Source organism: Pseudomonas sp. NPDC088414, from assembly GCF_044753325.1.
Classification (GTDB): Bacteria; Pseudomonadota; Gammaproteobacteria; order Pseudomonadales; family Pseudomonadaceae; genus Aquipseudomonas.
On record NZ_JBIVMY010000036.1, the window covers coordinates 1 to 56326 of the forward strand.

Consider the following 56326-nt stretch of genomic DNA (forward strand, 5'->3'; position numbering starts at 1 on the left):
ATCAAGTCGATCACAGATTTCGGTATCTTCATTGGTCTGGACGGCGGCATCGACGGTCTGGTTCACCTGTCCGACATCTCCTGGAACGTAGTGGGCGAAGAAGCCGTACGTCGTTTCAAGAAGGGCGACGAACTGGACACCGTCATCCTGTCGGTTGACCCAGAGCGCGAGCGCATCTCCCTGGGCATCAAGCAACTGGAAAGCGATCCGTTCTCCGAGTACGTCTCGGTTAACGACAAAGGCGCTATCGTTACTGGCACCGTGAAAGAAGTTGACGCCAAAGGCGCCATCATCGTTCTGGCTGACGACATCGAAGCGACCCTGAAAGCCTCCGAAATCAGCCGTGACCGCGTTGAAGACGCGCGCAACGTTCTGAAAGAAGGCCAGGAAGTTGAAGCCAAGATCATCAGCGTTGATCGCAAGAGCCGCGTAATCCAGCTCTCGATCAAGTCGAAAGACGATGCTGAAGAGAAAGAAGCCATCCAGAGCCTGAAAGCAGCTCCGGAAGGTGAAGCAGCTGACACCACTATGGCGGCACTGCTGCGTCAAGCAATGGCCAAACAGAACTAAGTTCTGCTTGATCATGAAAAAGGGCGACTTCGGTCGCCCTTTTTTGTGCCCGCGATTTGATGAGGTGTGCCGCGGTTTGCGTATGTCGGGGCTGTGGTGAAACCAATCTCTTCAGCGAGTTGTCTGTTTCTTTAATCGGATCAATCGCCTATTCGCGACTAAGCTGGGTATTACTCGTGCGGTAGTCGGGCGTTGCCTGGCATAAGGAAGTGGATGAACAGGTTTATTGTGTTGATTGTAGTGTTGGTTTTGGCTGGATGTACCACAAGTGCCAAAACGCATGCCGTGCGCGGCGTCAGCGGTATCGAGATCGACTGCTCTGGTCTGGGTTCGGGGTGGGAGAAGTGCCAAAGACGCGCGGCGAAGGAGTGTAAGGGGGCGGGTTACAGGGTAATCAACCGATCTGACCAGGCCAGGGATGAAGATGAATATCCGTTTGGCTTCAATCCCGCAGGCTACGTCACTCGAACCATGCTGGTTATGTGCCGTTGAATGTGCGCGGCTTCGGTTTGTGCTTTTGTGCACTGAAAACAGGCGTTTCGGCGCCAAGGAAGATATGTCAATCCCTGGGCTGTTCAAAATCTTCCGGGCGTGCTAAAACCTTTCAAGCGCTGATCTAGCTGCTTGAAAAAGAAGGGAAAAATATGACGAAGTCGGAGTTGATCGAACGAATTGTCACCCATCAAGGGCTACTCTCATCCAAGGATGTGGAGCTGGCCATCAAGACCATGCTTGAACAAATGTCCCAGTGCCTGGCTACCGGCGATCGCATCGAGATCCGTGGGTTTGGCAGCTTCTCTCTGCACTACCGTGCGCCGCGCGTCGGTCGCAATCCGAAGACCGGTCAGTCGGTCAGCCTTGACGGCAAGTTTGTTCCGCATTTCAAGCCGGGCAAGGAATTGCGTGATCGGGTAAACGAGGAAGAGGAGGAGGGGGTTTGACAGTCGCTATTTCTCAAGGAGTCACTCATGCGTAACCTCAAGCGCATGCTTCTTGGCGTTTTCATTTTATTGTTGGTATTGGTGATTCTGGCGTTCGTGCTCGAGAATCAGCAATCCACCTCGTTGATGTTTCTCGGTTTGGCTGGGCCACAACTTCCACTATCGTTGGTGGTGGTGTGCGCATTGCTCGTTGGCATGCTGATTGGTCCGATCCTTGGGTGGTTTCTGGGGCGTTCGTCCAGAGCTGCACGAAAGCGCCTTGTCTGAGTTGGATGGTTGCAGCGCGCCTATCAAATTTGGGTCGTCGCTTGTCCATATCCATTAGTAAAACGTTCATTAAGCTGTAAAATGCAACCCTTGTTCGATAGTGGTCTATTTCCACGTCGATTCAGACTGACTCTGACGGAAGCCCTGAGGTTGGTGGCTTCCGCATTCATGGATTAGACAGCGCCCTTATATGGCCTGTCCGCAGCTCAAGGGTATGCTTTCGCGTGAAAATTCTAGTTACCGGCGGCGCCGGGTTCATCGGCTCGGCAGTCATCCGTCACATCATCTCCAACACCACCGACTCTGTCGTTAACGTTGATAAGCTGACCTACGCCGGTAACCTGGAGTCTTTGGCTGAGGTCAGTCATGACTCGCGATACGCTTTTGAGCGTGTTGATATTTGTGATCGTGATCAGATTGATCGTGTTCTGCGTGAGCATCAACCCGATGCGATTATGCATCTGGCCGCAGAATCTCATGTTGATCGCTCTATTTCCGGGCCTTCCGAGTTCATCCAGACCAACATCATCGGCACTTACACATTGCTTGAGGCGGCTCGCCATTATTGGGCTGCACTGGATGATGCGCGTAAAGCCAGCTTCCGTTTCCATCACATTTCGACTGACGAAGTTTATGGTGATCTGGAAGGTCCGGAAGATCTGTTCACTGAAACTACACCTTATCAGCCTAGTTCCCCGTACTCGGCCAGCAAGGCCAGTTCCGATCACCTGGTTCGCGCATGGGCTCGCACCTACGGCTTGCCGACACTGGTGACAAACTGCTCGAACAATTACGGCCCTTGCCACTTTCCCGAGAAGTTGATCCCGTTGATCATTCTCAATGCACTGGAAGGCAAGCCATTGCCGGTCTATGGCAAAGGCAATCAGGTTCGCGATTGGTTGTATGTCGAAGACCATGCGCGTGCGCTGTACAAGGTTGTAACTGAAGGTGTCATTGGCGAGACCTACAATATTGGTGGTCACAACGAGAAGCAGAACATTGAGGTTGTCCATACTCTTTGCGCGCTGCTTGACGAGCTTCGTCCTGATTCCGCGCATCGCCCGCACGCAAGTCTGATTGCTTATGTGCAGGATCGCCCTGGCCATGACCAGCGCTACGCGATCGATGCAAGCAAGATTCAACGTGAGCTTGGCTGGACGCCGGAAGAAACCTTCGAAACCGGTATTCGCAAGACTGTCGAGTGGTATTTGCAGAACACTGAGTGGGTTGCTCACGTGAAGAGCGGCAGCTATCAGCAGTGGATCGATCAAAACTACGCAGACCGTTCAAAAAAAGCATGAAAATCCTTCTACTTGGAAAAAACGGCCAGGTAGGCTGGGAGCTGCAACGCTCCCTGGCTCCTCTGGGCGAACTGGTTGCTCTGGATCGCCACCCGGCTGGCGGTCTGACTGGTGATCTGTCTGACCTTGACGCGCTGCGTAATACGATTCGTCAGGTCAAGCCCGACATCATTGTCAATGCGGCGGCTTACACTGCCGTTGATAAGGCCGAGTCCGAAATCGAGTTGGCTGATCGCGTGAACGGTCTCGCCACGAAGGTTATGGCGCAGGAAGCTGCGTCTTTGAACGCGTGGCTGATTCACTATTCCACCGACTATGTGTTCAGTGGTGAAGGCTTGGCTGCCTGGCGGGAGACCGACGCGGTATCGCCGGTCAATCACTATGGCGCCAGCAAGCTGGCAGGCGAACAGGCGATCGTCGCCTCGGGTTGCAGGCACCTGATTTTCCGTACAAGTTGGGTCTATGCAGCGCGTGGCAATAATTTCGCCAAGACCATGCTGCGTCTGGCCAAGGATCGCGAGACACTTGGTGTCATCGCCGACCAGATCGGTGCTCCAACAGGTGCTGACCTGATTGCTGACGTGACAGCATTGGCTATTCAGCGGGTTCTGCTCCGCCCTGAGTTGGCAGGTCTCTATCATTTGGCCGCTGCCGGCGAAATCTCATGGCACGGATATGCCTGTCATGTGATTGACCTTGCCAAGGCTAACGGTGAGGAGCTTGCCGTCAAGGCAATCAATCCAATAGATACCACCGCCTATCCGACTCCTGCGCGCCGCCCTCTGAATTCCCGACTGGACACTCAGAAACTGCGCGACAACTTTTCTCTACACTTGCCGGATTGGCAAAGTGGTGTAACCCGAATGATTATGGAAGTTCTGAATAAATGATCACGACAAATCGTAAAGGCATCATTCTCGCCGGCGGTTCCGGCACACGCCTGCATCCACTGACGCTCGGCGTTTCCAAGCAGATGCTGCCCATCTACGACAAGCCGATGATCTTTTATCCTTTGTCGGTGCTGATGCTGGCCGGCATGCGTGAAATCCTGATCATTTCCACGCCCGATGATTTGCCAAGCTTCCGCAAGTTGCTGGGAGACGGAAGTCTATACGGCATCAAGCTGACTTACGCGGAGCAGCCAAGCCCCGATGGTCTTGCTCAGGCGTTCATCATTGGTGAAGAGTTCATCGGTGATGATCCGTGCTGCCTGATTCTGGGCGACAATATTTTTCATGGTCAGCATTTCTCCGACAATCTGCGCTCAGCCTGCTCTCAGCAGGAGGGGGCCACAGTGTTTGGATATCATGTTTCTGATCCCGAGCGCTTCGGTGTCGTGGAGTTTGATGCGCAAGGTCGGGCGCTGAGCATTGAAGAGAAACCGGCCAAGCCCAAATCGAGCTATGCGGTTACCGGTTTGTATTTCTATGACAACAAGGTCGTCGAGATTGCCAAGGGAATCAAGCCTTCTCCGCGTGGTGAGCTTGAAATCACCGACGTAAATCGGGCCTATTTGAGCCAGGATTCCTTGAAGGTGGAGCTTCTTGGTCGCGGTTTCGCATGGTTGGATACAGGGACTCACGAGTCGCTGCTTGAGGCCAGTCACTTTGTGCATACGATCGAGCATCGGCAAGGTTTCAAGGTCGCATGCCTGGAAGAAATCGCCTACAACAATGGCTGGATTGATGCTGCCCAGCTCGCGCAACAGGCAGAGCGCTTGAAGAAAACCGGTTACGGGCAATATCTGCAGCAACTGTTGGAGACAGGTCATATCTGAATTTGCTCGGGAAAATTCAGTGCGCCCTTCTTTAGGGGTAATTCAGGGCTGGTATAGCGGTGAGACCCATTAAAGTTGCAATTTTGCTTGCTGCGTACAATGGCATGGCATGGATCGAAGAGCAGGTCGCTTCGATTCTTTGCCAGCGAGGGGTGGAACTCAACCTCTTTATCAGTATCGACCCCTCAACGGATGGTACTGAAGCCTGGTGTGCAGATCTTGCCGCCCGACATGATTGTGTGACAGTGCTGCCTACCGGTGATCGGTATGGCGGCGCTGCATGTAATTTCTATCGCTTGGTTCGTGATGTCGATCTGACTGCGTTTGATTTCGTCGGGTTTTCCGATCAGGACGATATTTGGCTTCCTGAGAAACTGAAGCGCGCCACCGATATTCTTGCAACCGGCGAATACTCCGCTTATTCGAGCAATGTCACGGCCTTTTGGTCGGATGGGCGAACTGTTGTTTTGAATAAGGCGCAGCCACAGGTTGCCTGGGATCATATATTCGAGGCGGCAGGTCCAGGTTGTACCTATGTATTCAGTCGCGCATTGGCGCAACACCTGAAGCAATCAATGCAGGCCAACTGGCATTCGCTGCAGGGTGTCACTTTGCATGACTGGTTCTGTTACGCCTTTGCGCGTAGCCATGGATATCGCTGGTTCATAGATCCTTTGCCTTCTATGCGATATCGGCAGCACGAGCACAATCAGGTGGGCGCGAATACCGGAATTTCCAATCTGATTGCTCGATACAAAACGATCCATGATGGTTGGTGGTTTGATCAGGTGCGATTGATTGTGCGGTTGGTGGGGCTGGATTCGGATCCTTTTGTTCGGCGCTGGTCGAAGCTGGGGCGTTGGCAGTTACTCAAACTATCACTGAGTGCTGCAAGTTGCCGGCGACGATGGCGTGACAAAGTGTTGTTTTTCTTTACCTGTTGGTTAACTTCTCTGTTAGGAGGGAAGGCAAGATGACTTCCCGAAGAGTATTGGTTACAGGTGCTACCGGTTTTGTCGGCGAGGCGGTCGTTCTCCGATTATTGCTTGATCAAGTGCTGACCCCGGTAGCTGTCGTCAGAAGGGCATCGTGTTTGTCGGGATTGTGCCCCACGGTAATGTTCGATCTTGCCAGTTCGAATGAGCTGCCCGAGTTCGAGAATATAGATGCGGTGATTCACGCGGCCGCGCGCGTGCATGTCATGAAAGAGGCAGCACCAGATGCGCTCGCAGCCTTTAGAAAAGTAAACGTCGACGGTACTGTGAAACTGGCGCGAAAAGCGGCGCAATCAGGGGTCAGACGCTTCATATTTATCAGTTCAATCAAGGTTAACGGTGAGGTGACACTGCCAGGTCATCCGTTCAAGGCCGATGACATCCCGGCGCCTCTTGATGCGTACGGCATTTCAAAGTTCGAGGCGGAAGAGGCGCTGAAGAGTATTGGTAAAGAGACCGGGATGGAGGTTGTCATTATCAGGCCTCCGCTTGTCTATGGGCCGGGTGTAAAGGCAAATTTCTACCGGATGATGAGCGTGCTGACGAGGCGGTTGCCGTTGCCGATGGGCGCAATCAATAATCGTAGAAGTTTGGTGGGTATCAGTAATCTGGTAGATCTGATTGTCACCTGTGTTGATCACGTTGGTGCTAGGAATCAGACCTTCCTGGTCAGCGATGGCAGAGATTTGTCCACTAGCGAACTGTTGCGTTGCCTGCGAGAGACAATCGGTGGCAAGGCGTTGCTGATACCTTTTCCCGAAGTGGTGCTCAGGGCGGTTTTGAGATTGTGTGGAATGCACTCTGTCATACAGCGAGTTTGTGGTTCTTTGCAGGTTGACATTACGGCAACAAAGACGGCTCTCGGTTGGTCTGCGCCTTATTCTCCAGAGGTGGAGTTAAAGAGGACAGCACTAAAGTTTCTTGAGAAGCAACAATAAATTATTATTGATATGGAGCTTTGGAAGTGCGGTTGGAATGTTATTAGGTTGCAGATGTTAGCAATAATTACTGGGGCTGTATCTTTTTTTTATTGTGATGTATAATGGGGGGTATTTTTATATTTGTTTTTGTGCTTGAGAGTAGTGGATCCCGTTGAGTTTTGAGTCGAAATATTTCCTCTTGGGGGTGCATTACCAATCTTACTTAAAGGATTAATGTGGTGGAGTTAAAGTGGAGTGGTTTTTGGAAGTTGTCATGGAAGTGCTGTTTTGCACATGACTAACTAATCATTCGCTTTTCTCTAATCAATGAGATGGATTTAAAATGAAGTTTGGTCAAGTGGATGATTCTGTGATTTTTATGAACGGTGTAGCAGAACATTTTGGGGCTTGCGAGTCGATCATTGTGGAAACTAACGTTAGGCAGTTACGCATCGTTTCAGATGGTGCAGGAAATCTCCCGAGCGATGCTGAGGTGTGCTGGTAATGGAAAAGTTTTCAATTTCGCCCCTGAATATGGTCAGTAGTTTCTGGAAAAATCGCGGACTTATCAAGGCTTTGGTCAAACGCGAAATTGTTGGGCGTTATCGCGGCTCCATGATGGGTATCCTGTGGTCATTCCTGATCCCAGTATTTATGTTGAGTGTGTATACACTTGTGTTCAGTGTTATTTTCAAGGCGCGCTGGGGTGGAGGAGGTGACTCTAAAGTCGAGTTCGCCCTGGTACTGTTTGCCGGTCTGCTGGTTTATAACTTTTTTGCTGAATGTATCAATAAATCACCGTTATTGATTACAAGTAATATAAATTATGTAAAGAAAGTTATTTTTCCTCTTGAGATTCTGCCTTGGGTCAGTATGGGGGCGGCTCTGTTTCATGCGCTGATCAGTTTAAGTGTTTGGATTGCAGCCTATGCCTTGCTTTTTGGTATTCCTCATTTGACCGTATTTCTTATTCCTCTGGTTTTTTTGCCGCTCATATTGTTTGTGATGGGGTTTTCCTGGTTGCTCGCTGCGTCCGGGGTTTTTCTGCGTGATATATCGCAACTGATCGGCATTATTACAACGACGCTGATGTTTTTGTCGCCGATCTTCTATCCGGCAACGGCCATTCCCGAAGAATTCCGCGGCCTGCTTTTCATGAACCCTCTGACCCCAGTGATTGAGTTGGCGCGAGGCGTATTATTTTTTGGGCAAGGTATTGATTGGGGACTCTACTCAATCTGCATGGCGGTCTCCGTCGTCGTATGCTGGCTGGGTTTCGCCTGGTTCCAAAAAACAAGAAAGGGGTTTGCCGATGTCCTCTGATATCTCGATCAAAGTTGAGAACCTGAGCAAGTGCTATCACATTTACGACAAGCCCAGCGACCGCTTGCTGCAAATGCTTTCTCCTGTGAGAAAGCAGTATTACAAAGAATTTTGGGCGCTTCGCGATCTTTCGTTTGAGGTCAAGCGAGGAGAGTCGATTGGTATTCTCGGCCGAAACGGTTCGGGCAAATCAACGCTTTTGCAAATGATTTGCGGCACACTGAACCCGACCACCGGCAGCGTGCAGACATTTGGCAGGATTGCTGCGTTGCTTGAACTTGGCTCGGGGTTCAATCCAGATTTTACCGGTCGTGAGAATATTTTTCTGAATGGTACGATCCTCGGCCTGACCCAGAAAGAAATCGAAGACCGTTTTGACGCAATCGCTGCTTTCGCAGATATCGGTGATCACCTTAACCAGCCGGTTAAAACATATTCGAGCGGGATGCTGGTTCGTTTGGCGTTTGCCGTACAGGTCCAGGTCACTCCGGACATCCTTATCGTTGACGAGGCGCTCGCGGTTGGCGATGCGCTGTTTCAAAAGCGCTGCTTCCAGCAGATTGAAAAGCTGATTTCTGATGGCACCACGCTACTTTTCGTTTCCCACGATCAGGAAAGCGTTCGCACCCTGACTCACCGAGCTTTGCTTCTGCACAAAGGGGTGAGGAAGATGTGGGGTAAATCATCTGACGTCGTTCTGGAGTATCGTCGGATGCTTCATGAGGACGAACGCCAGAGCTTTCTTGAGTACGGTGCAAAGCTGACGGCCAATGCGGCAGCCACTACAGCGGCGGTTAAAGAGGCAAAGGTCAAAGGCGTTGAACTTCCGGAGAAACATAACAAGATCAAGTCTTTTGGTGATCTCGAAGCTGAAATTCTGGGTGTGAAAATCCTCGATTCCAAAGGTGTTGAGGTCTCGCATTTTTATATTGGCGAGCGCCTCACGATCAAGGTCTCGCTGCGGGCGAACGTTGATCTGAATAATGTCAACGTTGCATTTCGTATTCGAAACAAGGAAGGCGTCAAGATTACTTCATGGGGCACATTGAATCATGATATGCGCGCATCACTGAAGAATGCTGACGCGTCTGAAATTATTTGGTTGAAGAACTTCAGCGCAGGTACGGAGTTTGCGGTGGAGTTTAATGCTGCCTGCACGCTTGGTGCAAACCTCTACGAGGTACAGGCGACGGTGACTCGTGAGCATGATATGTATTATGGGTCGCAGCAGATATTGCATTGGATGGACGAAGCTGCCTTCTTTACTGTGGCAATCAAACAGCAAGAACATGTTGTTGGCGGTATTTGCGATTTGGGTTTTGAACAAAAACTTATAGAGCATTCAGCATGAAAGTTGCCATCTTCAATGACACCAGCAGCTATCACCATATAGGTTGCCTTGCCGTGTCGGATGCTCACGACAGAATGCTCTCGGAAGTGGGGGCAGTGGTCGAATATCGACACTTCGTCAATGAGTTTCATGATTTGTGGCAGGGTGACGAAAAATCAACCCGTGATTTTCTTGCAAATGGTGCCCTGGCTGCAGAAATTTCTGCAGTTGATGCTGTGGTGGTCAATGGTGAAGGCACGATCCATCACGGATCAGGCCTTCATTTGCTTGCCATCCTCGCCTATGCTCAAGAGCTGGGCAAGCGCACCGTTTTGGTGAATGCGGTCTTGCAGGATGTACCTGTTTATCTCGATGTCCTGGCAAAGCTTGATGACTTGACCGTCAGAGAGGTGAACTCATTCAGATACTTGTCTAGCCTGGGCATTGACTCGCGAATTGTATCCGATTCGATTGTTGGAGCACGGTTCAACCCAGGTGTTGACGAAAACTATCGTGACAAGGTCATTATCACCGACTGTCATTTGTCTCGAGAGGATGTAAGGCAGGTTCTGGAAAGAGCCAACGTCGAATTTTCTGCTGATTGTGTTTACTTTCCGCTTGAATATGAAAACAGTGTAAATGACTGGCGGGATACTTTAAGAAAGTTTCGCGCAGCGAAGCTTGTTATTACAGGTCGCCACCACGCCGTCTATCTGGCTTTACTCGCGAACACTCCATTTATCGCCCTGCCTTCCAATACCTGGAAGATTGAGGGCACGTTGGAGCAGTTGGGCGGGTTGTTCGCAATGTGGGCCGGAGAGGATATCGTCCACATGGCTCACCGTGCCATGGAGAATCCCGAGGCATACAAATCGGTATTCGCTCACAAATTGCTTGCCAATCCATTGAGCACTTTTGTGAACCTGCGTGACAGTGGCGTTCCTAAGTCTCTGCTGGATATCGAAGCCTATAAGGAATTGGCAACGAAGTATTTTTCGCCTCTGTCAGACGTTCTGTTTTTAGGTTCGAATGCAAGTCTGCGTTTGTTTAAAAACCACTCGATTGCACGAAACTTCGTATTCAGTGAGATCCCTCTCTCGGTATTGACCGATGGCGCCATTGATACAGTTGCTCTAAAAGGCGTTGTTCCCGAATCAAGTTGTGACATCGATACGATCGTTTGCATCGATGCTGTTGTGGATTCGGCAGGACTTACGCTTCTCACTGCTCTTGCAGCGGAGAAGCTACGGCCTGGTGGTCGTCTTCTGGTTCGGTGTTCGAACGATTCGTGTGCTGACGGGGATATTTCCCCCGAGAATAAATCAGCTCTTGAGGCCAAGGGGCTGCTTTTTGAATCAAGTCTGAGCATTGCTGCACTTGAGGCGCAGACAGCTGAGAGTAACTGGATTCTCTCGTTTTTCAGAAGTCCCCTTGTAAAGTATTCTGCGCCGTATGAAGAGAGAAACTTGCCGAAATTTAATGGCAAGACTCACCTTGTTGATTTCGCTCGGTATTACGAAAATCCGTGGATTGTCCATTCCGTGGTGGAAATTCCATGGAGGATAAAGAATGCTGAGCAACTGTTCAAATTATCGGAACAGATACTCTCATGTTCGAGTGATGCCAGCGCGGACCAAGGTGCAGCATTGGCAATTCTTGGGTGGAGATACTTTGAGGCGGATTCAGCAGTAGACCTGTTGGATTGGAGTAACGCGGTTGATGTATATCTGAAAAATGATCAGTCGGATAATCCACATGTTCGCAGGTGGTGTGTTTCGTTAAATTATCTTCAAGCTCGATTTTGCCACCGAGCGAATTTTCAACAGCGAGCGCTGCAATATTACAAAAGTGTTGTGAATAGCCAGATTTCCAGTATTACGCCGACACTTGGAACAAAGCAGGTCAGTGCGGCCTATCATGCCGGTATGATTCACTGGAATGCTAGTGAGCGTGAACAAGCGATCAGCATGTGGAAACAGGGAGTCAAGCTCGCGTTTGAGTGTTTGAACTCTGATATGTTGGAGTTTGTTGGCAATATCGATCAGCCTTTTATGTTCTCGTTGAATGATTCTGTAGAAATCATCGACGGTGCCGTTCAGTGTGCTTCGGCATTGAATATTTCATCGAAGACATCTGTAGCTTCCGAAGGTTTTATTCTGTCGGCGTTGGACGAAGTTGCACGAAATGCATTGCGTAGTGCATTCAATAGAGTTTCGCTGGAATTACAAGAGTGCAGCGCTGAAAAGGTCTCTCTCCACGCTCGCCTCAACGAAACGCTGACGGCTAAGAAGTACGCTGAGAATCTGGCGTTCGGACGCCTGGATGAGATAAACAGCCTATGTTCTGAAATTCAAAAGGTTCAGGATCAGTTAAAGCTTACGGAAGACGCCAAGAGCTACGCAGAATCTTTGGCGATCTCCCGCTTGGCTCAGCTGGATGCATTAAACGCCAACGTCAGCTCAATGGATAGAATCCATTTCCTTAGCACGGTAAATGATGATCTGAGAAAGCAGTTGAGTCTGATTGAAAACGCGAAAGACGATTCTGACGCTCTGGCCGTTTCCCGCTTGGGCGAGCTTGATGCACTCAATGTAAAAAGTGTAGAGCAGTCCAAAAAACTTGGTGAAGAGCTTCGTGCACTGACAGAGAAGTTGCAACTGACAGAAAATGCCAAGGCTTATGCTGAATCGTTGGCCATTTCTCGATTGGATGAACTCAATGCACTCAAGGAGAATACTGAAAAGCAGGATCAGATTGTTGGGCTCTATGCAGAGAATCAAGCTTTAAGGGAAAGGCTACAACTTACAGAAGATGCCAAGGCTTTTGCGGAGGAATTGGCAATTTCTCGTTTGGCTGAGCTCGATGCTATTAAAAAAAGTGAAGGGAATTGATAGTGGAAAAGCTACATTGGTCCGTTGATTCGTTAGTACTGCGGAACCAGACTTATTTTGGATTTGGCTGGGCTTTTCACGAAGAGAAGGTGATCGTAGGCGTTAAACTGGCGGTCAAGACCAAAAATGGCTCTTTTCAAGCAATTCCGGCTAGCTACGGGAATCCGAGGGAAGATGTCTCCTCTCATTTTTCCGGCAAGCAAAATGCCTTGCATTCCGGTTTTGTTATGTACGGTAGTTGTAAAGCCGATGCCGAAAATGGTGATAACTTATTTCTTTTGATTGAGTTTGCCGATGGTGCTTCGGTAGAGCTTCCTGTCTCGGTTTCCTCACTAATTTCTTTAGAGAAAACGTCAGCCAATGCGTTGCCATTGGCGAAGCAGTTTTGGGCGTTTTTCAAGCGTGGCTTGTCGTTGATCAGGCAGTTGAAGTTTAAATTGTTGGTCGAGAAAATCCAGCGATATACTCGTAACCGTCCTTCGGGTTCGTTAAATGATGTGTCGAACGCACGCGATCAGTTGGGTGTTACGGGCTCGCAATCCTCGGTCCTGATTATTGATCATGATCTGGGTGGCGGTGCCAACCATTATCGCGAACGCCTGGTCGCAGAAAAAATTCAGGAAGGGAAAGTTGTTTATATTTTCAGCTTCCATATTGCCACATTGTCTTATGTCCTCATGGTCAGGAAAGGCGCGACGAGTGAGACATTGTCGATTCCCGGCTACGAGTTTCTGATCGAGCTGTGCAAGTCGCTGAAGATTGACGAGATCGTCTACAATACGGGCGTTTCATTTGCACGCTCGGAAGAGATCCCTCAACTTATTATTGAACTGAAAAAAGAGCTCAATTCAAAGTTGCTGTTGCTGGTCCACGATTTTTTCATGGTGTGTCCTTCACACTTCCTGATCGATGACACCAACAAGTATTGTGGTATTCCCGACCTTAGCAAGTGCCAGTCGTGCTTGTTAAATAACCACAACGGTTTTACTTCGCTGTTCAGTGCTCGAGATATGCATCAGTGGCGAGCGCTGTGGGGAACTGTCCTCAGTGTTGCGGATGAGGTGCGTACCTTCTCCTCCAACACGCTGGAACTGCTGTGCAAGGCTTATCCATCTATTGATTTGTCGCGCGCCGTGGTCAAGCCGCATGTGGTTGAATACATCGATTTTGGCGCAGTGAAACCTTCCCAGACCTCCGAACTCAGAATCGGGGTGGTGGGGCAGATCGGGCTCCATAAAGGGGCTCAGATTGTCCAGCGTTTGTCTGAAGAGATCATGAGTCAGCAGCTTGACATCAAGATTGTCATCATCGGTTCGATCGAGACGCAGTGTGATGCGTCGGTGGTTACACAAACCGGCCACTACAAGCATGACGATCTGGCAAAATTGATCGAATCCTCGGGCGTGAATGTCATGCTGTTCCCGTCCATTTGGCCAGAAACGTTCTCTTACGTCGTCCAAGAGTTGATGGAAATGAAATTGCCCGTAGCCAGTTTTGATCTAGGGGCACCCGCAGAACGTCTTGCCAGCTATCAAAAAGCGCTCATACTCAAGAACTTCGACGTGCCGTCAGTTCTGAGTGAGCTGGTAATGTTTCATAAAAGAATTTATTCGGTTTAGGAGTATTGGAAATGACTCAAGTGCACGTTTTCACCAGCGCAGCATTCAACTACATTCCGAAAGTGAGGATGTTGTTCAATTCGCTGCGTGAGCACCATCCAGAATGGCGCCTGCATTTGGCTCTGGCTGATGAGTTGCGTGACAATATTGACCTGAGCAGCGAGCCTTTCGACGAGGTCATTCCTCTCAGCGAATTGAATATTCCACACTGGAAAGCCTGGGCGTTCTGCCACACCATCGTTGAGCTTGCCACTGCCATCAAGCCATTCACGTTGTCACGACTGCTTGCGTTGCCGGATACCGCCAAAGTTATCTATCTGGATCCGGACACCGTCGCCTTCTCGCGCCTGGATGACATCGTTGCTGCGCTTGATGAATCCAACGTCGTGTTGACGCCACACCAGATTACACCTGAGTCCAGCCTTGCGGCAGTGATGGACAACGAAATCTGCAGCCTGAAGCACGGTGTCTATAACCTGGGTTTCGCCGCCGTTGCAGCAACAGATACCGGTAAGGCCTTCGCCAACTGGTGGGGTGAGCGGATTTACCACTTCTGCCGTGCCGACATTCCGAATGGCCTGTTTACCGACCAGAAGTGGATCGACCTGGTACCTGCGCTGTTTGAAGGTGTCGCCATCATGCGTACACCTCGCCATAACGTCGCACCATGGAACCTGACCACTCGTGAAATCACTATTGATGACAACGGGACTTACCTGGTGAACGGCGAGCCTTTGGGCTTTTATCACTTCACCGGTTTTGACAGCGGTGCTCACCGCGTCATGGCGGCGAAAAATGGCGGTACCAACTCGGCAGTCAGCAAGCTGGTTAACTGGTACGACGATGAAACCAAGAAGCTGGCGGAAGATCCGCTTGCCAAAGAAGTGTGGGCCTACGGTCAATACTCTGATGGCACTCCGATCAGCAAGGGCGCCCGCGCTGTTTATCGTGAGCGTATCGACTTGCAGCGTGCGTTCCCGGAACCGTTCGATGCCACCGGTTACAAGGCTTGGTGGGAAACTCAAGGTAAGGTCGAATACCCGCAGTTCCACGACAAGAAGCAAGAAGCGGCAGCGTTGCTCGAGTTCTCGCGAGTGCTGACCCCAGGTTTTCGTGGTGGCATGGAAACCGTGGACTGGTCGCGCCTGGGTGGCCTGCTGAAGCAATCCATCATGAATCCGAGAACCGGTGGCGAGATGGCGAAGAAGGGCTGGGAAGTCCTGCGCAACCAGGGGCTTCGCGGTTTGAAGAACAAGCTCTTGGGTTAATGTTGCACATCGGCTAGCCCGTCATGCGGGCTGGCCGATTTTTTTATTGTCCTGTGTCCTGAGAATGGAATGAAGTCAGACGCACAGGGTAGTTCGACTCACACTGGCTTGATATTGCGATTATGACTACGGAAATTTTACAGCAGCGTCGATCTTTGCACTTTCCCTTGATCGATTTGTTAAGGGGATTTGCAGCTATATCTGTAGTGATTTATCACATCATCGAACACTTCTCATGGAAGGCGTTTCCAGCTGAAGGTATTTTGAGCTGGTTTCGAATTGGCTGGATGGGAGTTGACCTTTTTTTTGTAATTTCGGGTCTGGTGATCGGCCTCGCAGCGTTTTCAGGCATTGATAAGTTCGGTGCGCAAGGGTTTCGCGTGGATTTCATCCGGCGTCGTATCGCCCGGATCGTGCCACTTCATTACCTGACCATGCTCGTTTTCATCGCTTTCATTATGCCTGAGGTCATGTTTCAGGGATTTTGGGCAAATCTGCTGACGCATTTGTTTTTCCTGCATAACCTCTTTCCCGCCTTTCACGGTGCAATAAACGGCAGCAACTGGTCGCTGGGGACCGAGATGCAGTTTTACGCACTGATGGTGGTGGTTTCCCCGTGGCTGTACGTCGCTCGCATCTGGAAAGTGCTGTTTGCGTTTTTGATGGTGGCCTGGGCATGGCGGTTGGGGACGGTCTGGTTTGTTGAGCCTGATGCAATGGGACCCTTCAAGATCTTTCTGGTCTCGACACAGTTGCCGGGGATGCTGGATGAGTTCGCCATCGGTATTGTGATGGCAAAGTTGTTTCGCAGTGACTTGGGGCACAGGATTTTTGACTACTGTCAGAAGCTGCCTGTTGCCCTGGGCGTATGTGCCGTCGCCGCCGCAGTGTTTTATTTGATGCTTTCCATCTATTGGAGACACGCCAGTTTCTGGGACATCCCGGTGATGGTCGTGTTGTTCCGAACCTTCATTGCAGTGTCATTTGGCATGATCATTTTTGCTGCCTGCGTGATTACCCCAAGCGTCCAGGTCAAGCGCCTGTTGTGGCCGCTCACTTATCTGGGAGAGATCTCCTTCGGCATCTACCTCTGGCACCTTCCTGTGCTGCTTTCGCTCAAGCGTCTGAATTGGCTGAGCTTTGAACAAATTGTAGTGCTGGCTCTGGTGTTGACCATTACGCTGGCGTCCGTGTCCTGGCATTTCTTTGAGCGTCCACTGATGCAGAAATATGCCCGTTCGACTAAGAAAGTGTCGGTTCAGGAGTCTGTGCCGCAAGTGGAAAAAGCCGCTGTATAGGGGGCTAAAGATAAATGTGTTTCCAGTAACTGTTTTCTTTGCACATATCAGCGAAGTCACAATTACTGCGAAACACAGTGTCCTTGCTCGACGAGAATTACAGGGTGACGGGTTGTGATGGATTATTATTTTTTGTGGATGCTGTTGATCCTGGTCATGTCGTTTGCACTGACCCTTTACTTGCGTCATTACGCGCTGCACCGAAAACTTCTGGATGTCCCCAATTCGCGAAGTTCCCACTCAGTACCGACTCCACGTGGTGGTGGTGTGGCGTTTGTATTGACGTATCTTGTATTTCTGACACTTGCGTGGTTTTTCTCCAAGGTCGATAGTTCGACGCTTATGAGTAGCGCGGGAGCAGGGGCGCTCGTCGCAATAATTGGCTTTATCGATGACCATCGCCATATAGCTGCGCGTTGGCGCCTGATCGGACACTTCACAGCAGCCGTTTTGGTCATTGCTCCACTCGGTCCATTTCCAACGATCACGATGGCGGGTTTTGCGCTCGATATGGGCGTGATCGGGCTGGTGCTGTCTGCCGTCTATCTGGTCTGGATGCTGAATCTCTACAACTTCATGGATGGCATCGATGGAATCGCCGCAGTCGAAGCGGTGACAACCTGTCTGGGGATGGTTGTGCTGTACAGCATCACCCAGCATTTCGAACTGATCCTGGCGCCGTTGTTACTCGCCACCTGTGTTGCCGGCTTTCTGATTTTGAATTTCCCACCTGCGAAGATATTCATGGGCGATGCTGGCAGTGGCTTCCTCGGCGTTGTGTTGGCCGGACTCTCGCTTCAGGCCGCTTTCAAGCAACCCGAGTTAATCTGGCCGTGGTTGATCCTGATGGGAGTGTTTATCGTTGACGCGACATTTACTCTTTTGAGGCGTTTGCTGCGGGGCGACAAAGTGTATGAGGCTCATCGTTCGCATGCTTATCAGTTTGCCTCTCGTCAGGTGGGTAAACATCTGCCGGTTACGCTGTGCGTAGGATTGATTAATCTTTTCTGGTTGCTGCCCATTGCATTCTGCGTTGTGCGGCTTGATTTTCCGGGGCTGGCCGGCGTGCTGTTGGCTTATGTTCCGCTGGTACTGCTGGCTATTAAATATCACGCCGGTGCACTGGAAGGCGCCACTCAAGGACCATGACAATGGCGCATCCGGCTGACGGGTGCTGTATTCTTCAGGGATATTTGCCTGAGTCGTGGACTTAGTATCGAAAGTTGATGAGAACGAAAGCATTATGGATAGATTTCGGGCTTTGTTACTTGGGTTACCTCGCCGCAAGAAAAGGCTGATTCAGGTAGCCACCGATGTCGTACTCGTTTGGTTGGCGCTTTGGCTGGCCTTCATTGTGCGCCTTGGTGTCGACGATATGTACAACCCTCTCAGGGCGCATTTTTGGCTGTTCGTATCAGCGCCGCTGATCGCGATTCCGCTCTTTGTGCGCTTTGGCATGTATCGGGCAGTCATGCGCTACTTTGGCAACGATGCCTTGATCGCGATCGTCAAGGCCGTGAGCCTTTCGTCGTTGATCCTGGCCCTCGTGGTGTTCTGGTACAGCAATCACGAAGCCGTTGTTCCGCGTTCCATCATCTTCAATTATTGGTGGTTGAGCCTGGTAATCATTGGCGGTCTGCGCTTATTCATGCGTCAGTACTTTATGGGCGACTGGTTTACCGCAGCGCAGCATGTTCCTTTTGCCAATCGTGATGACGGCCTTACCAAGGTTGCGATTTACGGTGCCGGTGTCGCCGGCAATCAATTGGTGGCTGCACTACGCATGGGCCGTGTCATGCGCCCGGTCGCTTTTCTTGATGATGATGCAGGTATTGCCGAGCGTTCCATTTCGGGTCTTCAGGTCTACAAACCCAAGCATATCCAACAGATGATCGACATGACGGGTGCGCAGGAGATTCTTCTCGCGCTGCCATCGTCGACCCGTGCTCGGCGCAGGGAAATCCTCAATATGCTGGAAGGTTTTCCGCTCCATGTTCGCAGCGTACCCAATTTCACCGATCTGGCCAGTGGCCGAGTCAAGGTCGAGGATATCCAGGAGGTCGACATTGCCGACTTGCTGGGACGCGATGCCGTGCCAGCACAGCCCGATCTGCTTGAACGCTGTATCAAGGGCAAGACTGTCATGGTCACTGGGGCCGGGGGGTCGATCGGTGCCGAGTTGTGCAGGCAGATATTTTCGCTAGGCCCGACCACGCTTCTACTGTTCGAACACAGTGAGTTCAATCTTTACAGCATTCTTTCCGAGCTGGAGCCGCGTTGCACCCGTGAATCAATTTCTGTGCGCCTGCTGCCCATCCTTGGCTCCATCCGCCATCAGGACAAATTGCTTGATGTGATGAAGACCTGGAAGGTTGATACGGTTTATCACGCGGCTGCGTATAAACATGTGCCAATGGTTGAGCACAACATTGCCGAAGGCGTGCTGAACAATGTCATTGGCACGTTGAACACTGCCCAGGCCGCATTGCAGTCCGGTGTGTCGAACTTCGTACTGATCTCGACCGACAAGGCTGTTCGCCCAACCAATGTGATGGGCAGCACCAAACGACTTGCCGAGCTGACACTCCAGGCACTGAGCCGTGAGGTTGCTCCGGTCCTGTTCGGCGACAAAGCCAATGTTTCCCGGGTCAACAAGACACGTTTCACCATGGTCCGCTTCGGCAATGTATTGGGATCTTCCGGGTCAGTGATTCCACTGTTTCATAGCCAGATCAAGTCCGGCGGCCCGCTGACCGTCACGCACCCGAAAATCACCCGCTATTTCATGACCATTCCCGAAGCGGCCCAACTGGTCATCCAGGCAGGTTCGATGGGGCAGGGCGGCGATGTCTTTGTGCTTGATATGGGCGAACCGGTAAAAATCGTCGAGCTGGCGGAGAAAATGATCCATTTGTCGGGATTGAGCATTCGTTCCGATCGCAATCCTCAGGGTGATATCTCAATCGAATTCACCGGTTTGCGACCCGGTGAAAAGCTCTACGAGGAGTTGTTGATCGGCGATAACGTGGCGGCCACGCCCCATCCGATGATCATGACAGCCAATGAAGACCATCTTCCCTGGGACGCACTCAAGGTCAAGCTGAACGATCTGCTCGCTGCGGTAGATAGGGACGACTATTCCCGAGTTCGTCAACTTCTGCGCGAAACCGTCAGCGGTTATACCCCCGACGGCGAAATCGTCGACTGGATTTACCAGCAGCGCCGCCTCGAACCTTGATTGTTTCACATTCTGTAATAGACGCATTTTTGACACCTGCCCTCCATGGCCTAGGTTTGTAAGAGCAGCTTGGGAAAAGCTGCTTTCTCAAACCATGTCATGGAGTGTCATTTATGCGTAACGGTTTTTTCTACTCTCTGGTTTTTGCTCTGCTTACCGGTGCTTCAGTTGCCGTAATTGCAGCGCCTGCTGTTACTTCTTCCACCGAAAAGGCGACGATGGTGACTGATGCCCAGGCGCAGTCCCCGAGTGAAAAGGTCGATCTCAATGGTGCAGATGCGGCAACTCTGCAAAAGCAATTGTCCGGGATAGGCGAGGCGAAGGCCAAAGCGATTGTTGCGTACCGTGATGCTAATGGGCCATTCGCATCGGTGGATGAGCTGCTGGAAGTCAAAGGCATCGGCAAGGCGATTCTCGATCGCAATCGCGAGAAGCTGGAAGTGAACTAAGCTGATTATTCAACGCCAAGGGGCCGGTCATTGACCGGCCTTTCTGTTTTCGGGATGCCGGAAATTCGGTGGAGGGAGGCTCGCGCGTCTGTCGGCGAGTTGAAAATTACGGGTATCATATTGTCTTGGTATTATGCCTATAATAATTTCCGTCGCCTCCAGACCTGTGTGGGTTGGAGGTTAATGTTCCCCCCTGTTTCAGGAGCACCCTCATGAATTCGGTTCAGTCTCAAGGTACCGCTGTTGTCACCGGTGCATCGTCCGGTATCGGTGCCGTTTACGCACAGCGGCTGGCGGCGCGGGGTTTTGATCTGCTGCTGGTGGCCCGTGATCAGCAACGTCTGGAAAGTGCCGCGAGCCAATTGCGCGAGGCCCATGGTGTTCAGGTCGAAGTGCTCAAAGCTGATCTGACGCGAAAGGATGATCTGCTGAAACTTCAGCAGCGCCTGCGCAGTGATTCGAGCATCAGCCTGTTGGTGAACAACGCCGGTGTGGCAGCCAATGGTCTGTTGGCCGATGCTGACGCCGAGCAACTGGAGCGCCTGATTCAGTTGAACGTCACCGCCGTGACCCTGCTGGCTGCGGCGGCTGCCGCCAGTTTCACTCAAGCTGGTCGTGGCACGATCATCAACATTGCCTCGGTGGTGGCGCTGTTTCCCGAGCGTTTCAACGCGACCTACAGCGCCAGCAAAGCCTACGTGTTAAGCCTGACCCAGTCGCTCAACACCGAACTCGAAGGCACCGGCGTCAAGGTACAAGCGGTATTACCGGGCGTTACCCGCACCGAAATCTGGGAGCGCTCGGGCATCGACGCCAGTGGCATTCCGGCGGAGATGGTGATGGAGGCGGGTGAGATGGTCGATGCGGCGCTGGCCGGTCTGGATCAGGGCGAGTTGATCACCATCCCGTCGCTGCCTGACGAAGGTGAATGGCAGGCCTTTGTTCGTGCCCGGCATGTCATGGCTCCGAATCTGTCGCGCAGTTCGGCGGCTGAACGCTACAAGAACTGATCAGAGGTAACTGTGGTATGAGTCAACGTCGAATTGTTGTTACCGGCATGGGGCTGGTTTCTCCTTTGGGCAGCGATGTCGAGACTGTCTGGCAGCGCTTGCTGGCCGGGCGCTCGGGCTTGCGTAATTTGCCGGACGCGGTGAGCGCAGATCTGCCGACCCGCGTCGCCGGAATGGTGCCAACGGCGGCGGAGGATATTGAGGCCGGGTTCGATCCGGATCTTGCCACGCCACCCAAGGAACAGAAGAAGATGGATCGCTTCATCCAGTTCGCCATGGAAGCGGCACGCCAGGCCTTGCTACAGGCTGGATGGCAGCCCTCCGAGGCAAGGGATCAGGAGCGCACCGCGACGATCATCGGCTCCGGTGTTGGCGGGTTTGGTGCAATCGCCGACGCCGTACGCACCACGGACAGTCGTGGCCCGCGTCGTCTGTCGCCGTTCACCATCCCATCGTTTCTGGTCAATCTGGCGGCCGGACATGTGTCGATCCAGCACGCTTTGAAAGGCCCGCTCGGCGCACCGGTAACCGCCTGCGCCGCCGGGGTCCAGGCGATTGGCGATGCTGCTCGGATGATTCGTGCCGGTGAAGCGGATATCGCGATTTGTGGCGGGGCGGAGGCGTGCATCGATCGGGTCAGCCTGGCCGGTTTTGCAGCGGCGCGAGCACTTTCCAGCGGTTACAACGACACCCCCGAACGCGCCTCACGACCGTTCGACAGCGGGCGCGACGGCTTTGTGATGGGCGAGGGAGCGGGCCTGTTAGTGATCGAATCGCTGGAGCATGCGCTGGCCCGTGGTGCTCAGCCATTGGCCGAGTTGGTGGGTTATGGCACCAGTGCCGACGCCTATCATCTGACCGCCGGTCCGGAAGATGGCAGCGGTGCACGACGCGCGATGCAGTTGGCGCTGGCTCAGGCAGGTGTCGCGCCTGATCAGGTGCAGCATCTCAATGCACATGCCACCTCGACCCCGGTCGGCGATCTGGGTGAGTTGGCGGCGATCAAAAGCGTGTTTGGCGAGCAGAACAAAATCGCCGTCACTTCCACCAAGTCCGCTACCGGGCATTTGCTCGGCGCGGCCGGCGGGCTGGAGGCGATCTTCACGTTACTGGCCATCCGCGATCAGGTTGTGCCGCCGACGCTCAATCTGGAAAACCCTGACCCGGCAAGTGCAGGCGTGGACATCGTTCACGGCCAGGCGCGGTCGATGCCGATCGAATATGCGCTGTCCAACGGCTTCGGTTTTGGCGGGGTGAATGCCAGCGTGCTGTTCAAACGCTGGGAAGGCTAGTCCTGATCTTTCTTCAGAGCGTCACGTGTGACGTCGAGAATCCGTTGGGCCAACTGCGGATTCTCGACGCTGCGTGCGAGCACCAGTGCGCCCACCAGTGTAGCCATGATAACAATGCTGCGATCAGCTGCCGATGAGCCCTCAAGTGTGCTTTGCACTTGTTCCAGTCGGCTGTTGAGCACCGCGTCTGTGGTCGGGCTGGGCTGACCGCGCAGACCCATTTCCGAGGACATGGTCGGTAACGGGCAGCCTTCGTGCGCAGAGCTGTAGTGCCATTCGGAGAGGTAGCTGTCGATGAATGCCTCCAGCGGGCGCGCCTCGGAGAACAGCATGGCGCAATGCGCGTCCAGCTGCGCTCCAGCCTCCTGCAGGGCTTTTTCCACCAGATCGTCCTTGGACTTGAAATGTGAATAGAACCCGCCATGGGTCAGCCCTAGTGCTCTCATCAATGGCTGCAAACCGGTGGCGCCGATACCGTCCTGGCGAAATCGTGCCGAAGCCTCCTTGATGATGCGCTGATGGGTCTGGGCTTTGTGATCCTGCGAGTAACGCATTTCGACTCTCCGCGACAAGGCCACCATCTTAACCAAGGAAAATTGAATGGTGACTGTACTTCTACTTCTAAAAAGCGTGCGGATAAGTCCAAATCCATAAAAAACAAACCCCGCCGATTCTGGCGGGGTTTTTCGTTCAGCGATCCTGCGCGTCCTTGATGTCCGCTTCGGCGTTTCGCTGCGCAACGCGTTTGCGTTCTTCGTCGGTCAGTTCAACCTTGTTGGCGGTGTCGCGCAACATCATCAATCCGCCAACGATCGAGCCGATTGCAACGACCAGAATCAACCAGGCATACCAGGGCATAACGGCTCTCCTTAATGGCAGCTCGACGGGCGAGGGTTTCGCCAGCGACGCTGCATACCACTTTGAGCGAATTGAATTCGCAGTGGTTCCATTCTAGGCCCGATATCCCCGCCGCACCTTAATTCCTGTAGGAGCTGCCGAAGGCTGCGATCTGTTGACTTTGCTTTTTCAAAAACAAGATCAAAAGATCGCAGCCTTCGGCAGCTCCTACATGATGTGTTATCGCCCTGTCAGCATCGCATCGGCCGGCGCATCGGCGCGTAACTGCCCGGTCAGCAGGAAGTAGCCGAAACCGACCGCCATGAAGCCAAGGAAAATCAGCCCGATCAGCGCGTTGAACCAGGCCATGGCGATCAGGCACACCACCGCCAGCACCAGTGCGATCAGCGGAATCAGCGGATAGCACGGCGCACGGAAAGTGCGCTCCAGATTGGGTTCGGATTTGCGCAGTTTGAACAGGCTGAGCATGCTCATGATGTACATCACGATCGCGCCGAACACCGCCATGGTGATCATCGCCGCGGTGAGGGTCATGCCACCGAGGTTGATCAGGCCATCGCTGTAGATCGCGGCGATGCCGATGATGCCGCCGGCGATGATCGCCCGGTGCGGGGTCTGGAAGCGCGAGAGCTTCGCCAGCGACGCCGGCAGGTAACCGGCGCGGGCGAGGGCAAAGAACTGCCGCGAGTAGCCGAGGATGATCCCGTGGAAACTCGCCACCAGGCCGAACAGGCCGATCCACACCAGCATGTGCAGCCAGCCGGAGTTGTCGCCGACCACGGTTTTCATCGCCTGCGGCAACGGGTCGTTGATGTTTGCCAGGGTGCGCCAGTCGCCGACGCCACCGGCAAAGAACATCACGCCCATCGCCAGCAGCACTAGCGTCAGAATGCCGCTGATGTAGGCCTTGGGGATCGTGCGCTTGGGATCCTTGGCTTCTTCGGCAGCCATTGCCGCGCCTTCGATGGCGAGGAAAAACCAGATGGCAAAGGGAATCGCGGCGAACATCCCGGCAATCGCTGGCGGCCCGAACACATCGGAGCCGGCCCAGCCGTTCAACGCAAAACTGCTGAAGCTGAACGCTGGCGCGACCACCCCCATGAACACCAGCAATTCGATCACCGCCAGCACGCAGACGATCAGTTCGAACGTCGCGGCCAGTTTCACCCCGAGGATGTTCAGGGTCATGAACACGATGTAGGCGCCGACCGCTGCGTGCTTCGGATCGAGGGCGGGAAACTGCACATTCAGATAAGCGCCAATCGCCAGGGCAATCGCTGGCGGTGCGAAGACGAATTCGATCAGCGTCGCCAGCCCGGCGATCAGCCCGCCTTTTTCACCAAATGCCCGGCGACTATAGGCGAACGGCCCGCCGGCATGGGGAATCGCCGTGGTCAGTTCGGTGAAGCTGAAGATAAAGCAGGTGTACATGGTCGCGACCATGAACGAGGTCACCAGAAAACCCAGTGTACCGGCCACGCCCCAGCCGTAACTCCAGCCGAAATACTCGCCGGAAATCACCAGCCCGACGGCGATGCCCCACAGGTGCAAGGTGCCCAGCGTGGGTTTGAGTTGTGTGTTCATGCGCATGCTCCCGGAACGGTTTGGAAAGCTCGGGGGAGGGCGTGTGCAGTGGGCGTGCCATTGCTGTGAGTCAGGTCGTAATGTGATGAAAGCTGTCGTATCGGGGATGTTCGCGGCTGGATGAGCGTTTTTTGTGCGCCAGTTGGGTGCGATGCTGGCAGTTATGCCGTCTTCGCGAGCAAGCTCGCTCCCACATTGGATCTGTGGCGTTCGCAAATCCCCTGTGGGAGCGAGCTTGTTAGCGAAGAAGCCCCGCCAACACGACGCGAAACCCTCCTGTAACGAACGCATAAACCGACTCTTTACGCTTTCTTTATGCCCAGCCAACCCCCTCGGTCTCGTTCCTTTACAGCCTCCTTTCCGACAATGCCTCCACACGCGGCAATACGCCGTAACACGGAGATCTTCCATGAGCGTTCTGGACGGGGTGTCCCTGCTGTTGGCAGCCGGGCTGTTCATTTATCTGTTGGTTGCGCTGTTGCGCGCGGACCGGAACTAGGAGCGGCTATGCACAGTTATGACTATTGGCTGATCCTCGCGTTTTTTGCGGTGGTCTTGCTGCCGGCGCCGTTCCTCGGGCGTTTTTACTACAAGGTGATGGAAGGTCAGCGCACCTGGCTGACGCCGGTTCTCGGCCCGGTCGAGCGCGGTTGCTATCGGATTGCCGGGGTGGATCCGCAGGCTGAGCAGAGCTGGCAGAAGTACACGCTGGCCTTGCTGGCGTTCAACCTTGCCGGGTTCCTGCTGCTGTTCGCGATCCTGTTGTTTCAGGATCACCTGCCGCTGAACCCGCAAAACCTGCCGGGCCAGGAATGGACTCAGGCGTTCAACACCGCGGTCAGTTTCATGACCAACACCAACTGGCAGTCCTACAGCGGTGAAGCGACCCTCAGCTACCTGAGCCAGATGGTCGGTCTCACCGTGCAGAACTTTGTCAGCGCCGCCACCGGTCTCGCCGTGCTGGTTGCGTTGTGCCGTGGCATCGGGCGCAAGTCGGCCAAGACTCTGGGTAATTTCTGGGTCGACATGACCCGCGCCACCCTCTATGGCCTGCTGCCTTTGTGCCTGCTGCTGGCGCTGTACCTGGTTTGGCAGGGCGTACCGCAGACCTTCGCGCAATACGTCAATGCCGTCACCATGCAGGGCGTCGATCAAGTGATCCCGCTCGGCCCGGCGGCCAGCCAGATTGCGATCAAGCAACTGGGTACCAACGGCGGTGGCTTCTTCGGTGTCAACTCGGCGCATCCGTTCGAGAACCCGACCGCGTGGAGCAACCTGTTCGAACTCGCGTCGATCATTCTGATTCCGGTAGCGCTGGTGTTCACCTTCGGTCATTACGTGAAAGACCAGCGTCAGAGCCGCGCGATCATCGCCTGCATGCTGGCGCTGTTCCTGATCGGCGGTGCGACCTCGCTGTGGGCCGAATATCAGCCTAACCCGGCGCTGAACAACGTTGCTGTCGAACAGACCGCGCCGCTGGAAGGCAAGGAAGCACGCTTCGGCACCACCGCCACCGTGCTGTGGTCGGTGACCACCACGGCGGCGTCGAACGGTTCGGTCAACGGCATGCATGACAGCCTCAACCCGCTCAGCGGCATGGTCGCGCTGGTCAACATGATGGTCGGTGAAGTGATCTTCGGCGGCGTCGGTGCCGGGCTCTACGGCATGTTGCTCAACGTGCTGATCGCGGTGTTCCTCGCCGGCCTGATGATTGGCCGCACCCCGGAATACCTCGGCAAGAAACTGCAGGCGCGGGAAGTGCAATTGCTGGTGGTGACCTTGCTGGTGATGCCGGTGGGCGTGCTGGTACTCGGCGCCATCGCGGCTGCTCTGCCTGGCCCGGCGGCGACCATCAGCAACCCCGGCCCGCACGGTTTCAGCCAGTTGCTCTATGCCTACACCTCGGCCAGTGCGAACAACGGTTCGGCGTTCGGTGGCCTGAGTGCCAACACCCCGTTCCACAACCTGATGCTCGGTCTGGGCATGTTGATCGGTCGCTTCGGTTACATCCTTCCGGTTCTGGCCCTGGCCGGCAGCCTGGCGATGAAGAAAAGCGCACCGATCGGCCAGAACAGTTTCCCGACCCACGGCCCGCTGTTCGTGACCCTGTTGACCGTGACCATTTTGCTGGTGGGCGGCCTGACCTTCCTGCCGACTCTGGCGCTCGGTCCGATTGCTGAACACCTGAGCATGGGCTTCTAAGGAATCGATCATGAATATGCATGTTCCTGCAAAACCTGCAGTGCCGACCCAGTCGGCAGAAGCACCGAAAACCGCGATTTCGGCCCTGTGGCGTCCGGCGCTGGTGCAAGCCTTCGTCAAGCTCGACCCGCGTCAACTGGTGCGTTCGCCGGTGATGCTGGTGGTCGAACTGACCGCGATTTTCACCACCGTGCTGTGCTTCATCCCGGACAATGTCGTGCCGACTTTCGTCGCCGCGCAGATCGCCCTGTGGCTGTGGTTCACCGTGCTGTTCGCCAACTTCGCCGAAGCGCTGGCCGAAGGTCGCGGCAAGGCTCGCGCCGACAGCCTCAAGGCCGGCAGCGAAGGCCTCAGCGCGCGGCGCAAACTGGCCAATGGCAGCTTCCAGGTGGTGCCCGCCGCCAGTTTGCGCAAAGGTGATGTGGTGCGCGTCGAAGCGGGGGAGATGATCCCCGGTGACGGCGAGGTCATCGAAGGGATCGCGGCGGTCAACGAAGCGGCGATCACCGGTGAATCGGCGCCGGTGATTCGCGAGTCCGGCGGCGACCGCTCGGCGGTCACCGGCAACACGCGCCTAGTGTCCGACTGGCTGCTGGTGAAGATCACCGCCAACCCCGGTGAATCGACCCTCGACCGCATGATCGCGCTGGTCGAAGGCGCCAAACGCCAGAAGACCCCGAACGAAGTCGCCCTCGACATCCTGCTGATCGGCCTGACCCTGATCTTCCTGCTGGTGGTGGTGACCCTGCAACCGTTCGCCCACTTCGCCAACGGCAGCCTGCCGCTGGTGTTCCTGGTGGCGCTGCTGGTCACGCTGATTCCGACCACCATCGGTGGCCTGCTGTCGGCCATCGGTATTGCCGGGATGGATCGTCTGGTACGGCTGAACGTGATCGCCAAGTCCGGGCGTGCCGTGGAAGCGGCCGGTGATGTACATGTGTTGCTGCTGGACAAGACCGGCACCATCACCTTCGGAAACCGTCGTTGCAGCGCGGTGTATGCCGCGCCGGGCGTGAACGGTCGCGAACTGGCCGAAGGCGCGTTGTTTGCCTCGCTGGCGGACGAAACCGCCGAAGGCAAATCGATCGTCGAGTACCTGCGCGGTCTGCACCCGCAAAACGAACCGGCACTGGATACGTTGACTGCCGTACCGTTCAGCGCGGAAACCCGCTTGTCCGGTATCGACTATCAGGGCCGCGTGTATCGCAAGGGCGCAGTCGATTCGCTGCTGGCGTTCCTCGGGCAACAACGCTCCGATCTGGCCCCGGCGCTGTCGCGGGAAATCGACAAGATTGCGCAGAGCGGCGGTACTCCGCTGCTGGTTTGCGCCGAGGGCAAACTGCTCGGTGCGATCCACCTCAAGGACGTGGTCAAGCCCGGCATTCGCGAGCGTTTCGCCGAGCTGCGCAAACTGGGGATTCGCACGGTGATGGTCACCGGTGACAACCCGCTGACCGCCGCGGCCATCGCGGCAGAAGCGGGCGTCGATGACGTGCTGGCCGAAGCCACCCCGGAGAAGAAACTCGCGCGCATCCGCCTTGAGCAGAACGACGGTCGTCTGGTCGCCATGTGCGGCGACGGTGCCAACGATGCTCCGGCGCTGGCCCAGGCTGACGTCGGCATGGCGATGAACGACGGCACGCAAGCCGCACGCGAAGCAGCGAACATGGTCGACCTCGACAGCGACCCGACCAAGCTGCTGGACGTGGTGCAGATCGGCAAGGAATTGCTGGTGACCCGTGGCGCGCTGACGACGTTTTCCATCGCCAATGACGTCGCCAAATACTTCGCGATCCTGCCGGCGCTGTTCGCCGCGATCTACCCGCAACTGGGCGTGCTGAACATCATGCAGCTGACCAGTCCGCAGAGCGCGATCCTCTCGGCCATCGTCTTCAACGCCCTGATCATCGTGGTGCTGATTCCACTGGCACTGCGCGGTGTGCGGGTGCAAGCGGCGAGTGCGGCGGCACTGCTGCGGCGCAATCTGCTGATCTACGGACTGGGCGGGATTCTGGTGCCGTTCGTGGGGATCAAGGCGATCGACATGCTGCTCACGGCTTTGCATTTGGTTTGAGGTTGGAAGAGCCCCTCACCCTAACCCTCCCGAAACGTCGGACCGCCCGTAGGGAGAGGGGACTGACCGAGTGGTTTATCAGAGGTGCATCGACCTGAGATACCGAGCTGAACACCGGTCCTGAGACGCACAAAGATCGGCTCCCTTTCCCCTCGCCCCCTTGGGGGAGAGGGCTGGGGTGAGGGGGAAGAGATCCCCCTGACACCTCACAAAAGTTTGCCCAACGAATTCGAGGATTTTGCAATGTCCACAATGATACGTCCGGCCCTGAGCCTGCTGGTGCTGATGACCCTGATCACCGGCGTGGCTTATCCACTGGTGGTGACCGGCGTTGCGCAGGTCGCTTTTCCTGAACAGGCCAATGGCAGCCTGGTGCACGATGCCGACGGCAAGGTGCGCGGCTCGTCGCTGATCGCCCAGGATTTCGTCGGTGATGCGTGGTTCCATCCGCGTCCTTCGGCGGGTGCCTTCGCCACCGTGTCCAGCAGCGCCAGCAATCTTGCGCCGAGCAATCCGGCGCTGGCCACCCGGGTGATCGACGACGCCCACAAGTTGCAGGTGCCCGGTCAGGGGCCGGTGCCGTTGGCGCTGCTGACCACCTCCGGCAGCGGCCTCGATCCGCACTTGCCTCCGGCAGCAATTGCCTATCAACTGGCGCGTGTCGCGCAAGCGCGCAACCTGCCGGTGTCGACCTTGCAGCAATTGCTCGATGCGCACATCGAACAGCCGCTGGTGGGGCCACCGGTGGTCAACGTGCTGGAGCTGAACATGGCGCTGGAAAAGCTGTAGATCAAAAGATCGCAGCCTTCGGCAGCTCCTACACTGGATCGACCTGTAGGAGCTGCCGCAGGCTGCGATCTTTTGACGGTTCACCCTCATTTCAAACCGAACAAGGCAATCCCCGATGAGCGACTCCGGCCGCGCCGACGCACTGTTAGCAGACCTGCCCCGCGACGGCCGTGGCCGGCTGAAGATTTTCCTCGGCGCCGCCCCCGGTGTCGGCAAGACCTACGCCATGCTCCAGGCTGCGCACACGCAACTGCGTCAGGGCGTGAAAATCATTGCCGGTGTCGTCGAAACCCATGGTCGTGCGGAAACCGAAGCGCTGCTTGGCGGCCTGCCACAGCAACCGCTGGTGCGCTCGGAATACCGTGGCGTGATGCTCGAAGAAATGGACCTCGACGGCCTGCTCGCGGCCAAACCCAAGCTGGTGCTGGTGGACGAACTGGCGCACACCAACGCCCCCGGCAGTCGTCACGCCAAGCGCTGGCAGGATATTCAGGAGCTGCTCGCCGCCGGCATCGACGTGTACACCACGGTCAACGTCCAGCACCTGGAAAGCCTCAACGATCAGGTGCGCGGCATCACCGGCGTGCAAGTGCGCGAAACCCTGCCGGACTGGGTGCTGCAGGAAGCCTACGAACTGCTGCTGATCGACCTGCCGCCGCGTGAGTTGCTGGAGCGTCTGCGTGAAGGCAAGGTCTACGTGCCGGAACAGGCGCGGGCGGCGATCGATGCGTTTTTCACCCAGACCAACCTCACCGCGCTGCGCGAACTGGCGATGCAAACGGCGGCCGCGCAGGTCGACAACGATCTCGCTCAAGGCTATCGCCAACTCGGTCAGGCGGCTCCGGCGGTGCGCGGGCGTTTGCTGGTCGGCGTCGATGGCGATGCGCATGCCGAACGCCTGGTGCGTCACGCCAGCCGCGTGGCCCAGCGCCGGCATTTGCCGTGGAGTCTGGTGCATGTCGACAACGGCACGGTGCGCGATGAACAGTCGCGCTTGCGCCTGCAAAATGCCCAGCAACTGGCCGAACGCCTCGGCGGCGAAGTGGTGTTGTTGCGCGCCGGCGAAGTGGCGAAAACCCTGATCCAGCATGCTGCCGAACGCCGGGCGAGTCTGCTGCTGGTCGGCCAGTCGCGGCCGAGTCTGCGCCGGCGGCTGTTCGGTGGCGGGCTCGCCGCACGGTTGCTGCGTCAGGCCCATGGCCTGGAAATCAACGTCCTCGATAACGACCATGAACACCCGCAGCCGCGTCTGCGGATGACGCCGACGCTGGTCTGGTTCGACTATCTGTTGGCGCTGCTTGCCACGTTGTTGGCCAGTGCGTTGGCGTGGGCGGTGTCGAGTATTTTGCCGTTGCCGAACATCTCGCTGGTGTTCCTCGCGGCAGTGTTGCTGGTGGCGGTGCGCAGCAGTCTGGGCCCGGCGCTGGCCTGTGCGGCGCTGTCGTTTCTGACCTACGACTTCCTGTTCATCCCGCCGAATTTTTCCTTCGCCATCCAGCGTGAAGAAGACGTTCTGACCTTGCTGTTCTTCCTGCTGATGGCGGCGCTCACCGGTAATCTCGCCGCGCGTCAGCGCCGTCAGTTGCAGGCGTTGCGCGACACCCAGGAAGAGACCACGGAGCTGCTCGACCTGTCGCGCAAACTGACTGCGGCGACGGATCGCCAAGCGGTGGTCAGCGCCGCCGCGCAGCACCTCAACGGCTGGAGCGATCTGCAATTGTGCCTGCTCAATCGCGACGGCCAGGGCGGCTGGAAAGTCGAGACCGGCGGGCCGCTGGAGTTCACCGAATCCGAACGTGCCGCCGCCGACTGGGCCTGGCAGCACGATCAACCGGCGGGTATGGGCACCGGCACGCTGCCGTTCGGTCGCTGGTGGTGGTGGCCGCTGTCGGTGGAGGACGGGCCGCTGGCGCTGCTCGGGGTCTGCGCCAAAGAGGGCCAGACCTTGAGCGGTCAGCGTCGGCGCCTGCTCACCGCGTTAAGCCAGCCACTGGCTCAGGCATTGGCCCGGGCGCAACTGGCGGACGATCTGGAAGCTGCGCGCCTGCACGGTGAAACCGAGCAATTGCGCAGTGCGCTGCTGGCTTCGGTATCGCATGATCTGCGCACACCGCTGACCGCCATGCGCGGCAGCATCGACAGCCTGCTGGCCCTCGGCGAAGCGATCCCGCTGGAGGATCGCCGCGAGTTGCTCGAAGGCACCCGCGATGAAGCCGAACGCCTCGACCGCTACATCCAGAACCTGCTGGACATGACCCGCCTCGGCCACGGCGCACTGAAACTCGCGCGCGACTGGGTGGCGCCGGCGGACATCGTTGGCAGCTCGCTCAATCGCCTGCGCGCGGTGCTGGCGCCGTTGCAGGTCAGCACCGATGTGCCGGCCGAGTTGCCGCTGCTGTTCGTGCATGCGGCGCTGATCGAGCAGGCGCTGGTCAATGTGCTGGAAAATGCTGCACGTTTCTCACCTGCTCACGGTCGTTTGCAATTGAGTGCCGGGGCGAATGACGAAGAGATCTTCTTCACGGTCAGCGATGAAGGACCGGGGATTCCCGAAGACGAGCGGGCGAAGATTTTCGACATGTTCTACACCGCCGCACGCGGTGATCGCGGTGGGCAGGGCACGGGACTGGGGCTGGCGATCTGTCAGGGCATGGTCGGTGCGCATGGCGGGCGCATCAGTGTCGCCGACGGCATCGACGGGCGTGGCACCAGCATCACCCTGCACCTGCCATTGCAGACGCAACCGGGGATGGACAATGAAGCCTGAGCCCGGCTGCGCTAATCTCTTGCCAATCTTTTGTGTTGATGTGAATTCATGAGCCAGACCGCGACCATTTTGGTCATCGATGACGAACCGCAGATCCGCAAATTCCTGCGCATCAGCCTCGCCTCACAAGGCTACAAAGTGCTCGAGGCCGGCACCGGTGCCGAGGGCCTGGCCCAGGCGGCGCTGAACAAACCCGACCTGCTGGTGCTCGACCTCGGCCTGCCGGACATGGACGGCCAGCAGGTGCTGCGCGAGTTTCGCGAGTGGGCCACCGCACCAGTGCTGGTGCTCTCGGTGCGGGCCAGCGAAGGGCAGAAGGTTCAGGCGCTGGATGGCGGTGCCAACGACTACGTGACCAAGCCGTTCGGCATTCAGGAGTTTCTCGCCCGGGTCCGCGCGTTGTTGCGTCAGGCGCCGGCCGGCGAGGCCCAGCAAGCGGCGCTGACGTTCGGCCCGTTGACCGTGGATCTGGCTTATCGGCGCGTGCTGCTCGACGGTACCGAAGTGGCGCTGACCCGCAAGGAATACGCGGTGCTGGCGCAACTGGCGCGGCATCCGGGCCGGGTAATCACCCAGCAGCAATTGCTCAAGGACATCTGGGGGCCGACGCATACCGAGGACAGTCATTACCTGCGAATTGTCGTTGGGCATTTGCGTCAGAAGCTGGCGGATGATCCCACGCGGCCGCGGTTTATTGTGACGGAGGCGGGGGTTGGGTATCGGCTGTTGAGTGAGAACAGCTTGTAGCTTTGTAGTGGCCGATCCGGTGCTTTCGCGAGCAAGCTCGCTCCCACATTTGGAATGCATTCCCCTGTGGGAGCGAGCTTGCTCGCGAAGAGTCCAGAAAAAACACTGAAGTACTTTCAGGATTTCAACCCTGCTCCTGCTCATACCGATCCAGCGTATCCCGCGCAATCTCCCGCCCCAGCGCGATCAGTTCCGGCGCCTTGTAGAACTCGAAAAACCGGCACACGCGCTTCGGCACGTTGATCAGGATGTCCGGTGGATAGCCGGCGATCTTGTATTGCGCCAGCGAGGTCTGCATCACCTCGAAACTCTGGTTGATCAGGTCCAACAGTGACGCCGGCCCGACGTTGTCGATGATGAACGAACCGGTGGCGGACTTCGGCGCGCCTTCGCGCTCGGGAGCCGCTGCCGGTTGCTGACTTTCCGGCTCGCTGCCCTCCAGCCATGGGTTGATGTCTGCCGCTTCGGCGCGCAAGGCTTCCTGTTCGAGCAACAGCAATTGTTCGGCCTGTTTGCGGCGAAACGGCATCTTCGAACCCAGCGAACTGAGCAGGCTGTCGAAGCGCGAACGAAATGCCGGCGGGCGCTGGATCACCGGTAGTTTGTAATGCCGCTGGTTGGTCGCGTTGAGGTTGACCGCGATGATCAGATCGCAGTGGCTGGACACCACCGGCACGATCGGCAACGGATTGAGAATACCGCCGTCCACCAGCATCCGGTTGCCCTGCATCACCGGGGTGAACAGGCTGGGAATCGCCGCCGAGGCGCGCATCGCCTGATGCAGGCAACCTTCCTGAAACCAGATTTCCTGCTGGTTGGTCAGATCGGCGGCGACCGCGGTGTAGGGGATGCGCAGGTCTTCGATGTTGATCTCGCCGACGATCTTGCGGATCTGCCCGAAGACCTTTTCGCCACGAATCGCCCCGAGGCGAAAACTCACGTCCACCAGCCGCAGCACATCCAGATAATCGAGGGATTCGATCCAGGCGCGGTATTCGTCGAGTTTGCCTGCCGCATAGATCCCGCCGACCACCGCGCCCATCGAGCAACCGGCAATGCAGGCGATGTCGTAACCGCGTCTTTCGATCTCCTCGATGACCCCGATATGGGCATAGCCCCGGGCGCCGCCGGAACCCAGCACCAGTGCGACACGCTTTTTCATCCAGCTTCCTCCCCGACAAGCTTGCACAATGCACCCATCCGGGGGCGGGCGACAATCGTCAGGGTCGTTCGGGGCGGCAGGGGCGTCGTTTTTTCGATACTCCATGACCACTCGGCGCTATCCTTGGTCACCGCAGATTCATGGGGCGCCAAGGCACTTTTCCCTTGGCGTAACGTCTTACCTGCACGACTGTTGACCTATTTGAGGTGTAAGTGATGAAAGCCTGGATCTGTGTGCCGTTGATTGCGCTGGCATTGGCCGGTTGCGCTGGCAAGACTGCTTATCGTGACAGCTGTGGCAGTCAGCTCGATGCGGCGTGGCATGAACTGGATCTGGCCAAGGCCGAAGGTTTTGCCGGCACGGTCAGCTACTCCAAGGCGCTGTCGCTGTTGACCGCAGCCAAGACCCAGCAGCAATTCGAAGGCTTTGAAGGCTGCAGCAACAAGGCGGAGAAAGCCCGTTTCTATATTCGCGAATCCCGCGCCGGGCGCTAAGCTGCTGACTTGACGCAAGGATGCGCCTGCCTTGCAGCGGCAGACTGGTCCTTCAAGCCATTTGAATCAGGAGCGAGTGATGTCAGCGTTGGTGGATCGGTTGGTGGCTCATGTCCTGAGCCTGGAAGTGCGGCTGCTGGCCTGTCAGGCGCGCCTGACTGAGCGTACCGACCCCGAGGCGCTGCATGATTTGCGCACCACGGTGCGGCGCTTGCGCAGCCTGTTGCGCCCCTTGCGTGGCTTGCCGGGTGTTGAGCAACTGGAAGTGGCGGCATCTGCGGTGGGGCAGTTGACCACACCGTGGCGCGACCGCGAGGTGTTGGCCGCCTACCTGCTCAAGCATGATCAACCGCAAGCCGCACAGCGACGCATGGCGCAAATGGACGAAGCCTATCCAGCATTGGCCGCGAGCGCCGAAGTGGCTTCGTTGCTGATCATCCTCGACGCCTTCCCGCGATTCCTGCGTGCTTCCGAGCGTCAGGGGCTGCTCAAGGGCCTGGGCAAGCGCATCGAAAAACGCCTGCACAAACAATGGAAAAAACTCGACGAGGCCCTGCACGATCCGGCCCATGACCGCCATCGTCTGCGCCTGCTGATCAAGCGCGTGCGTTATGGCATCGAAGCCTACCCGGAACTCGATCGCCTGCCTGAATCAGCGCTGGCGCGATTGAAGTCGGCGCAGGGCGCGCTGGGTGACTGGCACGATTGCTGGCAGTGGCTGGCGCGGGCCGAACTGGAAAGCGATCTGCAACCGTGCGTCGCGACCTGGCAGGCGGGCCTGATCAAGGCTGAAGCCAAGGCCGATCGCGTGCTGGATAAACTCAGTTCAGCCTGCTTCAAATAATCTCGATATCACCCGGCCCCTGTAGGAGCTGCCGAAGGCTGCGATCTTTGTTTTTGAAAATCAAAAGATTGCAGCCTTCGGCAGCTCCTACAGGGGGGGGGTGAATGGGAAAACGGGGTAAGGCCTTTCTGTCAGTCCATTTGACCGGAATAGACGCTGCAGCGCTCTGCCATGCTGGTTAAGATCGCTGCATTCCTTTTTTCGCTTGCCGAGGTTGTCATGCGCTTTTCCGATCTGATCGAGGCGGTTCGTCGCCAGCCAGAAGTGACCATTCCCGCCGAGTGGGGTCAGGGTCGGGCCAGTTTTGGTGGCCTGGTCGCGGCGCTGCAATACGAAACCATGCGCGCGAAAGTGCCGGCGGAGCGCCCGGTGCGTTCGTTGGCGATCACCTTTGTCGGCCCGGTCGAACCGGAAGTCCCGGTGAGCTTCGAAGTCGATGTGTTGCGCGAAGGCAAAGCGGTCAGCCAAGTGCTGGGCCGGGCTGTGCAGAACGGTCAGGTGGTGACGATTGTGCAGGGCAGCTTTGGCGCTTCGCGTCCTTCGGAAGTGGCCGTTGCCGCCTATCCGGCAGCTGAAATGAAACACTGGGACGAATGCCAGGAGTTGCCCTACATCAAAGGCGTGACCCCGGAGTTCATGCGTCACCTGGCGATGCGCTGGAGTGTCGGCGGCATGCCGTTCACCGGCAATCAATCGCGGCAGATGGGCGGCTGGGTGCGCTTGCGTGGCGATGTGAAGGAAGAGCCGGTCAATGAAGCGCATCTGCTGGCGCTGGTGGATGCGTGGCCACCGGCACTGTTGCCGTACCTGAAGAAACCGGCACCGGGCAGCACGCTGACCTGGACCATCGAATTCGTCCAGCCGTTACGCGAATTGAACACGCTGGACTGGTGCAAATACCTGGCGGACATCGAGTACGCCGCCGACGGCTACGGCCATGTCGCCGCCAAGCTGTGGAGCGCGGAGGGGGAGTTGATTGCCATGAGTCGGCAGACCGTGACGATTTTTGCCTGAGTCACTCAGTGCCGACGGTGGCGCTCACGCCAGGCGCGCCACCAGCCGCCGCTGAGGAAAAACCGTGGAAAGGTCAGGAACTGCTCGACCAGCAAGCGTGACACCGCATCTTTGCGATCACTGAACGGCTCGGAGGCTTGCGCCTCCAGGCTGTGGCCGTGGCGCTGCAGACCCAGCGCCGCGACGATACCGATCACACCGATGGCGACACTGGCCAGGCTCAGGCTGAACACCCCGGACACGATCAGCAAAAATGCAACGATGAACAGCGGCACGGCAATCAGGTGCAACACCAGATTGGTCGGGTGCTGGTGATTGTTCGGGTACGCGCGCCATTGCCACGCGGGAAGGTTAGGGTGACGTTTGCCCATGTTGACTACTCCTCGATCCATGTTGAACACATGCTTGAAGAATAGGCCGGGGCGATGGGGGCGGCGAATCAAGGTTGGCTATGGTGGTGATAGGCGTCATCGCCGGATTCGATGTTGACCCGGCTGAAGCCTTCAGAGTTTCAACTGCCCGATTGCCTTGCTCAGCTCCCCGGCCAATGTCGCCAACTCATTGCTGGTAGTCGCCGAATCCACGGTTTGTTGCACGGTGTTTTCGGTCACATCACGAATGCTCACCACCGCCCGATTCATCTCTTCCGCGACCTGACTCTGCTGCTCGGCCGCCACCGCAATCTGCGTGTTGCTCTCGCGCATCTGCGCCACCGCGCCAGTGATTTCCGCCAGCGCCTCGCCAGCTTCCTGCGCCTGCTGCACGCAGTCGTCGGCCTTGTACGAACTCTCCTGCATGAAGTCCACCGCATCGCGGGTGCCGGCCTGCAACGCCGAGACCATGGTGGTGATTTCATCGGTGGAGGTCTGCACGCGTTTGGCCAGATTGCGCACCTCGTCGGCGACCACCGCAAAACCGCGGCCCATCTCGCCGGCACGCGCCGCTTCGATGGCGGCGTTGAGCGCCAGCAGGTTGGTTTGCTCGGCGATGCTGTGGATCACACTGACCACGCCGTTGATCTTCTGGCTGTCCTCGGCCAGGCGCTGGATCATCTCGGCGGTTTGCTGCACACCGCTGGAGAGGCCGGCAATCGACTGCTGCACCCGGCTGACCACTTGCTGACCGCTGCCGGCCAGACCATCGGCGGTCTGCGACAGATCGCGGGTGGCGCCGGCGTGCTGGGCGATGTGATAAACCGTGGCGGTCATTTCATTAATTGCGGTGGCGGCCTGATCGGTCTCGCTCTGTTGACCGAGCATGCCGTGGCGCACTTCGTTCATGCTCGACGCCAGACGCGCGGCGCCGACGTCCAGTTGCCGCGCCGTGTTGGCAACGGTGGTAACCACGCGCTGATAACCGGCCTGCATCGCGTTGAACGCATTGGCCATTTGCCCGACTTCGTCCTTGCAGGCCAGCGGCACGCGGGCCGAGAGGTCACCGCTTTTCTCGACATGCAGCATCACGTCCTTCAACGTGTTGAGCTGACTGAGCAAGAAGCGGATCAGCAACTGCGAAGCGCCGAGCATGGCCAGCATCAGGATGAATACCGCTACGGCGTAGTTGGCAAAGCGTTCACTGAACACTTGCGCCAGGCTTGGGCCGTAGGCGATGACGGCGACTTGCTGGCCGTCGGCACGACTGAACACTTCGGCACCCATCAGCGGGTTGTTGCCGAACAGCGGCAGGTGATTGACCTCGTTCCAGCCGTTGCCGTCGCTGATTTCCAGCACAGGCTGGTCGTTGAGGCGCGGTGCTTCACCCCGTTTGAAAGTCAGCACTTGATCGGCCTTGGGCAGCGCCTGCCCGGCCGGCCAGGCCTTGAGCAATTGCGCCTGGGCCTGTGCGGAGGTTTTCGACGCCTGACTGCGGGCCTGCTGTTCAAGCTGCACGGCGTACAACACCAGCAGCAGGGTGGTGACGAAGGCGACCGCATTGACCGCCCAGAATTTGTATTTCAGCGAGATATTGCTAAGCCAGGCACCCATGGAGGTCTTCTCTGATAGCGGAAACAGTTTTGGCAAGGTGCCATTATTGTGCCTCTACGTTGGAAGTCGGGCTTGATGTGGGTCAACAGATCAAAAGATCGCAGCCTTCGGCAGCTCCTACAGGGAATTCACCCTCTCAATGTAGGAGCTGCCGAAGGCTGCGATCTTTTGCTGTTTAAACCAGTGCCGGCAGGTTGAAGAACGCCCGGGCACACGCCGTGGTATGCGCCGCCAGATCGTCCTCGCTCTCGCCGCGGTGCAACGCCACTTCGCGCAGCACTTCGGTCAGATACGCCGGCTCATTGCGGCCGTTCTTCGGTTTTGGCCGCAAAGTGCGCGGCAGCAGGTACGGCGCGTCGCTTTCGAGCATCAGTCGTCCGCGCTTGATCTCCTTGACCAGCGGATGCAGGTGCGTGCCGCGGCGCTCGTCGCAGATCCAGCCGGTGATGCCGATGTGCAGATCCAGGTCCAGGTAACTGAACAGGGCTTTTTGCTCGCCGGTAAAGCAGTGCACCACGGCGGCGGGCAGTTGATCGCGGAAGTCCTTGAGGATTTCCAGCAGACGCTGGCTGGCATCCCGCTCATGCAGGAACACCGGCAATTGCAGTTCTACTGCCAGCGCCAGATGTTCTTCGAGGACTTTTTCCTGTTGCGGGCGCGGCGAGAAATCGCGGTTGAAATCCAGCCCGCATTCACCCACGGCGACCACGTTTGGCTCTTGCAGCAGGCTGCGCAAACGCCGCGCGCTGTCAGCGTTCCAGTCACTGGCCGAATGCGGGTGAATGCCGGCGGTGGCGAACAGTTGCTGGCCGCTGTCATCCAGTTGCCGGCACAGCTCCAGCGCCTGTTCGCTACCCTCGACGCTGGTGCCGGTCAGCACCAATTGGCAGACCCCGGCGGCGTAGGCGCGATCAAGTACCGCCTGATGTTTTTCGGCGAAACTGGGGTTGGTCAGGTTGACGCCGATATCGATGAGTTGCATGGTTCTACCTCGGGCCGAAGGCCGGGAAGCATACCAGAGCTGTAGATTTATAAGAAAAGCCAAGAACTACAACGAGTTATAGCTGTCTTTTGATGCCGTGACGCAGCCCGGGTTGGCGCAAATGCCATCACTGTGCCAGTCTCTCGCACTTTGCCAGCGCTCCAGGCGCTCTGTTTTTGTCGGTGTTTTTGACCGTTCAGCGGTAAAACGCCCCGTATTCTTTCCGGAGAGTGGATGCATCGTCCCTCGGTTTTGCTCCTGTTGTGTGCGTCGCTGCTGCTGCCGATAACGGCGGTTGCGCGCTTGCCCGGGCCCCTGCAAGCCGTGCCGGCCGCCAAGGTTCGCGACCTGTCGGAGATTCGCAGCAGTCGCGTGTTGCGGGTGCTGGTCAACCAGAGTCGCAACAGCTCCGGTGAAGTTCAGGGCCAGGCCATTGGCGTTGAATACCATCGCCTGCGCGCCTTCGAGCAATACCTCAATGGCCACGCCCGCGATGGTCAGGAAATCACCCTCAAGATCATTCCCAAAGCCAAGGATCAACTGCTCGGCGCGCTGCAGCGCGGTGAAGGAGATCTGGTCGCGCCCGGTGAGCTGCTCGATCTGCAACCTGGCCACGCGGTTGCCAGCAGTGAGCCGATCGCCAGTAACGTGCCGCTGGTGCTGGTCGGCATCAAGGGCGAGCGCCGTTACACCAAGGTCGAGCAGCTTTCCGGCAAGACTCTGGCCTTGCCGACCGGCAGTGCGGCGGGGGAGGCGGTCAGCCAGCTCAATCAGAAACTGGCGTTGCACAAACTGGCGCCGATCAAGATCGAATGGGTCGACCCGACACTGGCGGTCGAAGACGTGCTGGAGATGGTGCAGGGCGGAATTTTCCACCTGACCATCGTTGAGCAACCGATCGCCGAGCGTTGGGGCAAGATCCTGCCCAAGCTGCGTTTCGACCGGCAGTTGATGATCAGCGAGCCGGGTGAGGAATACTGGTTCGTGCGCCGCGATGCCTCGATGCTGCGGGCGAGCATCGATCGCTTTCTGGGCGGCTACAAGAAGCCGGCGAACGAGGATGCAGAGTTTCTGCGGATCTATCGACGGCTCTACCAAGTGCACTATCCGTTGGCCAAGGCTGACCGCCAGCGTCTGGAGAAACTGCGCCCGACCCTGCAAAAACACGCCGACGCACAAAGCATGGACTGGCTGAACCTGGCGGCGCTGGCCTTCAAGGAGTCAGCCCTGCAACCCAGCGCCCGCAGCGGCAGTGGCCCGACCGGGTTGATGCAGATCACCCCGTCCGCAGCGCAGCGGGTCGGTGTGAACAACATCCAGAATCTCGATGCGAATGTGCAGGCCGGGGCCAAGTACCTGGCGATGATTCGCCGCAAGTTTTTCAACAGTCCGAAACTCAATGAGCGCGAGCGCATGGCCTTCACTCTGGCGGCTTACAACATCGGCCCGGAACGGGTGCAAGGCATGCGCGCCGAAGCACGGCGGCGTGGGCTGAATCCGAACCAGTGGTTCTTTCAGGTCGAGCGCATCGCCATGGAACAGGTGGGCATGGGTCCCGTCAGCTATGTTAATAGCGTGAACAAGTACTACTTGGCGTACGACCGTGAGCGGGAGTCGTTGGAGCCCCGGGGCCAGAAAGTCGCCTCACGGAAGTAATCGAATAATTTGATTGTTATGGCGGAATAATTGCGCTTTTAACATGAATTTAACTGATTAATATAGCGGCCAATCCCAACACACTTCTCGCAAAACAAGGAATGCCCCATGAGCTCTCTGATCAACAAGGTTCTGTTCACCCGCGCCGGTTACGGCCTGACCATTCTGCGCATCGCGGTCGGCGTGATCTTCGCCGCCCACGGTTCGCAAAAGCTGTTTGGTCTGTTCGGCGGTTACGGTCTGGCGGGCACCGCGCAATACATGGACAGCATCGGTCTGCACCCGGGTTACCTGATGGCCACGCTGGCCGGCGGTACCGAGTTCTTCGCCGGTCTGGCGCTGATCATCGGCCTGCTGGTGCGCCCGGCGGCGCTGGGTCTGACCTTCCTGTCGCTGGTGGCGATCTTCACCGTGCACATCAGCAACGGTCTGTTCATGGCCAACAACGGTTACGAGTTCGCCCTGGCGCTGCTCGGTGGCAGCCTCGCGGTGATGATCGAAGGCGCCGGCAAGCTGTCGGTGGATCGCGCCATCGCCGGTTGAGCGCTCTGGATCAAGCAAAAGGCCCGCATTGTGCGGGCCTTTTTTGTTGCGGCCGATTCTTGACACTCATCGGTCACGTTCTCTAGGATGTTGCTCATGCGCCGATTTAAACAGCTACTTGCGGGGCGCCAGGTGACTCAGACAGTTGCCGTCAGAAGCCGGAACAGGGCTTCGAAATACCGCTAAAGCGCTGGTTCGGTGTTGCCTCTCACCTGCCATGCAGACTTTTGAGGCAGAGACACGACACGATGAATGCACTACGCCCTCCAGCACGTCCCGCGCCGATCACGGCACATATCACCCAGCGCAATCCAAAAATCCTGCTTGGCGGCAAACATCAGCCAACGCTGTTGCGTTATCTCGATGGCTGGCCACGTCGCAGCGGCGGTCCTGCCGCGTTCCTGATCCAGTTCGTTGAAGACGGCGAGTCGCTTGCACGCTTTGCCAGTGACAGTTTTGATCTGGCAGTGATTCAGGCACCGAGCGCTGAAGACGCTCCGGAAATGATCAAGCAATTGACCCGCGTTGCGCGGCAGGGGCTGATCACCCGCCGCTAAAACGCTCAGGGATATTCGATCGCCACGATATAGACAAACTGCTCACCGGTTGGCGTCTGTACCCGGACTTCGGCGTCCAGCGCCTTGCCGATCAAGGCGCGGGCCAGCGGTGAGTCGATGCTGATCAGACCCAGCTTCAAATCCAGTTCATCCGGGCCGACGATGCGGTAGCGCGATTGCTTGCCGTCTTCGTCCTCGATGGTGACCCAGGCGCCGAAGTAGACCTTGTTCGGATCGCTGGGTTTTTCGCTGACGACCTTCAGTGCTTCGAGACGCTTGGTGAGAAATCGCACGCGGCTGTCGATCTCGCGCAGCATTTTCTTGCCGTAGGTGTACTCGGCGTTTTCCGAGCGATCACCCTGCGCCGCTGCTTCGCTGACCGCTTGCGTCACCTGCGGGCGGCGCACATGCCACAGCTCATGGAATTCGGCGCGCATCCGCGCTTCACCTTCAGGGGTGATCAGCGCGGTGCCGGCGGTGCGGGGAGGGCGATAACGGCTCATGGCAACTTCTTGTGGTGACGAAGGCTGGAGTCTATCAACCCTCGCGCAAGACTGTCAGCGGACTCGCATTCAACGCCCGACGCGTGCCGAACACCCCGGCACCGCCAATCAGTGCGGCGCCAATCAATGGCAGCACCAGCAGCCATGGATGCGGATGCCATGGCAGATCGAATGCATAGCGATACAACACCAGACTCACCACTTCCGAGCCGATGGCCGCGAGCAGGCCGCTGACCGCCCCGAGCAAGCCGAACTCGATGCGCCGCGCCTTGACCAGCAATTGCCGTTGCGCACCCAGCGCGCGCAACAGTGCGCCTTGGCGAATGCGTTCATCCAGCGTTGCCTGCAAGCCGGAGAACAGCACCGCCATCCCCGCCGCCAGGACAAACAACAACACGTATTCCACCGCCAGGGTGACCTGGGCGAGGATGCTGCGCAGTTGTTCCAGCAGCGCTTCGACTTGCAGGATGGTCACCGCCGGGAATGCTCGTGACAGCTCGACGATCTGCTGATCGTGACCGGGTGCCAGATAGAAACTGGTCAGGTAGGTCGCCGGCAGATCTCTCAGCGTGCCGGGCTGGAAGATCATGAAGAAGTTCGGTTGGAAGTTGTCCCAGTTGATCTCGCGCAGGCTGGTGACCTTCGCCTCACGATTGACCCCGCCCACGCTGAACACCATGTGATCGCCGAGTTTGAGCTTGAGGCTTTCGGCGACTTTGCCTTCAACCGACACGCCCGGTACGTCATCCGAGGGTTGCCCGGTCCACCACGAACCGGCGGTGAGCTTGTTGCCGGCCGGGAGGTCGGCAGCCCAGGTCAGGCTCAAGTCGCGTTGCACGGCACGGTCGCCGGCCGAATCCTTGCTGACGATTTGCTGCACCGGTTCGCCGTTGATGCTGATCAGCCGTCCCGGAACCACCGGGTACAACGGCGCCGCTTGGGCGGACACCTTGATCAAGTGATCGGTGAAGGCCTGTTTGTCCGCCGGCAGGATGTTCAGGGCGAAGTAGTTGGGGGCGTTTTTCGGCAACTGGTTTTGCCAGGTGTCGAGCAGTTCACCACGCAACAGGGCGATCAGTGCCATCGACAACAGGATCAAACCGAACGCCAGTGCTTGACCAGCCGCCGCCAGTGGATGACGCAGCAGCTGCCCCAGGCCGAGGCGCCACGGCAGCGGCGCACGGGCGAGCATCCGTCGCAGGCTGTTGAGCAGCAACAGCAGCAAGCCACCCAGCACCAGCGCGGCGACCACGCCACCGCCAAGCAGGGCGAAGGTCAGCAATAGATCGAGACTCAGGCGCCACATGATCAACCCGAGTGCGCCCAGCGCCGCGCCATAGACCACCCACGTGCTCGACGGGATCGGCAGCATGTCACGGCGCAGTACCCGCAATGGTGGCACCCGCCCCAGTGCGGCAAGCGGCGGCAGGGCGAACCCGGCGAGCGCCACCAGCCCCGTACCGATCCCGGCGAGCGCCGGAAACAGGCCGCCCGGTGGCACATCCGCGGGTAGCAGATCATGCAGCAGAGCGAACAGTCCCAACTGCGCCAGCCAGCCGAGCACCGCGCCACTGAGGGCAGCGAATAGACCGAGTACGGTCAATTGAATGCTGAACAGCAGCATGGTTTCCCGACGTGACAGACCAAGGCAGCGCAACAGCGCGCTGGCATCGAAGCGGCGGCTGGCGAAGCGGTTGGCCGACAACGCGACTGCAACGCCAGCGAGCAACACTGCGACCAGACTGGCCATGTTCAGATAGCGCTCGGCCTTGCCCAGTGCGCCGCCAATCTGCCGGTTGCCGTCGCGCGCATCCTGAATTCGTTGATTTGCCGCCAACCCCGGCTTGAGCAGTTGCCGATAGGTTTCCAGTGCCTGTGGTTCGCCGCGCCACAACTCGCGATAGCTCACGCGGCTGCCGGGCTGCACCACACCAGTGGCGGCGAGGTCCTCGAGGTTGATCATCACCCGAGGCGTGAGGCTGTAGAAGTTGCCGGCGCGATCCGGTTCGTAGGTCAACACACGGGTCAGCTTCAGGGTTTTCATGCCGACGTCGATGCTGTCGCCGATCTTCAGATCCAGCGCAGTCAGCAGACGAGCTTCAACCCACGCTTCACCGGGTTGCGGCTCGCCGCCCGAGGTTTCAGCGGCAAACGGGGCCGGGGCACTTTTCAGTTCGCCGCGCAGTGGATAGGCGCGGTCGACCGCTTTGATGCTCGATAACTGAATGCCATTGTCGGTGGCAATGACGCTGGAAAATTCCACCACCTGCGCATGATTCAAGCGCAGCTCGGTGCCGCTGCGGATCTGTTCGTCGCGGGCTGGCGAGCTGCCCTCCAGCACCAGGTCGGCGCCAAGGAACTCGGTGGCGCGCAGCATCATTGCACCGTTGAGGCGGGCGCCGAAGTAGCCGATGGCGGTACTCGCGGCCACTGCCACGACCAAGGCAAAAAACAACACCCGCAATTCCCCGGCGCGGGCATCGCGCATGAGTTGACGTAGCGCGAGACTGAACAGACGCAACAGCGGCAGACGTGCCATCAAGGCTCCAGAGGGGCGACCAGCAGCCCGGCTTCAAGTCGGATCAGGCGCCGGCAGCGATGGGCCAGGCGTTCGTCGTGGGTCACCAGCACCAGGGTGGTGCCGCGTTCCTTGTTCAATTCGAACAGCAAGTCGCTGATGCGCTCGCCGGTGTGGCTGTCGAGGTTGCCGGTGGGTTCGTCTGCGAATAGCACGTCCGGCTCGGCAGCGAAGGCCCGGGCAATCGCCACGCGCTGTTGTTCGCCGCCAGAGAGCTGGCGCGGCGAGTGCGTCAGGCGCTGGCCGAGGCCGACCCTTTGCAGCAATTCAGTGGCGCGCTCACGGGCGTCTTTGCGGCCATCGAGTTCCAGCGGCAGCATGACGTTTTCCAGCGCGTTGAGACTGTCGAGCAACTGGAAGGACTGAAAGACAAAACCCACGTGTTCGGCGCGGATGCGCGCGCGCTGGTCTTCGTCGAGATTGCCCAGGGATTGCCCGGCGAGGATGACTTCGCCGCTGCTTGGCAGATCGAGGCCGGCGAGCAGGCCGAGCAGGGTGGATTTGCCGGAACCGGACGCGCCAACGATGGCCAGGCTGTCGCCCTTGTTCAGTTCCAGGCTGAGTTCGTGCAGGATAGTCAGTTCACCTTCCGCGCTGGGAACCACTTTGCTGAGGTTCTTCGCGGTGAGAATGCTTGCGCCCATGGAGAATCCGATGCGTGTGTGGTTTTTGAGTGCTGGCCTGGCCTTGATGTGCATGGCCCAGAACGCAGCGGCGGGTACTGTCCTGATCGTTGGCGATAGTATCAGCGCCGGTTTCGGACTGGATACCCGCCTGGGGTGGGTATCGCTGCTCGAGCAACGGCTCAAGCAGGAGGGTTTTGACGATAAAGTGGTCAACGCCTCCATCAGCGGCGATACCAGTGCCGGAGGCCAGGCACGCCTGCCGGCGCTGCTTGCAGAGCACAAGCCGGAGCTGGTGATCCTCGAATTGGGGGGCAATGACGGCCTGCGCGGAATGCCGCCAACGCAATTGCAACAAAACCTTGCGGCGATGATCGACAGCTCGCGTCAGAGCGGCGCCAAGGTGCTGCTGCTGGGCATGCAATTGCCGCCCAACTACGGCAAGCGTTACACCGATGCTTTCGCCGAGGTCTACGGCAAACTCGCCGACGATAAAAAAATACCGCTGGTGCCATTTTTCCTCGACGGTGTAGGCGGGCATCCCGAGCTGATGCAGGCCGATGGTCTGCACCCGGCAGCCGGGGCTCAGGGCAAGTTGCTGGAAAATGTCTGGCCGACGCTAAAACCGCTGTTATGAGGCTTTTCTAGCGGCAGGCTTTCGGCTAATGTGGCGCCCCCTTATTTGGAGCCCCCGATGCCGCGTCCTGCCTGGTCCCTGTTTGCCTACCAACTGATCGAGCCTGACGAACAGCTGGATCTGTTCGCCTGCCAGGAAGTGCGGGTGCATCTGGTGACCCGTCAGCTCGAACTCGGTGGCTCGGCAGACCGCACGTTGTGTGGCAGTCTGCTGCCGGCGCAACCGCGCTGGTCGAGTGTGGATCGCCGGGTGTTCCAGGATCAGCGTCTGTGTTCGTTGTGCCGGGCGATTCTTGAATCGCAGAAGCGCGGCACCTCGCCGATCTGGCCTGAGTTGCGTTTCGAGCTTTAAGATCAACAGATCGCAGCCTGCGGCAGCTCCTACATGAAGACTTCTGGCTGCCCATCGGCGCATCTCCCCGAATTCTCGAGGTGCGGTGTACAATCGCGCTCTTATACCCTTGTTGATCATGCGAAGGATTTTCCGGATGTTGCCGCGCTTTCCTGCCGTCACCCGCTGCCTGTCACTTGCCGCCCTGTGTGTGGCCGGTCCCGTTGCTGCATTGGAGTTTCCCCTGCCACCACCCGGTGAGGACATCATCGGCCAGGTGCAGGTGATCAAGGCCAAGTACGAAGATACCTTCGCTGACCTGGGCACCCAATACGACCTGGGTTATTCGGAGATGGTTGCGGCCAACCCGGGCGTCGATGCCTGGCTGCCGGGCGCCGGTACCGAAATCGTCCTGCCGACCCGGTTCATTCTGCCGCCGGGTCCGCGTGAAGGCATCGTGATCAACCTTGCCGAGTACCGTCTCTACTATTTCCCGAAAGGCCGCAACGTGGTGTACACCTTCCCGCTGGGGATTGGGCGTGAAGGTTGGGGGTCGCCAATCGCGCACACCTCGATCACCGCCAAGACGCCGAACCCGACCTGGACGCCTCCAGCGTCGATCAAGGCCGAGCACGCCGCCGACGGTGATCCGCTGCCGAACGTGGTACCGGCCGGCCCGGACAACCCGCTGGGTCCGTTCAAGTTCACCCTGGGCACTCCGGGCTACCTGATCCATGGTTCGAACAAGAAGTTCGGTATCGGCATGCGCACCAGCCACGGTTGCTTCCGCATGTTCAACAACAACGTGCTGGAAATGGCGGCCATGGTGCCGGTCGGCACTTCGGTGCGCATTCTCAACGATGCGTACAAGTTCGGCAGCAGTGGCGGCAAGGTGTATCTCGAAGCGCACACGCCAATCGATGACAAGGGCAACCCGTCGGTGGTCGACAAGCACACAGCGGTGATCAACGCGATGCTCAAGCGTGAAGATGTCACCAACAATCTGCGCGTGAACTGGGATGTGGTGCGTGACGTGGTGGCGGCCGAAGATGGCCTGCCAACTGAAATCGGCACGCCGAATACCTCGGCGCCGATGGTTTCGAGCACACCGATCGACTTGCAACAGTAAGCTCGATCCGGACCCGCCGATGCTTAAGCGTCGGCGGGTTTTTTATTGCCTGGACAAAGCTGCCGGCAATAAAAAAGCCGACCCAAAAAATGGGTCGGCTTGATAACAATCCCGAGGGATTATTACTTGCGGCTAGCTTTGTCCAGCATACGCAGAGCACGCTCGTTAGCTTCGTCAGCAGTCTGTTGTGCTTTTTGAGCAGCAGCCAGAGCTTCATCAGCTTTACGGTAAGCTTCGTCTGCACGAGCTTGGGAGCGAGCAGCTGCGTCTTCAGTAGCGGTCAGACGTGCTTCGGTTTCTTTCGATGCGCTGCTGCAACCGGTAGCCAGAACTGCGGCCAGAGCCAGAGCAGAGAATTTCAGAACGTTGTTCATCGTGTTCCCCTTCAAGGACTTTCAATTAAGTGGCTTTCTCCTCCGATTGAGGAAATAGCCGGCGTACATACTACCCATTACTTGTAGTAAGTAAACTGACGGAGCGCAAGAAGCAAAAAAAATTGTAGGCGTTGATTCTTTTTCGAGCAACTTTTAACTGGGCTGTATAAAAAATATCCAGCTGCAAGCCCCGGCCTGAGCGTGTTAATGAGAAAAAGTTCCCGCCGCCCGGTGCTGTTTCTGCGTGTTGCACCAAGTCTGCCTAGATGAATTCGTCTACACTTTTGTTCCGATTTTGCATGACGCCTCACATATCTTTGTCGCTCTTGAGGTGACTTTAAAGAAGCGCCCGCGTCTTAAGTCTCGACATTCGGCAATGTTCCGGTGAGCGCTTCGGGAAGATCCTCCCTGCTCTCGCCGCTGCGTCCATCGGAGTCACCCGGTCAACGAGCATGATGACGAGCGCACCTTGAGCATTTTCGCCAATGGTGCCTACTATTTATCACGTGCTCGGTTGCGCGAGATCGGTGTGGTTTTTCTCGGTGTCCATCAGGCACGGGGTGGCGTAGATGTTCCTTCGCCGGAAAAACATCGGTAAGGTAGGGGTCAGAATTCAAGACCCGCGAGGAGTAGTGATGAGCGAGGCGTTGTCCATCCACCATGACCAGGCTGGTCATCAGTTCGAGACCAATGTGGACGGTCATCGTGCCTACCTGACCTATATGGATCTGGGGAAACAGACCCTGGATATCTATCGCACCTTCGTGCCCAACGCCCTGCGCGGTCGCGGCATTGCCGCCGCGCTGACCGAAAGCGCGCTGCAGTACGCCGAAGAAATGGGCTACACGGTGATCCCGTCGTGCTCCTACGTCGAGCGCTACATGGAACGTCATCAGCGCCGCGCCGCCAAGATCTGAATCGCACACACAAAAACGCCGGGCAATGCCCGGCGTTTTTTTATGCCCGTGAAACGCTGATCAGCTGCGCTGACGTTTCGGCAGAACATCCTTGAGCTTGGCGTGCATGCTGCGCAGCGTGTTCTCGGTGGCGGACCAGTCGATGCAGGCATCGGTGATCGACACGCCGTATTGCAGGTCGGCGAGGTCTTTCGGGATGGCCTGGCAGCCCCAGTTCAGATGACTCTCGACCATCAGACCGATGATCGACTGGTTGCCTTCGAGGATCTGGTTGGCGACGTTCTCCATCACCAGCGGTTGCAGGGCCGGATCCTTGTTGGAGTTGGCGTGGCTGCAATCGACCATGATGTTCGGTTTGATTTTTGCCTTGTTCAGCGCCTGTTCGCACAGGGCGACGCTGACCGAATCGTAGTTCGGCTTGCCGTTGCCGCCACGCAGCACCACGTGACCGTAGGCGTTGCCCTTGGTGGTGACGATCGACACGCCACCTTCCTGGTTGATACCGAGGAAACGGTGCGGGCTGGACACCGACTGCAGGGCGTTGATCGCCACGGTCAGGCCGCCGTCGGTGCCGTTCTTGAAGCCGACGGCCGAGGACAGGCCGGAAGCCATTTCACGGTGAGTCTGGGATTCGGTGGTACGCGCGCCGATGGCCGACCAACTGATCAGGTCCTGCAGGTACTGCGGGGAGATCGGATCGAGCGCTTCGGTGGCGGTTGGCAGGCCTTTCTCGGCCAGGTCCAGCAGCAACTGGCGACCGATGTGCAGGCCGTCCTGAATCTTGAACGAGTCATCCAGGTACGGATCGTTGATCAGGCCTTTCCAGCCAACGGTGGTCCGTGGCTTCTCGAAATACACACGCATGACCAGATACAGGGTGTCGGAGACTTCCTCCGCCAACACCTTGAGGCGATCGGCGTATTCGTGGGCAGCCTTGATATCGTGGATCGAGCACGGGCCGATCACTACGAACAGACGGTGGTCGGTGCCATCAAGAATGTTGCGAATGACTTCGCGGCCCTTGGTGACGGTGCGCAGCGCAGCATCGCTCAGAGGGATATCACGCTTGAGCTGATCGGGAGTGATCAGGGTCTCGTTAGAGGCGACGTTTAGGTCGTTGATCGGTAAATCAGCCATCGTTTACTCGTCAGGTCACGGGTGCCGGCCGCCAGCGATCCCCGCGCGGCGGAGCACAGCAGATTTAAGCGCGTCGGGGAGCCGAACCTTAGCGCGTCAGACGCGGCTCGACAATGGGCAAACGCGGCTTTAATCCAGCACTGGCTGGGCAAAAGCCTTGCGCACGCTGTCGTGCGAGAACTCGTCGGCGTGTTGTTCGACCCATTGCAGGGCCAGCGCCTGAATATCCTGCAGATCGTCGTGGGCCTCGTTCATGCGGCAATAACGTTCGATCTGGCACACCTGTTCGCCCATCCGGGCGCTGAACAGCGTCTGCTCATCAGTGAACGCGATCCCCACCAGATAGCCTTTTTTGCGCCGCAGACACCATGCGACATAGCCCGGATAACAGATGTCGGCATTGAGTGTCGGCATGCGCACTTGCAGCGCCGTGCCGTGGCGCCAGGCGCGGTGATAATTGCAAGCGATCCCGCCGAGGCTGATAGTGTGCAGCTGTTGCCTGGAAATACACTCGGGCTTGAGCAAGGTTAATTCAACCGGCACTTCGTCCGGATGAGGAATGAAACGTCCCATGAGCACAGACTCCCTGTGTCGGCCATTTGACATTGTTTCCCCCAGTATAGTGGTCGAATCCGAGCTGACCGATTTCGACGCCGACCAGCGGCTGCTGGCGATGAGCGGCGTTTCGCTGGTGATTTTCACCAGTGTCGGCTGTTCCAGCTGCCGCTATGCCAGAGAGGTGTTGCCGGGGTTCGAGCTGGCGATGGATCGCCTGTGCTGGATCGATGCCGGCAACAATGGCGGGTTGGTGGAGCGTTATCAGGTCTTTCATTTGCCGGCGCTGTTTGTGGTGCGCGACGGCGAGTTCTTTGGGGCATTGCACACGCGCCTGACCGCCGCTGCGCTGAACGCGGCAGTGGCGCAGGCGCTGGGTCGAATTGCAGAGGAGTTGCCATAGATGGTGGGAGCAGACAGCAAACCGGTGATCGGGATTATCGGCACCGGCGCGATTGGCGGGTTTTACGGTCTGATGCTGGCGCGGGCCGGTTTCGATGTGCACTTTTTACTGCGCAGTGAATTCTCGGCGGTGGTCGAACGTGGTTTGCAGGTGGACAGTGCCGTGCATGGCACCCTGACGCTGAACCCGGTGCAGGCCTATGCGAAGGCCGAGGACATGCCGGCTTGCGACTGGTTGCTGGTCGGCGCCAAGACCACCAGCAGCGCCGGTCTGGCCCCGGCGATCATTGCCGCGGCCAGGCCCGGCGCGAAAGTGCTGGTGCTGCAAAACGGTCTGGACGTCGAAGACAGCCTGCGCGATTTGCTGCCCGCTTCCCTGCATCTGCTCGGCGGTCTGTGCCTGATCTGCGTGCATCGCGAAGGTCCCGGGCACATCACCCATCAGGCCTTGGGTGCGGTGAATGTCGGCTATCACAGTGGCCCGGTGGCGGATGAAGCGGCGCGCACGGCGCTGGTCGAGGAGGGCGCCGGTCTGTTCCGCGCCGCTGGCATCGATTCGCAGGCGATGCCCAATCTGCAACAGGCGCGCTGGCAGAAACTGGTGTGGAATATTCCCTACAACGGTCTCTCGGTGTTGCTCGGCGCCGGCACCACGCCGCTGATGGCCGACGCGGACAGTCGCGCGCTGATCCAGGCGTTGATGGCTGAAGTGGTGCAGGGCGCCAAGGCCTGTGGTCATGAAATACCGCCCGGTTATGCCGAATACCTGTTCGTGATGACTGAAAAGATGCCTGACTATTGGCCGAGCATGTACCACGATTTCCTGCATAAACGGCCGCTGGAGCTGGAGGCTATTTATGCCCGGCCATTGGCCGCAGCCAAAGCGGCAGGATGTGAGTTGCCACGAATCGAGGCGCTGTATCGCACATTGAGTTTCATCGACCGACGCAACACCTGAGTCGGTTTTCTGGGGGAGTGGGGAAGGCATGGCCAAGAACATCGATGACAAACTGGTGCTGGCGATTTCGTCTCGCGCCTTGTTCGACCTGAGCGAGAGTCACAAGGTCTACCTGGCGAGTGGCGTCGAAGCGTATCGGCAATACCAGATCGAGCACGAAGACGAGATTCTCGCGCCCGGCGATGCCTTTCCCCTGGTGGAAAAACTCCTGAGCCTCAACAGTCGCCTCGACCGCGCCCGGGTCGAGGTGATTCTGGTCTCGCGTAACAGCGCCGACACCGGGCTGCGCGCGTTCAACTCGATCGATCATTATGGGCTGGACATCTCGCGGGCGGCCTTCGTCGGCGGGCGCAGTCCGTATCCCTATCTCAAAGCGTTTGGCTGTGACTTGTTTCTGTCGACGCATGCCGAAGACGTACGCGCGGCACTGGACGCCGGGTTTGCGGCGGCGACGATTCTCTCCGGCGGCGCCAGTCGCGCGGCCAGTGATGAGTTGCGCATCGCCTTCGACGGCGACGCGGTGTTGTTTTCCGACGAATCCGAGCGCGTTTATCAGGCTGGCGGGCTGCTGGCGTTTCAGGCCAAGGAACGCGAGTCGGCGCGCGAGCCATTGCGCGGTGGGCCGTTCAAGGGGTTTCTGGCGGCACTCAATGCGCTGCAACGCGAGTTCCCCGAGGACGACTGCCCGATTCGCACGGCGCTGGTCACCGCGCGTTCGGCGCCGGCCCATGAGCGGGTGATTCGTACCTTGCGCGAATGGGATATCCGTCTCGACGAGTCGCTGTTTCTCGGCGGGCTGACCAAATCGGCGTTTCTCGAAGCCTTCGCTGCCGATGTGTTCTTCGACGATCAGACCGGCCACTGCGAGGCCGCGCGCGAAGTGGTCGCCACCGGTCACGTACCGCATGGCATCAGCAACGAACCGTCGATCTAAAGCCCCTGTGCTTCAAGACGTTGCGTGGCACGTCGTACTCGCCAAGGCACTGCTAAGCTGAATCAATCTCCGCCATGTTGGCACGCGAGGAGGTCATATGATTCGTTCGATGCTGTATGCCACTGACCTCGGTCTGTACGCACCGTTAGTGATGCAGCATGCCTTGGCGCTGGCGCGGACATTCAATGCCGACTTGTATGTGGTGCATGCAGTGGAACCCATGGGGCTGTTTGCCGAATCGGTGTTGCAGAGTTATCTCGACGAACAGGCATTGAACGAATTTCACAGTCAGGGTCTGAAAACTGTCATCGCCAATATCGAGCAGCGGGTGCTGGACAGTTTTCGTGAGGAACTCGGCGATGAGGGTGAGCAGGATCTGCAGCGGATTCGCGCGGTTCGGGTAGTGCAGGGCGATCCGGCGCAGGTGATTCTCGACCAGGTGCAGAAACTCTCTGTGGATTTGCTGATCGTAGGCACTCACAGCCACGGCGTAGGGGCGGAAACGCCTTTGGGGCGCACGGCGACCCGGGTCCTGCAATTGGCCAAGGTGCCGGTTTATCTGGTGCCGTTGGTGGAGCGTCGGCGCCGGGAGGATCGCTGAAGCGGGAATAATGGCATTTTGATAAAAAAGTTCTAGATTTATTCGTCAAACCATTAATATAGTTATATACCGTCGCTGATGCCCGTGGCGTCTACCTGCTTTGAGGGATACATATGAAGCTTCAACAATTGCGCTACATCTGGGAAGTGGCGCACCACGACCTCAACGTTTCCGCTACCGCCCAAAGCCTTTACACCTCGCAACCGGGTATCAGTAAACAGATCCGCCTGCTGGAAGACGAACTTGGCGTTGAAGTGTTTGCCCGCAGCGGCAAGCACCTGACCCGCGTCACCCCGGCCGGCGAGCGCATCATCACCACCGCCGGCGAAATCCTGCGCAAGGTTGAAAGCATCAAGCAGATTGCCCAGGAATTCTCCAACGAGAAGAAAGGCACCCTGTCGATCGCCACCACTCACACCCAGGCGCGTTATGCATTGCCGCCGGTGATCAGCAATTTCATCAAGCAATACCCGGACGTGGCGCTGCACATGCACCAGGGTTCGCCGATGCAGATCGCCGAGATGGCCGCTGACGGCACCGTCGATTTCGCCATCGCCACCGAAGCACTGGAACTGTTCGGCGATCTGGTGATGATGCCGTGCTATCGCTGGAACCGTTGCGTGGTCGTGCCCCAGGGCCACCCGCTGACCAAGCTGCCGAAACTGACCCTCGAAGCGCTGGCCGAATACCCGATCGTGACTTACGTGTTCGGTTTCACCGGCCGTTCGAAACTCGACGAAGCCTTCAGCCATCGTGGCCTGACGCCGAAAGTGGTGTTCACCGCGGCCGACGCCGACGTGATCAAAACCTACGTGCGTCTGGGCCTGGGTGTGGGCATCGTCGCCAAAATGGCGGTCGACACCAAACTTGATAACGACCTGGTGGTGCTGGATGCCAGCGAACTGTTCGAGTCGAGCATCACCAAGATCGGTTTCCGTCGCGGTACCTTCCTGCGTGGTTTCATGTGCGACTTCATCGAGAAGTTCGCCCCGCACCTGACCCGCGAAGTAATGGCCAAAGCCATCCAGTGCCACAACAAGCAGGAACTGGAAGAGCTGTTCGACGGCGTCGAACTGCCGGTCCACTAAGACCCTGCCTCAAAGCACCTCGGTGACAGCAAACTGTTGCCGGGTGCCCGCCACCAGAATCTCCACTTCATCGCCCTCGAACTTGCCCAGCAGGCTTTTGCCCAGCGGCGAGCGCGGGGTGATGACGGTAATCGGCTGACCCACCACATCGACTTTCAGACCCGCCGCATCCGGGGCCAGAAACAGCCATTGCTCGCGACCCTTTTCGTCTTCCAGACCGAGCATGGCGCCGATCTCGATGCCGCGATTTTCGTCGTAGGCGCGCAGCGTCAGGTTCTGGCACAGCGCCAGTGACTGACGGATTTCCTCGACCCGTTTCGCCTGGCCCGCTGCCAGATAAGACGCCTCAAGCCCGAGGGTGTCGTACTTGTTCTCGGCGATGTTCTCCTCGTGGGTCGCGGTTTCGTACGCGGTCTGAGCGGCGCGCTCGGCGATGTCGAGGTCGACGCGCAGTTTGTCGAGGATCAGTTGGTGGACGGTGTGTTTGTTCATGATCAATCGCAGAATTGCAAAACGTTGGCGCGGCTCTTTTCGCTCGGCGCGGTCTGGTCCTGTTGCAGCCAGAACTGGCACTTGGGGTTCGACTGATTGCGCGTGCTGCTGCGAGCCTGATCGAGGCGATTCTGCTGCTCGTTCTTGCGCAGGTTTTCCTCATATTGGTCGAACAGCGGACTCTGTGGCGGAATGTCCGGTTGCACCTGGACCGCCGCTGGCGGCTGGGCCAGTTGCTGCACGGCCTGGGCAACCGGTGCCAGTTGCTCGGTCAACACGAACCGCGAAATCAGCCAGCAGGTCAGGGCGATGGCCAGAAAG

56 protein-coding genes (1 of these 56 cut by a window edge) are annotated in these 56326 nt (G+C 57.6%); 41 read left to right on the top strand and 15 right to left on the bottom strand.

Features of this window, described 5'->3' with window-relative positions; translation table 11 throughout:
• The 20 genes from ACIP8I_RS23135 to fabF form a co-directional block, all read left to right on the top strand.
• The coding region (locus ACIP8I_RS23135) for a S1 RNA-binding domain-containing protein (RefSeq protein WP_400764224.1) at positions 1–570 on the top strand (570 nt) is incomplete at its 5' end.
• A 213-nt stretch (positions 571–783) separates the two neighbouring features.
• Positions 784–1062 (top strand): hypothetical protein, encoded by a 279-nt coding sequence (locus ACIP8I_RS23140; protein WP_400764226.1) that lies wholly within the window; start codon positions 784–786, stop codon positions 1060–1062.
• Positions 1063–1214: 152 nt separating this feature from the next.
• Positions 1215–1511: an integration host factor subunit beta gene (gene ihfB, locus ACIP8I_RS23145; protein ID WP_003189779.1), complete on the top strand. Its 297-nt coding sequence runs from the start codon at positions 1215–1217 to the stop codon at positions 1509–1511.
• A gap of 27 nt (positions 1512–1538) precedes the next feature.
• A complete protein-coding gene (locus ACIP8I_RS23150; protein ID WP_367085310.1) occupies positions 1539–1778 on the top strand; it encodes a LapA family protein in 240 nt (79 codons plus the stop codon).
• 224 nt (positions 1779–2002) lie between these two features.
• Positions 2003–3079 (top strand): dTDP-glucose 4,6-dehydratase, encoded by a 1077-nt coding sequence (rfbB, locus tag ACIP8I_RS23155; RefSeq protein ID WP_025113093.1) that lies wholly within the window; start codon positions 2003–2005, stop codon positions 3077–3079.
• Positions 3076–3969: a dTDP-4-dehydrorhamnose reductase gene (gene rfbD, locus ACIP8I_RS23160; protein WP_400764229.1), complete on the top strand. Its 894-nt coding sequence runs from the start codon at positions 3076–3078 to the stop codon at positions 3967–3969. The genes rfbB and rfbD overlap by 4 nt, the downstream gene beginning before the upstream one ends.
• Entirely contained in the window at positions 3966–4856 is an 891-nt protein-coding gene (gene rfbA, locus ACIP8I_RS23165; RefSeq protein WP_025113095.1) for a glucose-1-phosphate thymidylyltransferase RfbA, read from the top strand. Before rfbD ends, rfbA begins: the two co-directional genes overlap by 4 nt.
• A gap of 53 nt (positions 4857–4909) precedes the next feature.
• Positions 4910–5833 carry a glycosyltransferase gene (locus ACIP8I_RS23170; protein ID WP_400764293.1) on the top strand — a complete coding sequence of 308 codons (924 nt, stop codon included), beginning with the start codon at positions 4910–4912 and terminating at the stop codon, positions 5831–5833.
• Positions 5830–6789, top strand: a complete 960-nt coding sequence (locus tag ACIP8I_RS23175) for a UDP-glucose 4-epimerase family protein (protein ID WP_400764232.1) — start codon at positions 5830–5832, stop codon at positions 6787–6789. Before ACIP8I_RS23170 ends, ACIP8I_RS23175 begins: the two co-directional genes overlap by 4 nt.
• Before the next feature lie 486 nt (positions 6790–7275).
• On the top strand, positions 7276–8094 hold the full coding sequence (locus ACIP8I_RS23180; protein ID WP_367085305.1) for an ABC transporter permease: 819 nt from the start codon (positions 7276–7278) through the stop codon (positions 8092–8094).
• Positions 8084–9445 (top strand): ABC transporter ATP-binding protein, encoded by a 1362-nt coding sequence (locus ACIP8I_RS23185; RefSeq protein ID WP_367085304.1) that lies wholly within the window; start codon positions 8084–8086, stop codon positions 9443–9445. The genes ACIP8I_RS23180 and ACIP8I_RS23185 overlap by 11 nt, the downstream gene beginning before the upstream one ends.
• On the top strand, positions 9442–12315 hold the full coding sequence (locus tag ACIP8I_RS23190; RefSeq protein ID WP_400764235.1) for a polysaccharide pyruvyl transferase family protein: 2874 nt from the start codon (positions 9442–9444) through the stop codon (positions 12313–12315). The genes ACIP8I_RS23185 and ACIP8I_RS23190 overlap by 4 nt, the downstream gene beginning before the upstream one ends.
• A gap of 2 nt (positions 12316–12317) precedes the next feature.
• The gene (locus tag ACIP8I_RS23195) at positions 12318–13934 is read left to right on the top strand and encodes a glycosyltransferase (RefSeq protein WP_400764238.1); all 1617 of its coding nucleotides are present in this window, start codon (positions 12318–12320) and stop codon (positions 13932–13934) included.
• An 11-nt stretch (positions 13935–13945) separates the two neighbouring features.
• Positions 13946–15202: a glycosyl transferase gene (locus ACIP8I_RS23200; protein ID WP_367085301.1), complete on the top strand. Its 1257-nt coding sequence runs from the start codon at positions 13946–13948 to the stop codon at positions 15200–15202.
• 122 nt (positions 15203–15324) lie between these two features.
• The gene (locus ACIP8I_RS23205; RefSeq protein WP_400764240.1) at positions 15325–16500 is read left to right on the top strand and encodes an acyltransferase family protein; all 1176 of its coding nucleotides are present in this window, start codon (positions 15325–15327) and stop codon (positions 16498–16500) included.
• A 117-nt stretch (positions 16501–16617) separates the two neighbouring features.
• Complete coding sequence (locus ACIP8I_RS23210; RefSeq protein WP_400764243.1) at positions 16618–17649, top strand: glycosyltransferase family 4 protein; 1032 nt, start codon at positions 16618–16620, stop codon at positions 17647–17649.
• Between the two features lie 94 nt (positions 17650–17743).
• The gene (locus tag ACIP8I_RS23215; RefSeq protein WP_025113105.1) at positions 17744–19738 is read left to right on the top strand and encodes a nucleoside-diphosphate sugar epimerase/dehydratase; all 1995 of its coding nucleotides are present in this window, start codon (positions 17744–17746) and stop codon (positions 19736–19738) included.
• A gap of 113 nt (positions 19739–19851) precedes the next feature.
• Positions 19852–20187, top strand: coding sequence for a ComEA family DNA-binding protein (locus tag ACIP8I_RS23220; RefSeq protein ID WP_400764245.1), 336 nt, complete (start codon positions 19852–19854; stop codon positions 20185–20187).
• 212 nt (positions 20188–20399) lie between these two features.
• Positions 20400–21197: an SDR family oxidoreductase gene (locus tag ACIP8I_RS23225; RefSeq protein WP_367085297.1), complete on the top strand. Its 798-nt coding sequence runs from the start codon at positions 20400–20402 to the stop codon at positions 21195–21197.
• 17 nt (positions 21198–21214) lie between these two features.
• The gene (fabF, locus tag ACIP8I_RS23230; RefSeq protein ID WP_400764248.1) at positions 21215–22489 is read left to right on the top strand and encodes a beta-ketoacyl-ACP synthase II; all 1275 of its coding nucleotides are present in this window, start codon (positions 21215–21217) and stop codon (positions 22487–22489) included.
• Here the strand turns inward: fabF and ACIP8I_RS23235 are convergent.
• The 3 genes from ACIP8I_RS23235 to eat form a co-directional block, all read right to left on the bottom strand.
• The gene (locus tag ACIP8I_RS23235) at positions 22486–23043 is read right to left on the bottom strand and encodes a TetR/AcrR family transcriptional regulator (protein ID WP_367085295.1); all 558 of its coding nucleotides are present in this window, start codon (positions 23041–23043) and stop codon (positions 22486–22488) included. The genes fabF and ACIP8I_RS23235 overlap by 4 nt on opposite strands.
• Before the next feature lie 136 nt (positions 23044–23179).
• Positions 23180–23347 carry a DUF2897 family protein gene (locus ACIP8I_RS23240; protein ID WP_003226857.1) on the bottom strand — a complete coding sequence of 56 codons (168 nt, stop codon included), beginning with the start codon at positions 23345–23347 and terminating at the stop codon, positions 23180–23182.
• Between the two features lie 219 nt (positions 23348–23566).
• Entirely contained in the window at positions 23567–24931 is a 1365-nt protein-coding gene (gene eat, locus ACIP8I_RS23245; RefSeq protein ID WP_007963671.1) for an ethanolamine permease, read from the bottom strand.
• Between the two features lie 409 nt (positions 24932–25340).
• Between eat and kdpF the strand changes: the two genes are divergently transcribed.
• The 6 genes from kdpF to ACIP8I_RS23275 all read left to right on the top strand — a co-directional run bounded on the left by kdpF (position 25341) and on the right by ACIP8I_RS23275 (position 33510).
• Entirely contained in the window at positions 25341–25430 is a 90-nt protein-coding gene (gene kdpF, locus ACIP8I_RS23250) for a K(+)-transporting ATPase subunit F (protein WP_007963673.1), read from the top strand.
• An 8-nt stretch (positions 25431–25438) separates the two neighbouring features.
• Positions 25439–27133: a potassium-transporting ATPase subunit KdpA gene (kdpA, locus tag ACIP8I_RS23255; RefSeq protein WP_400764252.1), complete on the top strand. Its 1695-nt coding sequence runs from the start codon at positions 25439–25441 to the stop codon at positions 27131–27133.
• Between the two features lie 10 nt (positions 27134–27143).
• Entirely contained in the window at positions 27144–29207 is a 2064-nt protein-coding gene (kdpB, locus tag ACIP8I_RS23260) for a potassium-transporting ATPase subunit KdpB (protein WP_400764255.1), read from the top strand.
• A gap of 243 nt (positions 29208–29450) precedes the next feature.
• On the top strand, positions 29451–29996 hold the full coding sequence (gene kdpC, locus ACIP8I_RS23265) for a potassium-transporting ATPase subunit KdpC (protein ID WP_329696219.1): 546 nt from the start codon (positions 29451–29453) through the stop codon (positions 29994–29996).
• Positions 29997–30111: 115 nt separating this feature from the next.
• Positions 30112–32763 carry a DUF4118 domain-containing protein gene (locus ACIP8I_RS23270; protein ID WP_400764257.1) on the top strand — a complete coding sequence of 884 codons (2652 nt, stop codon included), beginning with the start codon at positions 30112–30114 and terminating at the stop codon, positions 32761–32763.
• Positions 32764–32811: 48 nt separating this feature from the next.
• Positions 32812–33510, top strand: a complete 699-nt coding sequence (locus ACIP8I_RS23275) for a response regulator (protein WP_400764260.1) — start codon at positions 32812–32814, stop codon at positions 33508–33510.
• 124 nt (positions 33511–33634) lie between these two features.
• On the opposite strand, the gene ACIP8I_RS23280 is transcribed toward ACIP8I_RS23275, so the two are convergent.
• Positions 33635–34672: a patatin-like phospholipase family protein gene (locus tag ACIP8I_RS23280; protein WP_123587450.1), complete on the bottom strand. Its 1038-nt coding sequence runs from the start codon at positions 34670–34672 to the stop codon at positions 33635–33637.
• Positions 34673–34887: 215 nt separating this feature from the next.
• Here ACIP8I_RS23280 and ACIP8I_RS23285 point away from each other — a divergent pair, with 215 nt between their 5' ends.
• From ACIP8I_RS23285 to ACIP8I_RS23295, 3 genes are all read left to right on the top strand, one after another.
• Positions 34888–35166 carry a hypothetical protein gene (locus ACIP8I_RS23285; RefSeq protein ID WP_007963692.1) on the top strand — a complete coding sequence of 93 codons (279 nt, stop codon included), beginning with the start codon at positions 34888–34890 and terminating at the stop codon, positions 35164–35166.
• 79 nt (positions 35167–35245) lie between these two features.
• Positions 35246–36010, top strand: a complete 765-nt coding sequence (locus ACIP8I_RS23290) for a CHAD domain-containing protein (RefSeq protein WP_400764263.1) — start codon at positions 35246–35248, stop codon at positions 36008–36010.
• A gap of 219 nt (positions 36011–36229) precedes the next feature.
• The gene (locus ACIP8I_RS23295; protein ID WP_400764265.1) at positions 36230–37024 is read left to right on the top strand and encodes an acyl-CoA thioesterase; all 795 of its coding nucleotides are present in this window, start codon (positions 36230–36232) and stop codon (positions 37022–37024) included.
• Positions 37025–37029: 5 nt separating this feature from the next.
• Here the strand turns inward: ACIP8I_RS23295 and ACIP8I_RS23300 are convergent, their stop codons facing one another.
• From ACIP8I_RS23300 to ACIP8I_RS23310, 3 genes are all read right to left on the bottom strand, one after another.
• Positions 37030–37395 (bottom strand): Mpo1-like protein, encoded by a 366-nt coding sequence (locus ACIP8I_RS23300; protein ID WP_047295495.1) that lies wholly within the window; start codon positions 37393–37395, stop codon positions 37030–37032.
• Between the two features lie 132 nt (positions 37396–37527).
• Positions 37528–39009 carry a methyl-accepting chemotaxis protein gene (locus tag ACIP8I_RS23305; RefSeq protein ID WP_400764267.1) on the bottom strand — a complete coding sequence of 494 codons (1482 nt, stop codon included), beginning with the start codon at positions 39007–39009 and terminating at the stop codon, positions 37528–37530.
• Between the two features lie 175 nt (positions 39010–39184).
• On the bottom strand, positions 39185–39991 hold the full coding sequence (locus ACIP8I_RS23310; protein WP_400764269.1) for a TatD family hydrolase: 807 nt from the start codon (positions 39989–39991) through the stop codon (positions 39185–39187).
• Between the two features lie 234 nt (positions 39992–40225).
• Here ACIP8I_RS23310 and ACIP8I_RS23315 point away from each other — a divergent pair, with 234 nt between their 5' ends.
• From ACIP8I_RS23315 to ACIP8I_RS23325, 3 genes are all read left to right on the top strand, one after another.
• Positions 40226–41647, top strand: a complete 1422-nt coding sequence (locus tag ACIP8I_RS23315) for a transglycosylase SLT domain-containing protein (RefSeq protein ID WP_024164498.1) — start codon at positions 40226–40228, stop codon at positions 41645–41647.
• Positions 41648–41755: 108 nt separating this feature from the next.
• Positions 41756–42190: a DoxX family protein gene (locus ACIP8I_RS23320; protein ID WP_007964771.1), complete on the top strand. Its 435-nt coding sequence runs from the start codon at positions 41756–41758 to the stop codon at positions 42188–42190.
• Positions 42191–42438: 248 nt separating this feature from the next.
• Positions 42439–42747 carry a hypothetical protein gene (locus ACIP8I_RS23325; RefSeq protein WP_003226820.1) on the top strand — a complete coding sequence of 103 codons (309 nt, stop codon included), beginning with the start codon at positions 42439–42441 and terminating at the stop codon, positions 42745–42747.
• A gap of 5 nt (positions 42748–42752) precedes the next feature.
• Here the strand turns inward: ACIP8I_RS23325 and greB are convergent, their stop codons facing one another.
• The 3 genes from greB to ACIP8I_RS23340 are packed head-to-tail and all read right to left on the bottom strand — an operon-like array spanning position 42753 to position 46472.
• Positions 42753–43250 (bottom strand): transcription elongation factor GreB, encoded by a 498-nt coding sequence (gene greB / locus ACIP8I_RS23330; protein WP_016770885.1) that lies wholly within the window; start codon positions 43248–43250, stop codon positions 42753–42755.
• Positions 43251–43284: 34 nt separating this feature from the next.
• The gene (locus ACIP8I_RS23335; RefSeq protein WP_400764273.1) at positions 43285–45789 is read right to left on the bottom strand and encodes an ABC transporter permease; all 2505 of its coding nucleotides are present in this window, start codon (positions 45787–45789) and stop codon (positions 43285–43287) included.
• Entirely contained in the window at positions 45789–46472 is a 684-nt protein-coding gene (locus ACIP8I_RS23340) for an ABC transporter ATP-binding protein (protein ID WP_103483839.1), read from the bottom strand. The genes ACIP8I_RS23335 and ACIP8I_RS23340 overlap by 1 nt, the downstream gene beginning before the upstream one ends.
• 10 nt (positions 46473–46482) lie before the next feature.
• On the opposite strand from ACIP8I_RS23340, the gene ACIP8I_RS23345 reads away from it, so the two are divergent.
• The 3 genes from ACIP8I_RS23345 to ACIP8I_RS23355 all read left to right on the top strand — a co-directional run bounded on the left by ACIP8I_RS23345 (position 46483) and on the right by ACIP8I_RS23355 (position 48547).
• Positions 46483–47088 (top strand): arylesterase, encoded by a 606-nt coding sequence (locus ACIP8I_RS23345; RefSeq protein ID WP_007964780.1) that lies wholly within the window; start codon positions 46483–46485, stop codon positions 47086–47088.
• 57 nt (positions 47089–47145) lie between these two features.
• Complete coding sequence (locus ACIP8I_RS23350) at positions 47146–47439, top strand: hypothetical protein (protein ID WP_003226812.1); 294 nt, start codon at positions 47146–47148, stop codon at positions 47437–47439.
• A 136-nt stretch (positions 47440–47575) separates the two neighbouring features.
• The gene (locus ACIP8I_RS23355; protein WP_007964790.1) at positions 47576–48547 is read left to right on the top strand and encodes a L,D-transpeptidase family protein; all 972 of its coding nucleotides are present in this window, start codon (positions 47576–47578) and stop codon (positions 48545–48547) included.
• Positions 48548–48669: 122 nt separating this feature from the next.
• Here ACIP8I_RS23355 and oprI read toward each other — a convergent pair whose 3' ends face one another.
• Positions 48670–48921, bottom strand: a complete 252-nt coding sequence (gene oprI, locus ACIP8I_RS23360) for an outer membrane lipoprotei OprI (RefSeq protein WP_003199355.1) — start codon at positions 48919–48921, stop codon at positions 48670–48672.
• 635 nt (positions 48922–49556) lie between these two features.
• Here oprI and ACIP8I_RS23365 point away from each other — a divergent pair.
• Positions 49557–49838 (top strand): GNAT family N-acetyltransferase, encoded by a 282-nt coding sequence (locus ACIP8I_RS23365; RefSeq protein WP_003226804.1) that lies wholly within the window; start codon positions 49557–49559, stop codon positions 49836–49838.
• Between the two features lie 60 nt (positions 49839–49898).
• Here the strand turns inward: ACIP8I_RS23365 and ACIP8I_RS23370 are convergent, their stop codons facing one another.
• Together ACIP8I_RS23370 and ACIP8I_RS23375 are read right to left on the bottom strand one after the other, a co-directional pair.
• Complete coding sequence (locus ACIP8I_RS23370) at positions 49899–50975, bottom strand: 3-deoxy-7-phosphoheptulonate synthase (RefSeq protein ID WP_003226802.1); 1077 nt, start codon at positions 50973–50975, stop codon at positions 49899–49901.
• Between the two features lie 129 nt (positions 50976–51104).
• Positions 51105–51548 (bottom strand): PilZ domain-containing protein, encoded by a 444-nt coding sequence (locus ACIP8I_RS23375; RefSeq protein WP_007964792.1) that lies wholly within the window; start codon positions 51546–51548, stop codon positions 51105–51107.
• On the opposite strand from ACIP8I_RS23375, the gene ACIP8I_RS23380 reads away from it, so the two are divergent.
• The 5 genes from ACIP8I_RS23380 (at position 51547) to cysB (ending at position 55513) form a co-directional block, all read left to right on the top strand.
• Positions 51547–51933: a thioredoxin family protein gene (locus ACIP8I_RS23380; protein WP_400764280.1), complete on the top strand. Its 387-nt coding sequence runs from the start codon at positions 51547–51549 to the stop codon at positions 51931–51933. The genes ACIP8I_RS23375 and ACIP8I_RS23380 overlap by 2 nt on opposite strands.
• On the top strand, positions 51934–52890 hold the full coding sequence (locus tag ACIP8I_RS23385; protein WP_400764283.1) for a putative 2-dehydropantoate 2-reductase: 957 nt from the start codon (positions 51934–51936) through the stop codon (positions 52888–52890).
• 28 nt (positions 52891–52918) lie between these two features.
• Positions 52919–53824, top strand: a complete 906-nt coding sequence (locus tag ACIP8I_RS23390; protein WP_027613454.1) for a 5'-nucleotidase — start codon at positions 52919–52921, stop codon at positions 53822–53824.
• A gap of 97 nt (positions 53825–53921) precedes the next feature.
• Positions 53922–54425 (top strand): universal stress protein, encoded by a 504-nt coding sequence (locus ACIP8I_RS23395; protein WP_007964801.1) that lies wholly within the window; start codon positions 53922–53924, stop codon positions 54423–54425.
• Between the two features lie 113 nt (positions 54426–54538).
• The gene (cysB, locus tag ACIP8I_RS23400) at positions 54539–55513 is read left to right on the top strand and encodes an HTH-type transcriptional regulator CysB (protein ID WP_007908591.1); all 975 of its coding nucleotides are present in this window, start codon (positions 54539–54541) and stop codon (positions 55511–55513) included.
• Between the two features lie 9 nt (positions 55514–55522).
• Here cysB and ACIP8I_RS23405 read toward each other — a convergent pair whose 3' ends face one another.
• Positions 55523–56005 carry a GreA/GreB family elongation factor gene (locus tag ACIP8I_RS23405; protein WP_400764286.1) on the bottom strand — a complete coding sequence of 161 codons (483 nt, stop codon included), beginning with the start codon at positions 56003–56005 and terminating at the stop codon, positions 55523–55525.
• A 2-nt stretch (positions 56006–56007) separates the two neighbouring features.
• Positions 56008–56326 carry the 3' portion of a hypothetical protein gene (locus ACIP8I_RS23410; protein WP_400764289.1) on the bottom strand. The gene runs 92 nt beyond the window's last position, so 319 of the gene's 411 nt are visible here — the last part of the coding sequence; the start codon falls outside the window, past its right edge — the gene reads right to left on this strand; it ends in the stop codon at positions 56008–56010.

Excerpts from the sequence above, each read along its gene's own strand:
- ACIP8I_RS23140 (WP_400764226.1), top strand. The coding sequence starts at position 784 with ATGAACAGGTTTATTGTGTTGATTGTAGTGTTGGTTTTGGCTGGATGT.
- ihfB (WP_003189779.1), top strand. The coding sequence starts at position 1,215 with ATGACGAAGTCGGAGTTGATCGAACGAATTGTCACCCATCAAGGGCTA.
- ACIP8I_RS23150 (WP_367085310.1), top strand. The coding sequence starts at position 1,539 with ATGCGTAACCTCAAGCGCATGCTTCTTGGCGTTTTCATTTTATTGTTG.
- rfbD (WP_400764229.1), top strand. The coding sequence starts at position 3,076 with ATGAAAATCCTTCTACTTGGAAAAAACGGCCAGGTAGGCTGGGAGCTG.
- rfbA (WP_025113095.1), top strand. The coding sequence starts at position 3,966 with ATGATCACGACAAATCGTAAAGGCATCATTCTCGCCGGCGGTTCCGGC.
- ACIP8I_RS23175 (WP_400764232.1), top strand. The coding sequence starts at position 5,830 with ATGACTTCCCGAAGAGTATTGGTTACAGGTGCTACCGGTTTTGTCGGC.
- ACIP8I_RS23180 (WP_367085305.1), top strand. The coding sequence starts at position 7,276 with ATGGAAAAGTTTTCAATTTCGCCCCTGAATATGGTCAGTAGTTTCTGG.
- ACIP8I_RS23185 (WP_367085304.1), top strand. The coding sequence starts at position 8,084 with ATGTCCTCTGATATCTCGATCAAAGTTGAGAACCTGAGCAAGTGCTAT.
- ACIP8I_RS23190 (WP_400764235.1), top strand. The coding sequence starts at position 9,442 with ATGAAAGTTGCCATCTTCAATGACACCAGCAGCTATCACCATATAGGT.
- ACIP8I_RS23200 (WP_367085301.1), top strand. The coding sequence starts at position 13,946 with ATGACTCAAGTGCACGTTTTCACCAGCGCAGCATTCAACTACATTCCG.
- ACIP8I_RS23205 (WP_400764240.1), top strand. The coding sequence starts at position 15,325 with ATGACTACGGAAATTTTACAGCAGCGTCGATCTTTGCACTTTCCCTTG.
- ACIP8I_RS23210 (WP_400764243.1), top strand. The coding sequence starts at position 16,618 with ATGGATTATTATTTTTTGTGGATGCTGTTGATCCTGGTCATGTCGTTT.
- ACIP8I_RS23215 (WP_025113105.1), top strand. The coding sequence starts at position 17,744 with ATGGATAGATTTCGGGCTTTGTTACTTGGGTTACCTCGCCGCAAGAAA.
- ACIP8I_RS23220 (WP_400764245.1), top strand. The coding sequence starts at position 19,852 with ATGCGTAACGGTTTTTTCTACTCTCTGGTTTTTGCTCTGCTTACCGGT.
- ACIP8I_RS23225 (WP_367085297.1), top strand. The coding sequence starts at position 20,400 with ATGAATTCGGTTCAGTCTCAAGGTACCGCTGTTGTCACCGGTGCATCG.
- fabF (WP_400764248.1), top strand. The coding sequence starts at position 21,215 with ATGAGTCAACGTCGAATTGTTGTTACCGGCATGGGGCTGGTTTCTCCT.
- ACIP8I_RS23235 (WP_367085295.1), bottom strand. The coding sequence starts at position 23,043 with ATGCGTTACTCGCAGGATCACAAAGCCCAGACCCATCAGCGCATCATC.
- ACIP8I_RS23240 (WP_003226857.1), bottom strand. The coding sequence starts at position 23,347 with ATGCCCTGGTATGCCTGGTTGATTCTGGTCGTTGCAATCGGCTCGATC.
- eat (WP_007963671.1), bottom strand. The coding sequence starts at position 24,931 with ATGAACACACAACTCAAACCCACGCTGGGCACCTTGCACCTGTGGGGC.
- kdpF (WP_007963673.1), top strand. The coding sequence starts at position 25,341 with ATGAGCGTTCTGGACGGGGTGTCCCTGCTGTTGGCAGCCGGGCTGTTC.
- kdpA (WP_400764252.1), top strand. The coding sequence starts at position 25,439 with ATGCACAGTTATGACTATTGGCTGATCCTCGCGTTTTTTGCGGTGGTC.
- kdpB (WP_400764255.1), top strand. The coding sequence starts at position 27,144 with ATGAATATGCATGTTCCTGCAAAACCTGCAGTGCCGACCCAGTCGGCA.
- kdpC (WP_329696219.1), top strand. The coding sequence starts at position 29,451 with ATGTCCACAATGATACGTCCGGCCCTGAGCCTGCTGGTGCTGATGACC.
- ACIP8I_RS23270 (WP_400764257.1), top strand. The coding sequence starts at position 30,112 with ATGAGCGACTCCGGCCGCGCCGACGCACTGTTAGCAGACCTGCCCCGC.
- ACIP8I_RS23275 (WP_400764260.1), top strand. The coding sequence starts at position 32,812 with ATGAGCCAGACCGCGACCATTTTGGTCATCGATGACGAACCGCAGATC.
- ACIP8I_RS23280 (WP_123587450.1), bottom strand. The coding sequence starts at position 34,672 with ATGAAAAAGCGTGTCGCACTGGTGCTGGGTTCCGGCGGCGCCCGGGGC.
- ACIP8I_RS23285 (WP_007963692.1), top strand. The coding sequence starts at position 34,888 with ATGAAAGCCTGGATCTGTGTGCCGTTGATTGCGCTGGCATTGGCCGGT.
- ACIP8I_RS23290 (WP_400764263.1), top strand. The coding sequence starts at position 35,246 with ATGTCAGCGTTGGTGGATCGGTTGGTGGCTCATGTCCTGAGCCTGGAA.
- ACIP8I_RS23295 (WP_400764265.1), top strand. The coding sequence starts at position 36,230 with ATGCGCTTTTCCGATCTGATCGAGGCGGTTCGTCGCCAGCCAGAAGTG.
- ACIP8I_RS23300 (WP_047295495.1), bottom strand. The coding sequence starts at position 37,395 with ATGGGCAAACGTCACCCTAACCTTCCCGCGTGGCAATGGCGCGCGTAC.
- ACIP8I_RS23305 (WP_400764267.1), bottom strand. The coding sequence starts at position 39,009 with ATGGGTGCCTGGCTTAGCAATATCTCGCTGAAATACAAATTCTGGGCG.
- ACIP8I_RS23310 (WP_400764269.1), bottom strand. The coding sequence starts at position 39,991 with ATGCAACTCATCGATATCGGCGTCAACCTGACCAACCCCAGTTTCGCC.
- ACIP8I_RS23315 (WP_024164498.1), top strand. The coding sequence starts at position 40,226 with ATGCATCGTCCCTCGGTTTTGCTCCTGTTGTGTGCGTCGCTGCTGCTG.
- ACIP8I_RS23320 (WP_007964771.1), top strand. The coding sequence starts at position 41,756 with ATGAGCTCTCTGATCAACAAGGTTCTGTTCACCCGCGCCGGTTACGGC.
- ACIP8I_RS23325 (WP_003226820.1), top strand. The coding sequence starts at position 42,439 with ATGAATGCACTACGCCCTCCAGCACGTCCCGCGCCGATCACGGCACAT.
- greB (WP_016770885.1), bottom strand. The coding sequence starts at position 43,250 with ATGAGCCGTTATCGCCCTCCCCGCACCGCCGGCACCGCGCTGATCACC.
- ACIP8I_RS23335 (WP_400764273.1), bottom strand. The coding sequence starts at position 45,789 with ATGGCACGTCTGCCGCTGTTGCGTCTGTTCAGTCTCGCGCTACGTCAA.
- ACIP8I_RS23340 (WP_103483839.1), bottom strand. The coding sequence starts at position 46,472 with ATGGGCGCAAGCATTCTCACCGCGAAGAACCTCAGCAAAGTGGTTCCC.
- ACIP8I_RS23345 (WP_007964780.1), top strand. The coding sequence starts at position 46,483 with ATGCGTGTGTGGTTTTTGAGTGCTGGCCTGGCCTTGATGTGCATGGCC.
- ACIP8I_RS23350 (WP_003226812.1), top strand. The coding sequence starts at position 47,146 with ATGCCGCGTCCTGCCTGGTCCCTGTTTGCCTACCAACTGATCGAGCCT.
- ACIP8I_RS23355 (WP_007964790.1), top strand. The coding sequence starts at position 47,576 with ATGTTGCCGCGCTTTCCTGCCGTCACCCGCTGCCTGTCACTTGCCGCC.
- oprI (WP_003199355.1), bottom strand. The coding sequence starts at position 48,921 with ATGAACAACGTTCTGAAATTCTCTGCTCTGGCTCTGGCCGCAGTTCTG.
- ACIP8I_RS23365 (WP_003226804.1), top strand. The coding sequence starts at position 49,557 with ATGAGCGAGGCGTTGTCCATCCACCATGACCAGGCTGGTCATCAGTTC.
- ACIP8I_RS23370 (WP_003226802.1), bottom strand. The coding sequence starts at position 50,975 with ATGGCTGATTTACCGATCAACGACCTAAACGTCGCCTCTAACGAGACC.
- ACIP8I_RS23380 (WP_400764280.1), top strand. The coding sequence starts at position 51,547 with ATGAGCACAGACTCCCTGTGTCGGCCATTTGACATTGTTTCCCCCAGT.
- ACIP8I_RS23375 (WP_007964792.1), bottom strand. The coding sequence starts at position 51,548 with ATGGGACGTTTCATTCCTCATCCGGACGAAGTGCCGGTTGAATTAACC.
- ACIP8I_RS23385 (WP_400764283.1), top strand. The coding sequence starts at position 51,934 with ATGGTGGGAGCAGACAGCAAACCGGTGATCGGGATTATCGGCACCGGC.
- ACIP8I_RS23390 (WP_027613454.1), top strand. The coding sequence starts at position 52,919 with ATGGCCAAGAACATCGATGACAAACTGGTGCTGGCGATTTCGTCTCGC.
- ACIP8I_RS23395 (WP_007964801.1), top strand. The coding sequence starts at position 53,922 with ATGATTCGTTCGATGCTGTATGCCACTGACCTCGGTCTGTACGCACCG.
- cysB (WP_007908591.1), top strand. The coding sequence starts at position 54,539 with ATGAAGCTTCAACAATTGCGCTACATCTGGGAAGTGGCGCACCACGAC.
- ACIP8I_RS23405 (WP_400764286.1), bottom strand. The coding sequence starts at position 56,005 with ATGAACAAACACACCGTCCACCAACTGATCCTCGACAAACTGCGCGTC.